The sequence below is a fragment of the Natronorubrum halalkaliphilum genome (assembly GCF_009834785.1).
GTDB lineage: Archaea > Halobacteriota > Halobacteria > Halobacteriales > Natrialbaceae > Natronorubrum > Natronorubrum halalkaliphilum.
Genome location: NZ_WUYX01000015.1, coordinates 113,925 through 171,595, shown reverse-complemented (window position 1 = coordinate 171,595; position 57,671 = coordinate 113,925). Strand labels below are relative to the sequence as shown.

Here is a 57,671-nt window from a genome sequence, read left to right as displayed (position 1 = left end):
CGAGCCGTCGAGTCGACGGCTACTGAGACGGTCCTTCACGTCGTCGACAACGGAGACGACGCGGTGACTGCGTTGACCGAACGGGACGGCGACGACGCGGTCTCGCCGCCGGATATCGTCCTCCTGGATCTGGGCCTTCCCGGAAAAGACGGGCACGAGATTCTCGACGCCATTCGGTCGTCTCAAGATCTGCGGTCCCTGCCGGTGATCGTTCTCACGAGTTCCGACGCCAGCGACGATATCGCGGGCTGTTACGATGCTGAGGCCAACGCGTACGTGACGAAACCCACGGACGTCAACGAGTTCGCTGCAGTAGTCGAAGCGGTCGAAGCGTTCTGGTTCGACCACGTACAGCTGCCACCGAAGTCGCGGTAACGGTAGCATCGGGGTCGATTCACAGAATTGTGAAGCGGATGCTACGGAGTGTACCCCCTAGCAGTCGACGCACGCGTGTCCGTCCACCGAGGTTTCTGTTTCCGAACCGGCTTCGATAGCACGGGATTGCGTCGGGAAAATCGACTTTTCAATACCGTCAACCGTGCAGTTTTAACGCCCCGGACGAATAACGAATTATGACCGCACCGGAGGAACAGGTTGATCGAGCGATCGATATTCTCCTCGTCGAGCCGAATCCCGGCGACACCCGTCTCTTCACGGAGAACTTCAGGGACGCGAAGCTCATGAACACCATCCACGCCGTCTCCGACGGCGAATCCGCCCTCGACTTCGTCCACCAGCGCGGCGAATACGCCGAGAAGCCACAGCCGGATATCATCCTGCTCGAGCCACAGCTCCCGGGGAAAAGCGGCATGGACGTCCTGTCGGAACTGAACGGCGAACCGGCGCTGCGCGAGATTCCCGTTATCGTCCTCACCAGTTCAGCGGTCGGCGAGGAGATCGTCCGCTCGCACGATCTCGAGGCGGACTCCTACATTCAAAAGCCGATCTCGCCGGACCAGTTCGTCGAATTCATCCAGTCCGTCGAGGAGTTCTGGTTCGCCATCGTTCGAAAGCCGACCTCGAGTGCGACGGACGGCTGATCGGTGACCTGGTAAATGCTCTCATTCGGCAGTTAACCGACGATTCAACACCGTTTTCAGCATCCGTCCCGAGCTGTTGCTAATGACGCCCTCCACGTCCGGACCGAGCCGTCCGCCCTCCAGCAAGACGGTGCTGTACTGTTTCAGTTGCGGCCACGAGAGTCCGATCGACGGCGACTGGAACGTTCGACGAGCCGAGAACTGCGACAGCTATCGCTGTCCCGACTGCGAGACGACGATCACCGACCGTCCGCGCTCGTTCCCCGGACACGCCGACAACAGTTCCTACTGTGCGGGCGACTGATCGATCGAACGCGGATTTCGATTCTGGAATTTCAGCGCTCGCTTCTCAGGTTTCGAGGCCGTCCGGGCTCCCATCTGCGACGGACTTGCATCGCCTTCTTCCGATCGCGCGTACGAACCGTCCGTTAGGCCTCGATCAGTAGCGTATTCAACGCGTCCGGTACGACGAGGACCTCGCTGCCGGCCTCGAGGGCGTCCTCGACGTCGGCCGCCGCGTGCATGAGACAGCCGTCGACGATTTCGGGAGCCTCGCTGTTCGTCACGTACAGGTCGTGATTCCGGAGGACGCGAGCGACGACGAACGCCCGCTGCGCGCCGGGCTCGTACCCCTCGCGCATCTCTTCGTAGAGCGACCGAGCGTCGCCGGCCTCGGACAACCGCCGATAGAACCGCTTTTCGCCGGTGCCGTCGCCGGCCCCTTCGGGGAGTTCGGCGGGCACGACGAGTCGCCCGCCATCCCGGAGCGGGTTTCGATCCCCGAGTGCGACGTAGGTCGCCCCGCGAGTCGCCTGGTAAAGGTTCGCGTCCTTCGGCGCGCCGACGCCACAGACGACGGCGTCGTACGTGCGATCTATCGGAACCGAAAGGGCGTTTCGAGCGACCGCGGCGAGTTCGCGGACGATCCGGCGTCCGTCCCCTGCACGAACGCCGAGCACGCCCGCGGGCCCGTGGGTCAGGTTGAGCGAGAAGTCGACGCCGGCGAGGTCGCCGGCCTCGTCGATCGTTTCGCGGAACGGGTTGCCCTCGACGCGGCCGAGGCGGACGCCGTCGCGGGCGAGCATCTTGGGACCGTGCGTATAGCGGATGATCGACTCGCTGCCCGCGCCGATAACGACCGTCTTCGCCCCGCCGCTAAAGCCCGCGTATTGGTGTGGTTCGACGACGCCGGTCGAGAGCACCGTATCGGCCTCCGCGACCGGGGCGCCGATTTCGACGGGCACGTCGCCGGCGACCGACCCCATCTCCACGACCGATTCGGGATCGTGATTGACCGCCAGATCGGCGTGTTCGCCCAGCATCGCCTCGATCTCGTCGTCGGTCATCGGCCGGTGGAGGCCGAGCCCGATGACGACCGTCACCCGATCGCGTTCGAGGCCACACGCTGCGAGGCGTTCGAGCAACGCGTCGAGCAGCACGTCATCCGGCACCGTTCGGGTGACGTCCGTGACGACGATGGCGACGTCGTCGTCGGGATCGACGCGGGACTCGAGCGGCGGCCCGAGGGGGTCTTCGAGCGCGCGTTCGGCCGCCGTTCGAACGTCGACGGGGTCGCCGCCCGGCGGTTCGGCGACCGTCACCTCGCAGTCGGGAAACGAGACGTCGATCGTTCCGGTTCCCAGCGGAATGTCCATGGGTGGCGTTCGGCCCCAACCTGCAAAAACGGCGGTGGCTCGTCGGGAGGCAGATCAGGCGACCCTCGACTCGCGGACGGCGGTCTCGAGCAGACTCACGACGGCCGGCGCGAGGAAGACCCACGCGACGAGAACGGCGTAGAGCGCGACGAGGACCGGCGCGAACGTGACGAGCGTCTCGACGACCTGCACGACGACGGCGATAGCGCCGCCGACGGCGAGGAGTACGACCGCCTCGAGTCGAGAGCGAAGGTCGGGGAGTCGATCGATCCGTCCCGCGACCAGCACGCCACCGATCGCCCCGCCGAGGCCGAGCAGCGCGTCCGGCGCGGCCCCGGTGACGTAGACGGCGGGAACCGCGAGGACGAGTGCGATCGCGAAGCCCACCGTCGGCGCGCCGCGGGTGAGTCGATCCATGAGGACGACGAAGGCGATACCCAGCCCCGCGCCGACGAGCACGTCGCCCAGGTAGTGGACGCCGAGGACGACCCTCGAGAGGGAGACGAGGGCGACGACCGTTCCGGCGCCGAGAAGCGCCCGCCAGTCCCGTCCCCGGTCGTACGCCGAGACGAGGCCGCCGTAGACCACGGCCGCGGCGAACGCGTGGCCGCTCGGGAAGCCGTAGCCGTCGACCTCGATCGAGGCGATCCAGACGTCTTCCGGCGGCCGTGGCAGACCCAGCAGGGTCTCGACGGAGAGCAAAACCGCGAGGCCGGCGACCGCGTAGCTGATCACCAGCGCGCTCCGTCGGCGATCGTGCCACCAGAACAGCACGGCGAGCAGCATCATCAGCGTCGTCACACTGCCGAGTTCGGTGACGGCGACGACGATATCGGCGTACTCCGCGGGGACCGCCTCGCGCAGCGGCGCGCTTTCGTCCTCGAGTCGCATCACGCGTACTGACGGTCCGGTGAAAATAAAGACTGGCGTCCCGTTGGCTGGCTGATCGGCACAGCCCCCACCGCGACCGGCGGCGATCGATCTCCGGTTCGATCGTGCACTCGACAAAACGGCGGGTCGCTACGCGGTCGCCCACTCGAGCATCCGCTCGTAGACGGGGTCTGTCGCCAACGCCGTCGGATCGCCGACCAGCACGAGCGCGCGTTTCGGCCGGGTCAGCGCGACGTTGATCCGACGGTAGTCCTCGAAGATGGGGCCCTCGAGGGTTCCAGTCGCGGTAAAGGAGACGATGATGACTTCCTGGCTCGAGCCCTGGAAGCGGTCGACGGTGTCGACGGCGACGTCTTCGGGGACGTGGGACGAAATTTCGGAGACCTGAGCCCGGAACGGCGCGATGATCCCGATGTCGCTGCGATCGAGGCCGGCAGCCTCGTAGGTCTCGATCAGGTCGGCGATTCGGGCGGCCTCCTCGCTGTCGGTGTACTGACTGTCCTCACCCTCGACTTCGACGAACGAGACCGGATCCCGGAGGTCGTCTGGCAGCGACTCGCGAGAGACGCCGTCGAGGTCGTCCAGGTTTCGGGCCGCGACGGCGGGTTCTGCGGGTCGAAGTTCGCCGTCGTAGAACTCGGTCGAGGCGAAGGCCTGGATGCGCTGGTTCATCCGGTACTGGCGGTCGAGCATGACGCCGGCTTCGGGGTGGCAGTCGATGAGCCGTTCGAACAGCGACTCCGTAAGGTCGTTCTCCGCTCGCACGACGGGCGGCAGTTGCTCGTGGTCGCCGACGAGGACGAACCGCTCGGCGAGGTTGATCGCCGCGCAGGCCCCGGGTTCCGTCAACTGGGCGGCCTCGTCGACCAGCGCGACGTCGAAGGCCTGCTCTTTCATCACCCGGGAGCCACAGGTCGCCGTCGTCGCCGCGACCACCTGCGCGTTCTGGAGTTCGGCGACGCGATCCTCGGGCTCGCCCGAGCGCTCGAGTCGGTACGGCTCCATATCGTCGCGGACGCCGCTCTCGGAGCCGACGCGAACGACTCGATCGGGATCGATCACGTCCTCGAGTTGCTCGAGTAAGGCCTCGAGGGCGTTATCGACGGCTCGATTGGTGAACGCCGAGAGCAGGACGCGCTCGCCGCGTTCGACCATCGCGCGGATGGCTCGGGCGATGGTGTAGGTCTTTCCGGTGCCCGGCGGGCCGTGGATCAGCGCGCAGTCTCGTGCGCCGACGGCTTTCGTGACGGCCTCGTTCTGGGCGTCGTTGTTGTCGATGAACGTCTCCGGAATAGCCTCGAACTCGGGCTCCGTACGGCCGAACAGGATGTCCTTCCGGCGCTCGTCGCCTTTCAAGAGCGCGTCGTGCATCGCGACGAGCAGTCGATCGGTCGTCAGTTCGGAAGGGTAGACGTCGAGGCGGGTGACTTCGACCGGCTCGTCGGCCGTGAGGACGACCTCGTCGTCGAGTCGTTCGATCATCGCGAGTTCGGAGTCCCCCCGTACCGGATGGCCGTCGCTCGCGAGCACCAGATCGCCCTCTCGGAGTTTCGAGTTTTCCCCCGACGTTCGCCGCGCTCGCAGTTCCCAGCGCCCGCCCTCCAGCGGCCGTTTCTCGACGAACTCGAGGTCGATCAGCGCCCGGTCGTCGTCGGCGCGTTCCCGCGCGTCCTGTTCCCAGAGCTTGGCGTACTCGCGGTGGACTTCACGGCGTTCTTCCTCGATCGCTCGGTAGAAGCGCTGGAAGTACTCGCGTTCCTCCTCGGGGAGGGGCTGGCCGATCTGGCCGGCCTTGGACTCCTGATCGAGCCGTCCCGAAACGACCATGCAGGTGTCCTGCTCGAAGCAGTACTCGCACTTCGCCGATCCCTCGTAGCCGGTCGGAACGTCGCCGGCGACCTCCATCGCCGCGAGTTCGTTGCGCTGGCGCACGACGAACTTCAGGAGGCCGTCGCCCATCGCGAAATCCTTCGCAGGGGTGAGGTCGCCGGTTTCCTCGTTGCGGTCGAGCACCGAGTTCTTGGTGTAGAGCAGGGTTCCGGTGTCGACCTCGCCGCCGTGTTCCTCGAGCAACAGCGCGTAGCAGGCGGCCTGGACCTTGTCCTTGAATCGCGGCTCCTTCTTGAGGTTCTTGCCCGTCTTGAGTTCGACCGGCGCACCGCGGCGGATCGCGTCGGCCCGCCCGCGGATGCCGAACGTCTCGCTGATGAGGAGTTGCTCGGAGCGCCAGCTATCTTCCTCGGTCAGCCGGCCCTGCTCGAGCCAGCCCTCGATCGCTTTCGCGTTCTCTCGGACGTCTTCGGCGACGGCCTCGGGCGTTTCGCCGAGCAAGCCGAGTTCGAGGCCGCGTTCGTCGACGCGGGCCTCGATGGACTCCGCTAACGGTCGGTCGCGCAGCAGGTCCCCGAACACCTCGTGGACGAGGGTCCCTTTGACGACGGGGTAGTTCAGCGGCACTCCGGAGAGCTTGTTCAGGTAGTACAGTCGGGGACATTCAACCCAGTTGCGGATCGACGTCACGTTGACCAGAAAACTCGGCTCCACGACGACGTAGGAGTCGCCCGTCGTTGCGTACCTGGTTTCGCCCTGGTACTCCTCTTCTTTCGCGTCAGTAACGAGCAGTTCCATCCCCGGCTCGAGGTAGTCGGCCGATTCCGCCCACTTGTTCCACAGGGTTACCGTCGTGGTCTCGTGGCCGTCCGCGACGTTCGGCTCTCCGCCGGCGTCTCGAGCGAGCCTTTCGGCTCGCATCGACTCGTTGCCGTTGCCGCTGTCGCCGTCGCCGTCGTCGGCGAGTCGGACCGGTACCTCGGCGAGATCGCTCTCCCCGTAACTCGTCGACACCGACTTCACGTCGACCTCCCCCGCGACGGTTCCGCGTACGTGCACGCTTGTTCGTCAGGACCGAGCAGTCAAAAACGCTATCGGTCATCGGTCATCGGTCCTCCGCAAGTTGCCCTCAAGCGGCCCGATCCGATCGGCACGACATGAGAACCGTCTCAACGAGTCAGTGTAACAATCCATTACCCGTGATTTTCCTCGCCGTACGGTGGAACGGTCGGGGGCGTTTTTGCCCGACTGCGGCGAACCGCCAGTCGTCATGAGTGACTCGAACAGGGACGACCGCGATCCGCAAACGGCGGGCGGAACGGAGGTAGGAACCGGCCGCGAGGACCGCGTACGGAAGCCGTCCGACGACGTCGACTCCGGAACCGGCGTCGGTGATCGGCCCGGCGATCGGGATCCTCGAGACGAGTCGACCGCCATCGCGGACGAGGAACGGCGTCGAAAGACGTCGGTGCTCAGTATCATCGTCGCCGCACTCGGCGTCTGGGTCGCCGCCTCCCTTCTGCTCTTCGACGTCGCCGAAGCGTCGCTCTGGAACAACCTTCTGGTCGGTGCCGCCGTGTTCCTCGCCGCCGGCTACAACTTCTACCGGCTGTCGAACGATATCCCGCTCAGTACCGGGGTCGCGTCGCTGGTCGCCGTGCTCGGGATCTGGCTGATCATCGCGCCGGCGCTCCTGCAGATGACCGAAGGACTGTTCTGGACCACGCTCGTCTCCGGACTACTGATCGCCGGGCTTGCGGGGTACAACGCCTACGAAGCCCGCGAAGCACGGAGCGTCGCGACGGAGTCGACGCGGGCCTGATACGGTTTACCGCGCCGAACGCCGGTCAGTCTCGAGGCCCGCGTCGGCATCCGCGTCGATATCGGCCTCGAGTCGACGGAGCCGGTATTCGGCGGCGTGGTGTCGCGTTGCGACGACAGCGAACGCGATCATGACGGCGGCGAACGCGATCGAAACGGCGGGGGAGACGCCGTTAACGTAACTATTTCCTAACTGCCCGACTGCCAGCGTGACCGGGCCGAGTGCGAGGAGTGAACTTTTCGCCGGGGTGGCGCGAAACAGTTCGATGAGAGAGAGTGATTGACGGACGGACATGGTCAAACGTCGGTTACTCTCCCTGTGAGTGGCCCCACCGTATCCCTTTTGGTTCCGGAGGAGTGTCGGACGCGATCCCACACCCTCGCAACCGAACGTCGCGGGCAGTCGTCCGGCCGTCTCGTTCGCTTCGACCGATACGTTCATTCTGTCTGCGTCACAACGTTCGGCTATGCGGATTCGCGAGTGGCAGGACGTACTCGAGGACGTCACCGACCGGGACGTCGATCCCGAAAACTGGCGGGCGGTCGCCGGTGACCGCGCCGGCGGCGTCGGCGAAGACATGTATCTCGCCCACCCCCGCGCCGGCGTCTTTTTCCTGAAGACCTACGCGAAGAACCCCTACGAGGTTCGCGGTGTCGGGACGCAAGTGGCGCGCAAACTCGACGACGAGATCGGCTCGTTCCTCCCCGAAGAGAACAGCGGCGGTCGGTTCGCCGTTCAGTCGCCGCCCGAAGACGAGGAGCAGGCCCAGACCGTCTCCAAGCGCCTCGAGACGGTCCTCGAGACGCACGCGGACGCTCCGACCCGACCGCAGGACCTCTTCGACGACGTCATGGATGCCCTCGAGAGTCCCGCGTTCGGACCGATGGAGTACGACCAGTACGACCGACCGGACGAACTCGAGGACCTCGCCGACCGCTTCGAGGAGGCCGACGAGTTACTTCATTCGGAGCTCGAGGACCTGATCGAGACGGACGAAGTCGATCGCGGCTTCATGTAGGCCGATTCGAAAGTAGCCCCTCGAGTCCGTTGAGTGGACTTCTCGAGCCGCGAGCGGAGCGGGAGCCGATCGCCGCGATTCCGGTCGGCTCCGCGAGCGACGTCCAGAGTCGCGCTGGTCGTTCGACGGACCGTCGGGGCGGACGACCGATTGACCGCGTCTTTCGACCCACCGATGGCGGATAGTGACGAGGGGCCGAGAACGGAGTCGGTTGGATTCGAACGCGGCTCAGATCAGGTCCCCTTTCCCTCGTCCCGACGGGTTCGCGTCGATCGTCGGAATCTCGCCTGTTTCGGCGAGGCTCTTGAACCGATCGAGCGCCGTTCCGGCGAGCGCGCTCGGGACGACGCCGAGTCGTTCCAGCGCCGCGTTGCCCAGCGATCCGCCGGGCGGGTCGGACTGAATCCGGAGCGTGACCTGCGTTCCTCGATCGCCGGGTGCCGGCTGAAACCGGACCGTCGCCTCGTGTGGGACCGTTGCCCCGTCGACCGACGCCCACCGCAGGAGTTCGCCGGGTCGCTCCTCGACGAGTTCGGTCTCCCACTCGATCTCCTGACCGAGTGGCCCGTCAATGTGCCAGCTAAGGCGTCCTTCGTTACCAGTCGTTTCGGATACGTCCGCAAACTCCCCGACGATCTGATTGAACTGCTCCGGTTCCCGGCAGAACGCCGCGAGTTCGTCCGCCGGTTTCCCGACCGTGATCGTCCGCTCGATCGACGGGGCGTCCGTCGATTCCGCGTCCGGTCGCTCGTCGCCCGCCGCAGTGTTCACGCCGAGCAGTCGATAGAGTCGGCTGCGACCGCGGACACCGCGCGACAGCAGCGCCCCGCCGGCGGCGGCCGTCGCGACGCCGCCGAGCGAGCGACGCCGCAGCCCGCGAAACAGGAGCACGATGCCCAGCACGACGGACGCGGCCCGTTCCCGCGGGCCGATGTTGGTCCCCGAGCCCGCCCGATCCGAAACGGTCACGGCCTCCGGCGATTCGTCGATCGACTGTTGCGATCGAGACGTCATCGCTTCCTCCTCGAACCGGCCGCCGCCGAACTATCGCGAACCGGGCGGTCCGCGTTTGTTTCGACGCGAATCCGACGCCCGGAGCGAGGCGCACGTTCTCGAGCGGTCGCGACGACCGACACTTCGAACTCGGGGTGGTTCCTCCAACGACGACGGTTTGGTGGCATGTCGTAACTGCTCCACTACGTACTCGCACGCACCTGTCAATTGGATGTTGGGGCTGAGAGTGCAGCGCCCACCGGTCGCGGCCCGCTGGGAGTCGAGGGTGGTGTTATCGACTGCTCTCTTCCGCTCGGCGCGACCGAACCTGCGTCTGCGTCCGGTGGGCCTTTGGGACCGGGCTTCGACAGTAGACCCATGAGCGAACGCGCCGAATCCGTCGTCCGCGACTACTACGACGCGCTTCGAAACGGCGAGGCGCTCGAACCGTACTTTCTCGAGGACGAGACGACGGTGAAGTTCGGCATCAGCGAGGGGCTGTTCGGCTTCGAGCAGGTGTCGGAGGCGCTTCGGGAACAGAGCTGTACGACCGACGAATGGACGATCGAAAGTACGAATCTCGTCGTCGACGAGCACGACGAGTACGCCACCGTCGCCGACGAGGTCACGATGGCCTGGACGGACACCGAGTCAGGCGAGCGACGCCGCTTCGAGACGCGCTGGAGCGGGACGCTCGTTCGCCGCGAATCGGGCTCCGTCGACGACTCGAGCGGCGAACCTACCGAGTCCCGGAATACCGACGGCGAACGGCCAGCGTGGGCGTTCCACGCGATGCACGTCAGCACTCCGGACGAGCTATGAGACGTGGTCCCGGCCGGGACGCCTCGCAGACGACCGCATTGACGTCTCCATCGGCTCGGGTCGCGATCGGATTCGTCTCGCTCGTCGGCCTTTCGGGCGGAATGATCGCCGTCCAGGGCGATGCGCCGCCAGTGGTCATCGCGGGTACCGTTCTGGGCGGCCTTATCGCGGGTGCCGCGCTGCTCTGGTACGTTTACTGGATTGTGTAGCGGTAGGGATAGCCGAGTCAAGAACGGGCGCCTCGAAAGCGGAGAAGCGCCGGTTTGTACTCACAGCACGGCCGAAACGTGTCCTACTGTCGCCCCGTCTCAGCGATCGATCCGCTGAATCCACAGCCCCGGATCGTCGAGTTCGTCGTGGGTCGGCAGGCTCTCCGGGCCCTCCCAGACGAGACTCGCCGTCTCGAGGTCGCGTGCGTTCACGACGGCCTCGAAGAAGTTCTTCCCGCGCTCGTACTGGCGCTCCTTGAGCCCGAGGCCGAGGAGTCGCCGGAACAGCTTCTGAAGCGGTCCGCGACCCTGCCGGCGGGCGTCGAGTTTCCGACGCAAATCCGCGTACTCGTCGTCGAAGGCGTGATCCATCAGGAGTTCCGCGTACCCCTCGACGACGGTCATCGCCGCGTCGAGGTCGCGGAACGCGTTCCGGTCGAACGAGCCGTCCGACAGCGCCGCGATGCCGTCCTCCATGCGGGTCTCGAGGTGGTCCGACAACCAGGGTGCGGCCCCGAACTCCGCGGCGTGGGTCACCTCGTGGAACGCGATCCAGCGGCGGAACCGATCGGGGTCGACCTCGAGTTTCTCGGCGGCGTTCAGGATGTTCGGGCGGACGAAGTACAGCGCGTGGTTGTCCTCGGGCGACTCGGCGAGCAGCAGGGGGTCGTACTGTCCGAGGACGTTCCGTCCGAGGAACGCGAGCAAGACGGTCATCGTTCCCGTATTGACCGTTCGAGCGACGCCGGGGAAGGCACCGGTTTGGGCGTGGTCCTCGAGGGTGCCCATGACGCGCTCGAAGGTCGCGATGTTGGCGTCAATCCAGTGGTGACGGTTCTGGATCTCGACGGTGTCGGGAACGTCGAACTCGGCCCCCGACACCGTTCGAATGGCCTCCCGTGCGTCGCGAACGTCGCGTGCGTAGGCCTCGCGCTCGCCGGGCTCGAGGTCGAGCGAGCCCGGATCGGTCGCCGCCTTCGCAGCGTCGGCGGCCGACCGCCAGTCGATCATGTCGTCGCCGGAGGCCCCAGCGACGGCCTGGGCGCTACGATAGAGATTCACGACTACGAGTAGGGGAAGCAAGCGCAAAAGCGTTCGGTCGGTCGAATACTGGCCCCGATCGGTCGGTCGCCGACTCGGACGAATCGGGGTGGCGAGTTCGCGTTCGTAGTTCGTCGAATCGACTCCGGTCGGCGGTAGCGTTCAGTTGACGATAACGTCGGGCTGTTCTTCGGTCTCGAGTTCGTCTTCGTCGTCGCCGCGGAACTTCTTGGCGGCGACGGCGATGCCGACGAGCGCGACGAGCGCGATGACGGCACCGATGGCTTTTCCGCCGGAGCCGTCTTCGTCGGCCGCAGCGGCCTCGTCGTCGGTCTCGAGATCAAGGTCGGTTTCGGTGCCGTGCTCCGGCGTCTCCTCCGAGTCGTCGCTCGGTCCGATCGGCAGTGCGCTGCCGATCGATCCCAGACCGAACTGGGTGTCGCCGTCCAGATGCAACTCGATAAGGGTGAACTTTGTCTCTCCCATACGCTGTGGCTCAACGACCGACCACTTAGCCGTTGGGTTGGGATACTGTAACGGAGAGAGCGAATGCTCGCGGGACGGAGTCAGGACCGGTACGATTAAGTGTCCGTCACCTGCGGTCTTTCGTATGAGTGGACGACCGCTGGATGTCCTCGAAGCCTCGCTCGGCGAACGCGTAACGGTGCGACTCAAGAGCGGCGACGAGTACGTCGGCGACCTCGCTGGCTACGACCAGCACATGAACCTCGTACTCGAGGACGCAACGATTCCGGTCGAAGGCGGAGTTGAAGCGGAGACGCCGGTCGAAGACACAACCATTATACGCGGCGATAACGTCGTTTCGATCACTCCATGACTGGCGCAGGAACCCCAAGCCAAGGAAAGAAGAACAAGACGACCCACACCAAGTGTCGTCGCTGCGGAGAGAAGTCTTACCACACCAAAAAGAAGGTTTGCTCCTCGTGTGGCTTCGGCAAATCGGCCAAGCGCCGCGGCTACGAGTGGCAGTCGAAAACCGGCGACAACTAACTGCAGTCGTTCTGCCGTTTTCGCTTCTTCCTCACCGTTTTCGAGCGACGGCCATCGCCAGCAAACCGCTGCGTCTCGTCTCCGATTTGATCGCAGTTGGGTTGCCCGTCCTCGAACGCCGCGTTTCCCGGCCACCCGAGCCGCCGATGGACAGCCATTAGTCCCGCGCCGCGAACACTCGCGTATGGAGACGACGGACGCCTTTACCGGGCTCGAGTGTGTCGACTGCGGCGCGGCGTACGATGCCGAAACCGAGTCCCATCAGTGCCCCGACTGCGGGGGCACGCTCGACCCGACCTACGACTACGACGCGATCGATCTCGACCGCGAGACCCTCGAGTCCCGACCCTTCGACTCGATGTGGCGCTACGAGGAACTGCTTCCGTTTACGCGCGAGTCGGCGGTGACGATGCACGAGGGGGCGACGGCGCTTGTCGATTGTCCCAACCTGGCCGAGGAGATGGGCGTCGAACGCGTTCTGATCAAAGACGAAGGTCGGAATCCGACGGGGACGTTCAAGGATCGCGGCCAGACGGTCGCCGTAACGGCGGCCACACAACACGGCGCGACCGACGTCGCGCTCGCCTCGGCGGGCAACGCCGGTCAGGCCGCCGCCGCGTACGCGGGACGGGCGGGACTTGACTCGCACGTCTACCTCCCCTCGCGGTCGGGCTTTACGAACAAGGCGATGGTCAACGTCCACGGCGGCGACATGAACGTCGTCGGCGGACGCATCGACGACGCCGGCGGGGCCTACGAAGAAGGGCTCGACGAACACGACGACTGGTATCCCCTCCAGACGTTCGTCACGCCGTATCGCCACGAGGGCAAGAAGACGATGCTCTACGAAATCGTCGAACAGCTCGAGTGGGAGGTTCCCGACGCGATCTGTTACCCCACCGGGGGCGGCGTCGGGCTGATCGGGATGTACAAGGCCGCAACGGAGTTTCGCGATCTCGGGCTGATCGACGAGGTCCCCTCGCTGTATGCAGCCCAGGCGTCGGGCTGTGCGCCCATCGTCGACGCCTACGAGGACGGCCGCGACGAACACGAGCCGGTCGAAACCCCGGACACCATCTGCGGCGGCCTCGAGATTCCGGATCCCGGGGCGAGCCCGTGGATCCTCGAGGCGCTCCGCGAGACCGACGGCGGCGCGGTCGCGATGGACGACCCCGACATTCTCGACGCCGCGACGCAGGTCGCCCAGCACGAGGGCCTCGAGATGGTTCCGAGTTCGGCGGCGGCGGCCAGCGGAGCGTGGGAGCTCGCAGAACGCGGCGAGTTCGACGGCGACGAGACGGTCGTGATCCTGAACACCGGAGCCGGGAACAAGGAAGCGGACGTGCTGCGCAGTCACCTGATGAGTCAGGGGATCTGACGACAGTTCAGGCCGGTTCGGTTATCTGGTCCGCTGATTGGGCGGTATCCAGGTATCCGCTCACTGCTTATTCGGACTTTCGACGGCAACAAACGGTGGCTCTCGAAAAACGCACGAGGCGACTCAGTCGTCGTCGGCCTTCTCGGGGTTCGTTTCGTCGATGCTCTCCGCTTTCGCCTCGTCGACGACGTCGATCGAAACGCCGGCGTCCATGCCACGATTCCGGTTTGCATCACCGAACCCAGCGCTCAAGACGCGGGTCAGCGCGTCTTCGACGTCCTCCTCGAGTTCCGTGATCCGTTCGGATTTGACCTCGATGACGAACCCGGTGGTGATGTTCGGCGAGGTCGGTAAGAACAGCACTTCGCGACCGTCCTCGGTCACTTTGCCCGTCTTGAACGCCGTCATTCGCAGCCCGTTCCAGGTTTCGAGTTTCACGGGTTTCTGGAGGGAGTCCTGTTCGCCGAACGCGGTCTCAGCGGCCATCTTCGAAGCGTTGTAGACGACACGCATCACGGGGACGCGGTTCGCGACGTTGTCGACGACCCGTTCGAAGAGGCCGCCGACGGTCGTCCGCATGAGATAGCCGACGGAAAAGGTGAGGATGGTGAAGACGGTCAGCGCGACGACGACGCGAAGAAACTGTGCGAGTTGCTCGCGAGTCTGGGTGGCCTGCTCGCCGTCGCCCGGCACGAGGGGCTCGAGGGCCTCGGGGTCGAGGATGAGCCCGGGCGTGAGACCGGCGACGAGGCCGTAGAGCCAGTAAATAACGTAGAGGGTGACGAGAATCGGGCCGAGGACGATCAGCCCGCTCGCGAAATCTCGCTTCCACGAAGCCATGTACAGCAACTCACACTAGGGGCTAATGAGCCCTTCCCTTTAGCGGCCGAGGATCGCTCGGAGGGCGAACCACACGTTTTCCTTCCGTTCGGTAACGCGACGGTAGAAGTACGACTTCCAGCGGTCGCCGTAGGGAACGTACTGATAGACGGAGTGGTCATCGGCGAGTTCGTACTGGGCGTCTTCGCGGACGCCCATGAGCATCTGAATCTCGAAGTCGGTACCGTGCTCCTCGTGGAGGTCGATCGCGTGCTCGATCATCGCCGGGTCGTGGCTCCCGATCCCGATCCCGCCGTCATAGTGCTCGAAGGCGTACTCGAGGAGGTCCCTGTACTCCCGGTTGATTCGCGTCGAGTCCTGGTAGGCGACGTCGGCCGGTTCGTCGTAGGCTCCTTTGACGAATCGGACCTTTCCGGGTACGTCCGCGAGCCGTTCGACGTCCGCGCGGGTTCGCTCGAGGTTGGCCTGGACACAGACGCCGACGCCGGCGTCGGATCCCTGATCGGACGCCGAGCGCTCGCCGCCGCCGTACTCGCGAGCGAGGTCCTCGAAGGCGTCGAGCGTGGCGTCCGTCGTCGTGTGGTCTTCCATATCGATCCAGACGAAAACGCCGTGGTCGGCCGCCGCCTCGACGACGGCCTCGAGTTCCTCGCGAAACACGTCCTCGCCCAGATCGAGGCCCAGCTGCGAGGGTTTGATCGAGAGACAGGCGTCGAGATTCGAGTTCGCGATGTCGCCGGCCAGCGCCCGGTACTCCCCAGCGTCCGAGCGAACGGGCGGTCGGTCGTCGTAGTGCTCACCCAGCAGATTGACGATCGCCTTGACGTTGCGGCCGTTGAGTCGCCGCACGTGATCGAGCGCCTGTGCCGGGGACTCCCCGGCGACGAACCGGTTCGCGATCGGCGGAATCATGTTCCCTAGTTGGACTGCCAGTCCTAAGGGAGTTTGTGTGTGACAGCGCGTGGCACATTGGCCCAATTCGCTCGCTATAGGGACCGCTTCCGCACACTCGAGCCGAACGCCACGGGATATGGCCTCGAGAGGGTCACGCAGTTCGTCGTAGACTACAGTGTCGGTCGGGCCGACGAGCGGTACTGTCTGCCCGCTCAGTCGACTGCTGCGGGACTGACGATCAACGACGCGCTGTGGAATCCCGGCGAGCGGTCGGGCCGATCGGCACGCGACTACGAGTCTCGATCGATCCCGTCCCGTTCTCCGCAGGTGTGTAGTCAGTAATTGTATACACTCTTCATGGATATTGTGGACAAGTTATTAATATCTGTTTCACCTGGGGACACGTATGACGGCAGGACCGCCGATCGACGACATTCACTTCGATGACGCACCGAACGTCGACTCCGTACCCGGGCCCAACACCCGCGCCCTGCTCGAGAAACAGACGGAGATCGACAGCAGCGCGGTCGCCTACCCCAACGACATCCCGATCGCGTTCGAGGAGGGGAAGGGAGCGACGGTCCGCGACGCGGACGGCAACACCTACATCGACATGTTCGCCGGCATCGGCGTGCTCAACGTCGGCCACTCGAACCCCTACGTTCTGGAGGCGGTTCACGAACAGGCCGACAAGTTCGTCCACACGGTCGACTTCCCGACCGAAGCGCGACTCGAGTTGATCGAGAAACTCGACGAAATCGCGCCGGCGGGCATGCAGGGCAACAACCGGGTCGTGTTCGGCGGCCCGACGGGTAGCGACGCCATCGAAGCGTCGATCAAGCTCGCCAAGTACAACACGGGCGGCGACGGTCTCATCGCGTTCCGCGGCGCCTACCACGGGGCGACGACCGGCGCGATGAGCGTCACCTCGAACAAGAAGTTCAAGGGTCACTACACGCCGCTCCTTTCCGACGTCGTCCACGCGCCGTACCCGCACCCGTTCCGACAGGACAAAGCGCCACAGGAGGCCGTCGATCACGCCTTAGAGGAGGTCCAGGCCATCGTCGAGGATCCCTACGGCGGTCTCGCGAATCCGGCCGGAATCATCGTCGAACCGATCCAGGGCGAGGGCGGCATCGTCACCCCGCCGGAGGGCTTCCTGCAGGGGCTGCGTGACATCGCCACCGACAACGACGTCACGCTCGTCTTCGACGAGATCCAGAGTGGCCTCGGCCGCACCGGCGAGTGGTGGGCCAGCGACTGGGAGGGCGTCACGCCGGACGTGATGACCTCCGCGAAAGCCCTCGGCGGCGTCGGCTTCCCGCTCTCCGCGACGATGTACAAGGAGGAACTCGATACGTGGGGGTCGGGCGACCACGCCGGCACCTACCGCGGCCACGTCGTCGGGATGCGCGCCGGCACCCGCGCCATCGAGTACATCCAGGAACACGACCTGCTCGCCCACGCAAAAGAACTCGGCGAGTACATTCAGGGACGGCTCCGGGAAGCGGGCGAGGAGACCGACCGTCTCGCCGACATCCGCGGTAAGGGCCTGATCATCGGCGCCGAGTTCGTCGACGCCGACGGGAAGCCCGACAGCGATACCGTCGACGCGATCCAACAGTACTGCTTCGAACACGGCGTCCTCGTCTGGACGGCCGGCCGCCACGGCAACATCCTGCGATTCCTCCCGCCGCTCGTGCTCACCCACGAGCTCGCGGAGACGGCGCTGGACGTCGTCGCCGAGGCCATCGAGCACGTGACCGCACAGACGGCCTGAACATCGGTCCGGCCTCGCGTCTCGATCGCTTCCCGATACACGAACGGAACCGTTCGGAACCCGCCGTACTCGAGTCACCATGTCCGATACAGATCCCATCGAAACCGATGACGCACCGAGCAACGACAACCCCTACTCGCAGGGCGTCCGGGCCGGCGATACGCTGTACGTCTCCGGCTACGGCCCCGTCGATCCGGAGACAGGCGAGGAAGCCGACGGCGACGTCCAGGACCAGACGGTTCGGGTCCTCGAGAACATCGCCGCTGTCGTCGACGAAGCCGGCGGCGACGGCCTCGACGACGTGGTCAAGGTCACGGTCTACCTGACCGACCTCGAGGACTATGAGCGCGTCAACGAGGCCTACGGCGAGCAGTTCGGCGCGGAGCCACCGGCGCGCGTCTGTGTCGAGGTCTCGCGGCTGCCGGAAGACGTTCGCGTCGAGATGGACGCGACGGCGTATCTCGGTTGAACGTTCCCGGCGGACGGCCCTCGTCGCCGTCGTTTGTGTGCTGATCGGTGTCACCCGCGAGCCTCGCGAGGCTCCCACATCGCTGCTTCAATCGAACTCGCGTAGACGGTATACGATTTTCGACCACGGTTAAGTACTTCCCGCGCTTACAACCGGCAAGAATGGCCTATGACGTTCGGAACAGATTGAGCGAGGTGCGGCGAATCTTCCACCGCCTCCCGGAACCCGGCTGGCGCGAGTTCCGGACGACGGCGCAAGTCGTAGCGGAACTCGAGGAAATCGGCGTCGACGAGATCGCCGTCGGCCGCGAGGCCCTTTCGACCGACGAGCGCATGGCCGTGCCATCGGAATCGGAACTCGAGCCCTGGTTCGAACGGGCACGCGACGCGGATGTTCGGGAGGACATCCTCGAGCGGACCGCCGGCGGGCACACCGGCGTGGTTGCGGTGCTCGAACAGGGCGATGGGCCGACGGTCGGCCTGCGCGTCGATCTCGATGCGATTTCGATGGAGGAGTCGTCCGCCGACGACCACCGACCCGCCGCGGAGGGCTTTCGATCCGAACACGAGGGGTACATGCACGCCTGCGGGCACGACGCCCACATCGCAATCGCACTGGGCACACTCGAGGCCGTGAAGGACAGCGACTTTTCGGGGACATTCAAGGTGTTTTTCCAGCCCGCCGAGGAGATTTCGGGCGGCGGGAAGGCGATGGCCAAAGGAGGGTACGTCGACGACGTTGACTACCTGTTCGCGCTGCACATCGGGCTCGATCACCCGTCCGGCGAGATCGTCGCCGGGATCGAGAAGCCGCTGGCGATGGCGCACCTAACGGCCACGTTCGAGGGGGCGAGCGCTCACGCGGGCAAAGCACCGAACGAAGGGGGCAACGCCATGCAGGCGTCGGCGACCGCGATCCAGAACGCGTACGCGATCCCGCGACACAGCGACGGGATGACCCGGGTCAATATCGGCCATATCGAGGGCGGAACCGCCAGCAACGTCATCGCCGAGGAGATCACCATCGAAGCTGAAGTCCGCGGCGAGACGACGGGGCTCATGGAGTACATGCGAACGGAACTCGAGCGCGTGCTCTACGCCGCCGCGGAGATGCACGACTGCGACGTCACGCCCCGAATCATCAGCGAGTCGCCGCGGGCGGATAGCGACCCCGAACTTCGAAACCTCGTCGCCGCGGTCGCACGCGAGACCGTCGGCGTCGACCGGATCGTCGAGACGACGCCGTTCGGCGTCAGCGAGGACGTCACCTACCTGATGGAGCGGGTACAGCAAGGCGGCGGCCTCGCCTCGTACATGCTCGTCGGCTCCGACCACCCGACGAACCACCACACGCCGACGTTCGATATCGACGAGAGCAGTCTCGAGATCGGCGTCTCGGTCATCACAGACGCCATTCTCGAGTGTTCTAGACGGCGACCGTAACGGGGTCGGTGTGGTCGCGTTCAGTTCTCGAGTCCGCAACACCCCCGGTTGTGCTGTGTGTCTCGATTCGTTTCAGCGGGGAGACACAGCCGAGTCGGGCGGACGTCGAAGGGGTTGCCGATCGACAAGATGTACGATAATTGCCGTGTTCGATAGATCAGAAGGATTAATTCGCGGGCCCACCGTGTGTTGTGTATGAGTCAGGACGACGTGCCGGAGTCGCTTCGAACGGCGGCGGACTCGGATCGCCCGCGCGGAATTCTTACGCCCTCCGACCGCGACTTCCTGCTCGGACGGAAGACGGACTACACCGACCACTCGAAAAAGCAAAAGCGAAACCGGATCCGGCGGCGGGTGCGGAACGCGGTCCTCGACTTCAGCATTCTTTTCGAGTACCTCGAGGAACGGGACCGGGAGACGGTGTTCGATCCGGACGACGAGGATCGAGACGCCTACACGCAAGGGATCACGGATATGCTCGCGTTCTTGCATCTCGGTACGATGGGGTATCACACGCCGTTCAAAGAGATGCTCTCCGAGGGCGTCGGCAAGGCCGAACAGCGACTCGCCGGTTCGAACTACCGGATGGTCAACGTCGAGTTCAACGTCGATCCGGTCGGTCAGATCGACGTCGACGAAGTCATCGAGAAACTCGAGAACGAGGAGTTCGCCCAGTTGACCGACGAGGAACTCCGAGCGTTCGTTCGACTCCTGACGATGTCGGATAGCTTCTCACCCGAGGGGACCCGCGAGGAGATCAAAGACCGCGTCGACGAATTCTCCGAGCGCGTTACCGAGAGCGCCGAGGCTCGCGACCGGAAACTCGAGGAACTGACGAACTGACTCCGTTTCAGAAATCGTTTTCGCCGGCCGACCAACTGCTGCCTCGAAATCACTTTCACGATAAATTTGCCGGCTTCGTGTCGGTCACGAACGTTATCTAGGCCACAGTGCGTGCGACTGCTCGCTCTGTCCTTCCCGATCGGGTGACTACAGTATATGACCCGGCACGCTCACCGCCAGATTCGGTCAGCGTGGAACACACTGTGTGAGAATCTCCGTATGTTATTATTATCGGGATATAGGTTATGCTATTATAATTATAGAGGGTCCTCAGAGTCATTTAGGCACTTTCGTATAGTGTTTAGCCTCTCGAGAACCGGTCCAACCAATAAACGTAATCTGTGTATATCGGGTACAAAAAGGAAATATTTATGCGGGATACTGACAATTGGTTCGGTATGCTATCGCGAAGCATGGTAGATGCAACACGGGGGAGACGTGTGCAAACAGTAACTGAATGTCGGGGCGCGAAGGGTGGTAGCGCATGAGCGGCAACGAGAAGGGAGCGGTTGGTCGGTTCTTCGACGAGATCGATCCGGTCATTTTCGCCTTCGGTGCGTTGCTGTCGGTGGGAGTGATCGTCGCGTTCTTTGTCGACCAGGACTTCGTCGCCAGCGGCATCGATACCGTTCACGGCGAGATGCTCAGCTACATGAGCTGGGCGCTGCTGGTGATCGTGTTCCTGATCGTCGTCTTCCTCCTGTTCCTGATCGTCGGGCCGTGGGGGAAGATCAAACTCGGCGACGAGGATCCGGAGTACAGCTTCCTGTCATTTTTCGCGATGCTGTACTCCGCAGGGTTCGCTGCGGGTGTCGTGTTCTGGGGACCGACCGAGGGGCTGTTCTATTACGCGGATCCGAACCCGCTGTTCGGTGCCGAAGCTGAATCGGGTGCCGCGATTCCGCTCGCGATTCAGCAAACGCTGTTCCACTGGGCGCTGCCCCAGCTCGCGGTGTTTACCATCATGGGAATCGCGATCGGCTACTTCGCGTACAACTACGACAAGGTCCCGCTGCGGGTGTCTTCGGCGCTCACGCCGCTGCTCGGAAAGGATAACCTCGACGGAACGGCCGCAAAGGTAATCGACATCCTCGCCGTGTTCGCGACGATCGGCGGCGTCGCAACGTCGCTGGGATTCATCGGGAGTCAGTTCGTCAGCGGACTCAACTACCAGTGGGGAATCGATCTGGGTAACACCGGCATTCTCATCGTGGTAACGGGGATGACGATTCTCTTTACCATCTCGATGGTGCTCGGGATCGACAAGGGGATTCGTCGGCTTTCGAACTTCAACATGGGCCTGTTCGTCGCGCTCATGGTTATCACGTTCATAGCGGGTCCGACGATGTTGCTCCTGTTGCTCGGTTCCCAGGCGATGGGTGGCATGATCGGCGACTTCGTCTCGATGAGCCTCTACACCGGTGCCGGCGAGGGTGGCACCGGCTGGGTCGAGGCCTGGACCGTCTTCTACTGGGCGTGGGCGCTCTCGTGGTCGCCGTTCGCGGGCCTGTTCATCGCCCGTATCTCCAAGGGGCGAACCGTCCGCGAGGTCGCGTTTACCGGCATCATCGCGACGTCGGCGGCGACCATTCCGTGGTTCACGTTCGTCGGCGGTACCGCAGTGTGGGCCCAGCACGAGGGCGTTGCCGACTTCAGCGCGGTGATGGCGGGCGAAGCCGGTGCGGAAGTCTCCGGCTTCATCCTGTTCGATGCGCTGTCGCTCTCGATCGCCGGGGTTTCGATCCCGATCGGGTCGGTACTGATACTCGGGTTCCTGGTTCTCGTCACGACGTTCTTCATCACGTCGGCCGACTCCTCGACGCTCGCCGTCTCGATGATGACCACCGGCGGAAAGGAACGGCCGTCGAACATTAACCGAATCTTCTGGGGCGTCGTCCTCGGCATGACCGCCGCGATCCTCATGATCCTCGGCGGCGATCAGGGTACTGGCGCACTCCAGCAGGCAGTCGTGATCACTGGCGCACCGTTCGCGATCGTCTGCTTCCTGGCCTTGCTCTGCCTGGTCAAGGACTTCAGCGGCACGCGAGGTCGCGTGTTGCTCCAGGAGAAGACGGTGCTGTTCGGTTCCACTCCGGAACAATCCAGTGACGATCCGTCGCCGACCGTCGAACCAGGCGACGACGACTGATTCGGGTGCTGTAACGATTTACCGCGCAATCGCGAAACGGTCGTGATTGCGCCGGAAACGACGTACAGCCGTCCGTACGAGTCAGATCCTCTTCTCGTCTTCATCCGTGTTCTCCGGCGGCGCTGTCGCTTTCGGCTATCCGCTGCCCCGCTCGTTCATGGTGCGTGTTCGCTCGTTATCGGTCCCGATTCTGCGACCATCGTGCCTACCTACAACAAGATTTAATGATGACGTACACATAATCTGTGTATGGATAGGGATACCGCGCGACCGGACGTGGGCACATTCCCCGGGCCCAACGCCCAGCAGTGGGTCGAGTACCACGGGGCGAACGCGGCACCGAGCGAGTACTCACACGAGTTCGTCTGGGACATCACCCGCGAGGCCGACGGGCCGTTCGTTACCGACGTCGACGGAAACGTGTTGCTGGACTTTACGTGCCACATCGGTGCGGCACCGCTCGGCTACAACAACGAGAAAGTAACCGGAAAGCTTCGGGAGTTCGACCTCGTCGAACCGATGAAAATCGCCGGCCAAGACATGTACTTTGGCGCCGGCCCCTCCCCCGAGGAATCGGACGTCCCGGGCTCGAGTCACCTCATGGAAAAACTGACCGACGTCTCGAGTCAGTACGGGATGGACACCGTCTTCCTCTCGAACTCCGGCGCGGAGGCCATGGAGAACGCGATGAAGATCAGCCACGACTACCGAGCGCCGTCGAAGTACGGCGTGGCGTTTTCGGGCAGTTTCCACGGCCGCACGTTCGGCACCCTCTCGATCACGAAATCGAAGGAGGTCTACACGCGACACTACCCCGAAATCAGCGGCATCGAGACGGTGCCGTTCTGCGCCGACCGGGGCTGTGACGCGAGCACCTGCGACTGCGGTTTCTTCACCGGCGCCGGTTCGCAGCTTCGGAACTCGCTGTCGCCCGAGGGCGGCCACATCAACCCCGACGAGGTCGCATTCGTGACCCTCGAGCCGATCCAGGGCGTCGGCGGCTACCGGTTCCCCAGCGAAGCGTTCATGCAGGAGATTGCGGACGTCACCGACGAGTACGATATTCCGCTGGTCGTCGACGAGATTCAGGCCGGCGTGGGCCGCACCGGTGAGATCTGGGCGTCCGATCACTACCCGATCGAACCCGACGTCATCGCCAGCGCGAAGGCCTTGCGCGTCGGCGCGACGATTTCGCGATCCGAAATTTTCCCCGGCGAGAAGAACCGACTCGGTTCGACCTTCGGCGGCGGCGACCTGCTCGGCTCGATGATGGGCACGTTCACGCTCGAGGCCATTCAGGAGTACGACCTGCTCGAAAACGCAACCCAGCGCGGCGAGCAAGCGAAGGAACTGCTCCGGGACGACGCGCCCGATCACGTCGAGGACGTCCGCGGCAAGGGGCTGATGCTCGCGGTCACCTTCGATACGCCCGAACGGCGGACGGCCGTGGTGCAGGAATCACTGAAGCGCGGCCTGTTGACGCTCGGCTGTGGCAAGAAGACGATCCGTCTCCTCCCGCCGCTTGACTCGAGCGAGCGCGAGATCGAACTGGGAATCGGGATCTTCCTCGAGGCGATCGAAGCGGCCGGTGCGAGCGTGAAAGCCGCCTAATCGGGATTCGTTTTTCTCCTCGGGTTTCGGTTTTAATGTCTCTCCAGCGCCAAGTTGCCCACGTACGGTGGCGCGCGCTGGGCCGCGGTGAACGAAAGCGAGGCGCGACCATCGGGAGTGCCTCGAAAAGCGAACGGTGACCAGCGGGAACCGTGAGCCGAGTGAACCGGGGTCCGAACCTGCGCGAGGGATGAGTGAGCGCCTGAACGAAGCGAACGAATCGGGTGGGGAGGACGTGGATACCCTAGTTGCCGCGATTTAAGAGGTCTTGCTCGTTTGAGGGGTATTGGTTATTGAGAACCGATCTGCCGTCTGTAATACCTGAAGGATCTGCTACTCACGCTGGCACCTCGGGATTCCTCGCCCTCACCAGTCGATTCACTCATTCCGTTCGCGATGACCTCACGCATTCGAACCGCGCCTCACTTGCGTTCGTCGCGGTCCAGCGCGCCAGCAGTGTGCTCGAGTCGTTACTCGAGCGAGCGTACGACCACCGAAACCCCCTCGAGCCCCTCAAGCGCATCGAGCACGCCCTCGAGATGCTCTCGCCCGCTGCCCTCGAGCCCGACAGTAACGGGAACCCGATTCGGCTCGTCGCGATTCGTTCGGCGCGCCCGCTCGAGGACGTCGAGTTCGGCGCCTTCGGATTCGACGGTGTCGGCCACCTCGCCCACCGTTGTCGGCCACCCGGCGACGGCCAGCCTCGCCTCGGCGTAGCGCTCGAGTTCGTGCAGGCCGGTCCGGGTCAGTTCCGCGTGCTCGGTGAGGTTGACGTTCCCGCCGGAGATCACGACGCCGACGCGCTCGCCCTCGAGATCCAGGTCGACGTCGTCTGCTAGCGCAGCGGCCAGCGGCGCGGCCCCCGCACTTTCCGCCACCGTTTTCGCCCGCTCGGCGAGCAACGTCACGGCCGTCGCGATCTCCGTATCCGTGACGCTCACGGCGTCGTCGACGACCTCGCGGGCGTTCGCGAAGGTCGTTTCGAGCATCCTGGTATCGGCGATGCCCTCCGCGACGGTGTCGACGGTCTCGAGTTCGCGGATCTCACCGGCCTCGAGGGACGGTTTCGCGTGGGCGGCACCCTCCGGCTGTACCCCAACGACTCGAATATCCGGATCGTGGGCCTTCAGCACCGTTCCGATACCCGAGATGAGCCCCCCGCCGCCGATGGCGACGAGGACGGTATCGAGTTCAGGGTACTGCTCGAGCATCTCGAGCCCGATCGTCCCCTGGCCGGCGATAATCGCCGGATTGTCGAAGGGATGGACGAACGTCTCGCCGCTCTCCTCGGCCCGCTCGAGGGCGTACTCGTAGGAGCGTTCGTAGATGTCGCCCTCGACGACGACGTCGGCGCCGTACCCTCGAGTCGCCTCGATTTTCGCGGCGGGCGTCACCTCGGGGACGACGATGGTCGTGTCGATATCGAGCAGTTGCCCGGCCAGTGCGACGCCCTGAGCGTGGTTGCCCGCGCTCGAGGAGATGACGCCCGCCTCGCGCTCCGCGTCGGACAGCTGTGCCATCTTGTTGTACGCCCCGCGGATCTTGAACGAGCCCGTCCGCTGGACGGTCTCGAGTTTGAGACCGACGGAGTCGGCGCCGCTCAGTTCGGCGAACGTACTCGAGGTGTCGAGGGGCGTGCGATGAACGACCTCGTCGATCCGCTCCCGGGCGTTCTCGACGTCCGCGAGCGTGACGAGGCCCTCGTCGTCGGTTCGATCCCGGCTCATCCATCGACCTCCGCGTGCGCCCCGTCCTCGGCTTCCGCGCGGGGAACCGGATGCCGGTGCTCGAGTTCCCTGATCGACTCGACGAGGACGTCGACCCCGTGCTCGAGGCTGTCCTCGTCCACGTCGAACGTCGGCGTGTGGTGGCTGGTGGGGTGGTCGGTGCCGACGATCAGGTAGGTCGCCAGTCCGCCGTCCTGTTGGACGCGATCCATCAGGAAGGTCGCGTCCTCGCTCGCGCCGAAGTCGGCGGCCGGCAGCACCCGCTCGATTCCCGGCACGTCGGTCGCGACCTCGCTGACGAGCGCCTGCAGTTCGGGGTCGCTGTCCGCCCGCGGCGACTCGCTGACGACGTCGACGTCGGCGCGACAGCCGTGCATCGTCGCCGCCGATCGAACGGTTCGTTTCAATCGGTTCTTCATGTACTCCATCAGTTCGGTCGTCTCCCCCCGCGCTTCGGCCTCCATGTGGGCGCGTTCGGCGATGACGTTGCTCGCGGAGCCGGCCTCCGCGTACCCGATATTGACCCGGGTCATCCCGTCGCTGTGTCGCGGGATTCCGTACGCGTTCTCGATCGCCGTCCCCATGGCGTGCATGGCGTTATCGCCCTCGTTCGGGGCCTTTCCGGCGTGTGCCGAAGTCCCCTCGATCGTCGCGTCGACGTGGCACATCGCGAGGGGCTTTTCGATCCCGGCCACCACTTCGCCCGTCGGATGGTCGAGGCCGACGTGGACCGCGAGCAGGTAGTCCAGATCGGCCGCGAAATCGCTTTTCGCCATCGGACAGCCGCCGCCGCTGGTCTCCTCGGCGGGCTGGAAAAAGACGACGAGTCGGCCGGAGAAATCGCTCTCCTTGATGGCCTCGAGGACGGCCAAGCCCCAGGTCATGTGGACGTCGTGGCCGCAGGCGTGCATCGTGCCGTCGATCTGGGATCGAAAGCCCTCGGCGACCGGATCGTGGGTCTCGTCGGCCGACTCTTCGATGAACAGCCCGTCGATGTCGACCCGGAGCCCGATCGCCGGCCCCTCGCCCCGCTCGAGGACCGCGACCGCGCCGGTGTTGCCGCCGGTCATCCGCTCGAGCAGTCCGTCGTCCGCGCCGCGGTCGCGGGCGCGCCGGACCCACGGCTCGAGGTCGCCATCGGGGACGGCCATTCGATCGGCGGGATCGTAGGCGTCCGGGCCGACGGCGAGTTCGTCGACGCCGATGGCACGAATTTCCTCGACGATGCGGGCGGTGGTGTAGAACTCGCGCCACGCGGGCTCGGGGTGGCGGTGCAGACTCCGTCGGAGGCTGACGAGGCGGTCCCGTATCGGCTCGTTCATGCGAGTCACTGACGCGTTCCACCGACTTAATTATACACAATGAGTGTTAACGTCGGATACACAAAAAGGATAAGAGAGACGATGACAATCATAGGCTAACGCGTCCTCGTGACGCATACCACCACACCATGAGTACGAACCCAGACGTCGTCGTTTTGCGGGAGGGGACGGAAGGATTATCGATGGAATCGTACGCCGAGACGCTTCGCGAACGGCTGCCGAACCACACCGTCGCGCTCGCGCGAACGCCGGCAGAAGAACGCGAACTCGTTCCACAAGCCCGGATCGTGACGGGGATCACGATCGAGGAAGACCTCCTCGAGCGCGCGGATCGACTCGAACTGTTCGCGTGTACGTTCGCCGGGACCGACCACGTTCCGATGGACGCGCTGGCGGACCACGGCGTCGCCGTCACCAACGCCGGCGGTATTCACGCCCCCGGCATCGCCGAGCAGTCGATCGCCAACATGCTCGTCTTCGCACGGAATCTCCACGAGGGCTGGCGGCGCAAATCGAACGGCGAGTGGCGTCACTTCCAGTCACACGAGTTCACCGACAGCACCGTTACGGTCGTCGGCCTCGGCTCGATCGGTCAGGAGATCGTAACGCGCCTCGAGGGCTTCGATGTCGAGACGATCGGGATCCGTTACACGCCGTCGAAGGGCGGCCCGACCGACGAGGTGCTGAGCTTCGACGAGGACGATATCCACGAGGCCTTCTCCCGGAGTGAGTACGTCGTGCTCGCGTGCCCGTTGAACGATCTAACGCGAAACCTCGTCGACGAAGACGCGCTGGCCACGCTCCCGCCGAACGCGGTGCTCGTTAACGCGGCCCGCGGCGGGATCGTCGACACCGACGCGCTGGTCTCGGCGCTCCAGTTCAACGGCATTCGGGGTGCGGCACTCGACGTTACCGACCCCGAGCCGTTGCCGAACGATCACGAGCTCTGGGATCTCGAGAACTGCCTCATCACGCCCCACACGGGCGGCCACACGCCGAAACACTGGGATCGGCTCGCCGATATCGTCGCGAACAACGTCGCGGCGCTCGAGGCCGGCGAGGGTGAGGATCTCGAAAACGCCGTCTATCAGCCCGAGTCGAGCTAAGCGATGGCCACCGAACACTCAGGATCCACGACGGACCACAGCGACCAGACGTCGACCCCGGAGGAGACCGATCTGGGGCCGCCGGACGACCCGCGCGAAGGAGATCCCGCGGCGGACGCGCGGGCAGACTACGACTACGTCGGCGGCGACGTCGCCCGGTCGGACCTCGTCGCGGCGCTCCGGGAGCGGATCGACGGTGAGGTTCGCTTCGACGAGTACTCCTGCCGGCTGTATGCGACCGACGCCAGCGCCTACGAGATGACGCCAATCGGCGTCGTCCTCCCGCGGTCGACGGCGGACGTCGCGAGCGTCGTCGAGTACTGCGCCGAACACGAAATTCCGGTGCTCCCCCGCGGCGGGGGCACCAGCCTCGCCGGCCAGGCGGTCAACGAGGCCGTCGTCCTCGACTTCACGACGCATATGGGCGACCTGGTTTCCGTCGATCCCGACGAACGGCGGGCGACCGTCCAGGCGGGCACCGTGCTCGCCGACCTGAACGACGAACTTGCGCCCCATGATCTGAAGTTCGCTCCCGATCCGGCGGCCGGCAACCGAAGTACCGTCGGCGGCGCGATCGGGAACAATTCGACGGGTGCCCACTCCCTGCAGTACGGGAAAACCGACGCCTACGTCGAGGCTTGCGAGGTCGTCCTCGCCGACGGCTCCGTCGAACGGTTCGGCGAGATGACGGTCGAAGAGCTTCGCGAGACGGCGGATCCGGACGGCGACCTGCTCGAGCGTATCTACGAGGCGCTCCGCCGCGTGATCGACGAGGAAGCGGCGGCGATCGGCGAGGTCTTCCCGCAACTGAAGCGCAACGTCTCGGGCTACAATCTGGATCGACTGGTCGCGGAAGCCTACGGTGATCCGGACGCCTTCGACGAGAACACCGACGACAGGGTCACGATCGACGACGACTCCGATCCCGACCCCGACGCGACGGTCAGCCTCGCCCGTGTCTTCGCCGGCAGCGAGGGAACGCTGGGCGTCGTGACGGAAGCGACCGTCTCGCTCGAGTCGGTCCCCGAAACGACGGCCGTGGCGTTGCTGACCTATCACGACCTGCTCGAGGCGATGGCCGACGTCGACACCATCGTCCGGAACCACGATCCGGCGGCGGTCGAAGCCATCGACGACGTGCTGATCGAACTCGCGGAAAACACGGAGGAGTTCGCGCCCGTGGCCGAACGGCTCCCCGCGGGCACCGAGACGGCGCTACTCGTCGAGTTCTACGCCGAGGACGACGACCACGGCCGCGAGCAGGTCGCGGACCTGTTGGCCGATCGGTTGCCCGACGAGGACGTACCGGACCCGACGGCCGACGCTGGGGATGCAGACGAGGAGGGGAACGTGACCGCAGCGGCGGGCGACGCCGCTGACGCTGTCGGCGACACCGATTACGATCCTGATCCCGTCCGTGCCTTCGACGCCCTCGAGGCCCACGACCCCGAGGGGATCGCCGAACTCTGGAAACTCCGGAAGAGCGCGGCACCGATCCTCCTGTCTCGGACGTCGGACGCCAAACACATCTCCTTCATCGAGGACACGGCCGTCCCGACCGAGAACCTCGCGGACTACGTCGCGGACTTTCAGGCAGTTCTCGAGGAGTACGACACGTTCGCCAGCTTCTACGCCCACGCGGGACCGGGCTGTATGCACATGCGGCCGCTGGTCGACACCAAGAGCGCGGCGGGACTCGAGGCGTTCGAATCGCTCGCGGACGACGTCACCGATCTCGTCGTCGAGTACGGCGGTTCGGTGTCGGGCGAGCACGGCGACGGCCGCGCCCGAACCCAGTGGAACCACAAGCTCTACGGCGACGAAGTTTGGGAGCTGTTCCGGGACCTCAAGACGGTCTTCGACCCGGACTGGCTCCTGAATCCGGGCAACGTCTGTGGCGACCACGACATGATCGAGCACCTCCGGTTCGATCCCGACTACGAGTTCGAGGCGGGCTTCGACCCGGACCTAAACTGGGACAACGAGAACGGCTTTCAGGGCATGGTCGAACTCTGTCACGGCTGTGGCGGCTGTCGGGGCGATCAGGAGACCACCGGCGGCGTCATGTGTCCGACCTTTCGGGCGGCCGAAGAGGAGAGCCTGAGCACCCGCGGCCGGGCGAACATGTTGCGAAGCACGATGAACGGCGAACTTGACACCGAGGCCACCGACGAGGAGTTCCTGGCGGAGATCATGGACCTCTGTATCGGCTGCAAGGGGTGTGCGCGGGACTGTCCCAGCGAGGTCGACATGGCGAAGCTCAAGGCCGAAGTCGAGCACGCCAACCATCGGGAGAACGGCTCGAGTCTCCGGGACAAACTGTTCGCGAACGTCGATCGACTCAACGCGGTCGGCTCCGCGCTCGCGCCGATCTCGAACTGGGCCGCGTCGCTGCCCGGCTCCGGGTTCATCGCCGAGAAAACGATCGGCATCGCTCGCGAGCGCGACCTGCCGACGTTCGCCGGGGAGAGTTTCGAGGACTGGTTCGCAAAGCGAGGGCCTCGAGTCCCGCTCGAGGAGGCCGACCGGAAGGTCTTGCTGTTCCCCGACACGTACACGAATTACAACCACCCGCGGGCGGGGAAGGCGGCCGTGCAGGTTCTCGAGACCGCAGGTGTCCACGTACAGATTCCCGAAAACGTGACCTCGACCGGCCGACCGGCCCACTCGAAGGGCTTTCTCGACCGCTCGCGAGAGCGCGCCCGAACGAACGTCGACGCGCTGGCGCCCGAACTCGGGGACGGCTGGGAGGTCGTGCTCGTCGAGCCCTCCGACGCCGTGATGTTTCAGTCGGATTATCTGGACCTGCTCTCGGGTCCCGACGTCGAACTCGTCGCGGCGAACACCTACGGCGTCATGGAGTACCTCGATCAGTTCGGTCTGGCCGACGGACTGCCCACCGGAAGCGGCGGACTCGAGGAACGACTCACCTACCACGGTCACTGCCACCAGAAGGCCACCAAGAAGGACGGCCACGCGGCGACGGTGCTCGAGGCGGTCGGTTACGAGGTCGACGCGCTCGATTCGGGCTGCTGTGGGATGGCCGGGTCGTTCGGCTACGAGGCAGAACACTACTCGCTGAGCCGGAAGATCGGGGACGTGCTGGTCGATCAGGTCGAGGGGAGCGACGGCGAGACCGTGGTTGCACCCGGTGCGTCCTGTCGGTCACAGCTGTCGGAATACGACGGCTGTGGTGAGCCGCCGCATCCGATCGAGAAGGTTTCCGCGGCGCTGACGGCGGAGTAGCGTCCAGATTTCTCCATCTTGTCTCGAGTCTCGTCCGACAGATCTCTCGTCCGACGGATCGTTCCCATCGCCTGCTCTGCTCGCGCTGGCAGCGAGGGTTTTCACACCCTCCCGAGCCGATTCGCTCGATCGCTTCGCTCTTTCGCTCATCCCTCGCGCCTTTGAGCGACGCCTCACTCGCTTCGGCGTTGCTCGGCGCGCGCCATCGCATGTAGAGCTGGTCCGAGAAAACGGACGTTCGCCGCTAACCTACGGCCAGAGTCCGCGCGTCGCCTTCGCCTCCGCGATCCGCGAGAGCGCGACCACGTAGGCCGCATCGCGCCAGGTCAAGTCCTTCGCCTCGACCTCGTCGCGGACGTCCGCCCAGGCCTCGAGCATGTGTTCCTCGAGTTCCTCGTTGACGCGTTCGAGGCTCCATTGTCGACGATTGATGTCCTGGAGCCACTCGAAGTAGCTGACCGTCACGCCGCCGGCGTTGGCGAGGATGTCCGGAATGACGTGGACGCCGCGTTCGTCGAGGATCGTATCCGCGGCGAACGTCGTCGGGCCGTTCGCCCCCTCGACGACGATGTCGGCCGCGATGGCGTCCGCGTTGTCCGCGGTAATCACGTTCCCGACGGCGGCCGGGATCAGCACGTCGACGTCGAGTTCGAGCACGTCCTCGTTGGAGATCGTCTCGGGAGCGCCGTGCTCGAGGACGGCCTCGGGCTCTTCCTCGTGGGTCGGAACGGCGTGGGTGTCGAGCCCGTCGGGATCGTAGAGCGCGCCGTTGACGTCCGAGACGGCGACGATCGTCGCGCCCCAGTCCTCGAGCAGGCGGGCCGCGTTGGCGCCGACGCTGCCGAATCCCTGGACGGCGACGGTCGTCTCCGACAGGTCGCGGTCGTAGTAGTCGACGGCTTCCCGCGCGGCGATGGCGGTCGATCGACCGGGAGCCTCCTCGCGGCCGTAGGAGCCGCCGACGACGGGCGGTTTGCCGGTGACGACGCCGGGGATGGTCTCGCCCTGTTGCATCGAGTAGGCGTCCATGAACCAGGCCATCGTCTGGGCGTCGGTGCCCATGTCGGGCGCCGGAACGTCCTTCGTCGGCCCGACGACGTCGCGCAGTTCCTCGGCGAACCGACGGGTGAGTCGTTCGGTCTCGTCGTCGGTCAGCGACTTCGGATCGACGGCGATGCCGCCTTTCCCGCCGCCGAAGGGGAGATCCATCACGGCACACTTCCAGGTCATCCACATCGAGAGGCCGGTACACTCCTCGGCGGTCACCTCGGGGTGGAATCGAAGGCCGCCCTTGTACGGTCCGCGGACGTCGTCGTGCTGGGCTCGGTAGCCCGTAAAGACCTCGACCGAGCCGTCTTCGCGTTCGAGCGGGACCGAGACCTGCTCGACGCGAGTCGGGTGTTTGAGTCGCGTGACGACGCCGGGGTCGACGTCGACGTGGGTCGCCGCGCGCTCGAGTTGGCGGCGGGCGGTGACGAGCGCCGAGTCGAGTTCGTCCTCCGGTTCAGTCTCCTGTGTCGGTGGTGTCGTAGTCATGGATAAGGTGGCTGTGAACTGTGGTTACGCCGTGAACAACCGTCGCGGAAAGTCGGCAAGCGTTTCGGCACCGTCGCTCGTGACGTGGAACGTCTCGCTGATCTCCATCCCGATCTCGTCGGTCCAGATTCCGGGGATCATGTGGAAGGTCATGTCCTCCTCGAGAACCGTCTCGTCGCCCGGCCGGATGCTCGCGGTGTGCTCGCCCCAGTCCGGCGGATAGCCGAGCCCCATCGAGTAGCCGATCCGATCTTCCTTCTCGAGACCGTACTGCGCGATGGTATCGCGCCACGCCTTTTCGACGGACTCGCAGGTGACCCCCGGCTCTGCGGCGTCGAGGGCCGCTTCCAGTCCTTCGACGACGATGTCGGCGGTCTCCTCGAGTTCCGCGGGGGGATCCCCGACGAACGTCGTCCGCGCCAGCGGCGAGTGATAGCGGTGGCGACAGCCCGAGAGTTCGATGATGACCGGGTCGCCGTCCTCGAACGGCCGGTCTGTCCAGGTCAGGTGCGGCGTGCCGGTGTGGTCGCCGGAGGGCATCAGCGGAACGATCGACGGGTAATCGCCGCCGAACTCGTCCGTGCCGGTGATCAGCGCGTCGTAGATCTCGGCGGCGACCTCGTACTCCGGGACGCCCGCCTCGATCGCGTCGAGACCCGCCTGCATCGCGTTCTCCGAGATGCGGGCGGCCTCGCGCATGTACTCGAGTTCCCGCTCGGACTTCTTGATCCGGACCCAGCCGACCAGCAGCGTCGTATCTTCGAACTCGGCGTCGGGGAGGTTCTCCTGCAAGCGCGTGTAGGACTTCGCGGTGAAGTAAGAGGCGTCCATCTCGAGGCCGATGCGGCCGTCCGCGACCTCGAGGTCCTCGAGGATGCCCGCGACGTAGTCCATCGGATGGAGGTCGTACGGCGAGTGGACGTGGTCGTCGCTGTAGGACAGGATGTTGGGTTCGGAGAGGTAACTCGTCGCTCGCGCCCCGTTGGCGTCCATCTCCCGGCCGACCCAGACCGGCTCCTCGTGATCGGGCGTGACGATGACGGCCTGATGAACGTAAAACGACCAGCCGTCGTACCCCGTGAGGTAGTTCATATTGGCCGGATCGGCGACCACGATCGCGTCGAGGTCTTCCTCGCGTAACCGCTCTTTCGTCCGATCGACCCGCCGCTCGTACTCGGTCTCGTCGAAGATATCTCGTGCCATGATAACAGGGTCTCTACGAAGGGAATCGATCAGGAGTGCTAAAAGTTTTTCGTGTACAGTAGTTACAGATACTGTGTACATACCGGTCCCGAATCCAGATCGGCGAGAGCGATCGACTCGAGGCAGGGCTGTGCCGACAGAGGTCTCGGCAGGATTGTGGCGAACTGATCGCCCCACGCAACCCAACTCGAGCGCCTATCGTTCGAACCACACACTCACACACTCCACTCCACTGCTCTAACCACCCCACGGCTCGATCCGAACCACCGCCGGTTAAGAGACCGCGGTTCGTTCCGGCGAACATGGCAATACTCGAGACAATCGTGATCGCCTTCTGGGCAATGTTGCCCGCCTATGTTCCCAACAACGCCGCGGTACTGGCCGGCGGTGGACGGCCGATCGACGGCGGCCGAACGTGGGACGACAAGCGCGTTCTGGGCGACGGCAAGACCTGGCGCGGAACCGCCGCCGGGATCGTGGCCGGCCTCGCTCTCGCCGGATTCCTCACCCTGTTCGCGGACGACGTCAGCGCCGCAATCGGCGTCGACGTCCCCGAGTTCGAGCCGCTCGCGGCGCTCGGTCTCGCCGCCGGAGCCATGCTCGGCGACATCCTGGCTTCGTTTCTGAAACGTCGCTCCGGTCGCGAACGCGGCGCGATGTTCCCTGGACTCGACCAGCTCGACTTCGTCGTCGTCTCGCTCCCGCTGACCGCTCTCCTGGCCAGCGAGTGGTTCTTCGACGTGTTCACGTGGGAGGTCATCGCCGTCGTCGTGATCCTCACGCCGATTCTCCACGTCACGACGAACATGATCGCGTACAAACTCGGCCTGAAGAACGAGCCCTGGTAGGGCCGTCCGAGACGCGGTTTGGACTCGAGGTCCGCAGTTTTTGTCCACAACCGTCTTACACCGCACGAACTCGAGCCGGTCGCGTTGCTATCTGAGACCGCACGAACTCGGTCCGTATCACGGGCCGCCCATCCCATCACTAACGGAGATGGTCTGGCCAATAGCATTATACGCGCCGTCGAAAAGAAACGGACGTGTCAGAGTCGCTGATCCGCCTCCGCGATGATGCGAAGCAGCTCCGGCGGGCGTTCGCGGAACCCCGAGTTCGGTTCGTCGTCGGGCTGTTCCTCCTCGCAGGACTCGTTATCCTGAGCGTGCGGTTGCTGTATCCGGCCGTGTTTCCGTCCCTCGTTTCGGATCTCCTCATCTCGGTTCTGGGTGCCGTATTCGGCGTCTACATCTCCGTCGAGTTGCTCTTGCCCTACGTTCGCCACGTCGAACGAGCACGGATCGATGCCGCGGACGAAATCGTCGACAGCTACGATAACCCGTCCTCGTTTCTCGATCTCACGGCGCTGCCAGGATCACGAGACCGAGCCGACGTTCCCGAACGGATTCCGGTAACCGCCGAGCAGTTACCCTCGAGCCTGCGGTCGTACGACAGCTTCGAGCACGAACTCCTCGACCGACAGTACGACGTCCCCGACGAACTCGCCGCACTGTACGAATCTGACGCCGACGAACTACGGGCGCTGTTCCGGCGAGAGAACCGCACGAACGGACGGAAGGTCAGACTCGAGTCCGCCTCGGCAGACACGTTCGAGCTATCGACCACGACGTACTATCGAAGCTTTCTGACGAACTTCTGTCCGGACTACGAGCTGAGCGGCGGCGCGACGATTCGCGAACTGTCGAAACCGCTCCTGTTTGACGGTGAGACGCCGAAACCGCTTTCGGAGACACCGTTCTCCGATCACTTCGGCGGCGGGGGGCTCGTGATCACGACCGACGGCCGCGCGGTACTCCCGGTTCGCAGCCGGAGCGTGGCCGTCGAAGGGAAGGCATTACATCTCTCGTTTTCCGGCTCGTTCGACGTCGCCGACGTGACAACCGGCGGGATCGACGCCGCACTTCGCTCGATCCTGACCGACGAACTCGACCTCGAGTCGTCCTCGGTGCAATCGGTATCGTATCTCGGCACCACGCGCCGGATCGAACGCCTCGGCAAACCCGACACCGTCTCGCTCGCGTTCGTCGATGCGGACGCAGCGCTCGATATCACGACTGAGCAGTTCGTTAACTCCTATTCCGTGACCGTCTGTGACGAACCCGTTTCGGACGTCGAGGACCTGTTCGAGCCCGAAGTCGCACGACAGGTTATTGAATGTCTGCTCGCGGCGATCGACCGGCGCCCGTACCGACCGTCGCTCGGACTGCTTTCGTTTCTGTGGCTGTACTGGGAACTCGTCGATCGACTGGATCAACATCCGGTGGCTGAACCGGAATCGATCGAGGCGAAGACGTAAACCGAACTCAAAACGAAACCGTAATCGAAACGAAACCACCCCACAACGCCCGCTATTCCGACGGCGTCGCCGCTTCGGCGTCGTCTAATCGGTCTTCGGCTTTGTCTCTGTCCTCCGGATACCCCACGTCGATTCTCCAGCCGTCCATGCGGATCGCGTCGATCGTTCGGCCGGACTGGATGAGCAGATCGATCGCATCGGGAAGTTCGAACTCACCGCGGTCGCTCGGTTGAACGAGATGACAGGCGTGGAAAATAGCCGGCGTGAACGTGTAGAAGCCCGTCATGACGAGATTCGACGGCGGTTCGTCGGGCTTCTCGACGACCTCGACGATCTCGCCGTACTCATTCGTATCGAGGACGCCGTAGCGCGAGGCCTCCTCATATGGTACCTCCTCCACGAGGAACGCGGCGTCCGCGCGGTCCTCTCGCTGGCGATTGATCACGTCGCCGAGATTCCCTCTGAAGACGTTGTCCCCGAGCATCAACACGAAATCATCGTCGATGTGCGGTTCCGCCTGGAGGATGGCGTGTGCGAGTCCGAGCTGTTCGCGCTGGTGGGCGTACGTTATCGGAACTCCCTCGTATTCGTCGCCGTACCGTTCGATGATCTTCTCTTTCATGTAGCCGACGACCACGACGAGTTCGGTCACACCGATCTCGAGGAGGTTGTCGAACACGTCCTCGATGAGCGGTTTCCCGTCGACCTCGACGAGCACCTTCGGCTTGTCTTCGGTGAGCGGCCGGAGGCGCGTGCCTTTTCCGGCTGCTAAGACGACTGCTTGCATGTTTGGAGTGGTTTCGACCGGGCGACATATACTTTGTGAGCGAGAGCTGTCTTCTCCGAGTGTCGTCGCTCACGCTTTCTGCAGCCCATCCCGGTTCGGACGATCCGTATACTGGTGTGCCGGCGGGACCGCGACCGTGGTCCGGCTCCACCAAAGCCGACCTACGACGGTCGGTCTCAGTCAGCCGAGTCAAGCGCTCGATTTGGATTATCGCCGTGTCGTATTCTCTTCGTCCGATAGCTCCTCGTAGATCCGTTTCCGAACCGAGACGTCGTCTTCCGCGAGTGTTCGAAGCAGTTTCCGGAGCTCGGCAGGCGGCGTAGACTCGAGCACCTCCCGAAGCGGTCGATCAGCGCCGATCACGTCGACGTCGCCGCTCGCCAGCACGGCTGCGACGATGTGCTTACACGGTGTTGCATCGTCGGGGCAGCTACACTGTCCCTCGACGTAGCTGTCGTTCGAGAGCGTTACCTGTACGTCGTACGGTCGGCTTCCCCGAACCGTCGCCCGAAGCTCGTCATCGACGCGTTCTACGTCCGTCACAGCTCCGCGCTCGTAGTAGCGCTCACCGCGTTGGTATCGACCGGGTTCGGTCAGTGATCGGAGGATATCCGTCTCGACCGCCGACTCGGACTGGCGGGCTTTGACGCGTGGAAACGCTTCGACTACGGGGTCAGTACCCGGTATCGTCGGATCGCTGCCTCGCCGGTGGACGTACCCCTGTTCCGGCCACCCCAGCGGGAACCAGTAGCCAGGGTCGCCTATCGCATCACAGCAGTCGGTGACCACATCGAGACGATCGGTCGGACGTATACCCTTGAGCGTCGCGGTACGTGGTGGCGTACCGATATCGAGTCGAACGTCCGTTTCCTCGGCGGTTCGTTGGGTGTACTCCGCACGGATTTCCTCAAGCGCGGCGATCCCGTCGGCGGCGAAGCCGTGACCCGTTCGCTCGAGTTCGAGTACCAGTTCGGCATTGGTGTGTTTCTCCCGGAATTTGAGTACCGGGCGGTTACTCCCGACCAACTCAGACGGATCGAACTCCGGACGGTCCGTTCCGAAGACGATCGGCGTGATCTGGTCCGTCGGTGTGTCGGGAAGCCGATCACCCTCCGGCGAATCTCCGTTCGCTGGTTCGCCGAGTGGCGTCTCGAACAGCCGTCTACAGACCGGACACACCGTCGTTTCGAGCGCCTCACTACGGAACGTCGTATACTCGGAGGCACGACACCAGTCACAGGCCCGGCGCGTCTCGTCTTCGGTCCGGTCCCACTCGAGGTTGCGACGCGGCGTCACTGCTTTGAGCTCGCTGATGACCGCGGATCGCCGCTTCTGGTGGTTCTCGAGCGTTTGGCGGCACAACGCACAGCAATCGGTGTCGCTCTCTCGGATCGCCGCCGGGAAGACGAGCCGCTGGTCGTGGGTATTCCCTCGAAGGGACAGAGCGGCTTCGGGTGACTGGCTGTTTTTCTCCCGTGCTTGCGCGTTCTCAGGTACGTTCGGCGACTCGTAGGCGACGATATCGGCGGCAGAGACTGTTTCGTCTGGAGCGCCGTCTTCGGGCACAATCTGTCGACCGTATCGACAGCCGTCGGGACCGACGATGTGCCACTTGCCGGAACCGGAGCCAGAGCGAGCGAATGTCGGCACGGTTGCCGAGAAAACGAGTTAGGCACAGTTATTGCTTTTCGATCCTTCGCGAGCGGATTCGACTTTCCGGCCCAACAGATCTGACGGATTGATGTTCGAGGGGTGTCGCCTTCCGACTAGCGGCACACCGATCAATTTCGGAGCAATGGAACGTCAAACGGCAGATTGCTCGAGACCGTCGTTCGGAACCCCCGCGAGATAGCCAGCAGGACGAGGAAGTAAACGGCTGCGCCGAGTCCGACGAGGAGCACCACGAACACCTCGTTGTAAGTAGCGATCGGGTGGGGTTCGCCGACTGCTCGAGCGGCATAGACGACGAGGCCCATAAGCAAAGCTGCGCCACACTGTCTGGCAATCTCGCCGACCGGGACCTGGAACGCGACGTGTTGCCGGGTGTAGTAGAATCCGAAGACGAGGCCGATAGCGGCCGAACTTGCCGTCGCGATCGCTGCGCCGAACCAGCCGATGCTGTAGACAAGCGCGACGTTGAACACGAGGTTCGAACCGATGAAGATCGCGTTGGCTCGAAACGCGAGGTCCGGCCGATCGATCGCGTTGAGGGTGTTGAGCAGTTGTTTGTTGTAGGTGTACGCGAGGATCCCCACGAGCAGAATCGTCAGTACCTGTGCGCCGATCTCGAAGCCATCGCCGTAGATCAACATCAGTCGATCGCCGAGAATTGCCGCACCGACGATTCCCGGTATCAAGAAGAGTCCTGCGTAGGTGAGCGCATCGTTGGTCAGCGTTCGAACCATGTTCGTGTCTCCGGATGTAGACCGTTTGCTCAGTTCCGGAAAGAGCGTCGTCTGAATAGCACTCCCAAACACGTCGAGGAACTTCGCGAGAGTGTACGCGACCGCGTAGACCCCGGTAAGTCCGGCCGGGACGAACACCCCAAGTACGATGATATCCATATCGCTGAACGTCTTTTTGCGCATGTTGCCGAGCCACGAGAACTTCGCAAAGTCGAACAGACTGACCACGTGTCGCCACCGTGGAATCACAACTGTCGGTTTCACGAGCCAGAGGCCGATCACGGCGATAATCGCGGTTCCGATCGCGTGTCCCAGAAGCATGCCAGTGAGTTCCCAGCCAATAACCACCAGCCCGATCATGGCAACGCTTCGAGCCCCTTCTTTGACCGTGCTGAGCGGTGCATAGACGTGCACTCGATGACTGCCCTTGAGCGCGGAGTTGATCAGTTCGCTAACGATCGAGACGATCAACAGCAACACGACGAACTCGGCGACGGGCTGTCCGATATAAGCGTTTACCTGCTCACGAAAGATTAGGACGCCAATTGCGATGAGAGTCGTGAGAACAGTCTTCACAACCGTTCCGGCTGCAAGATACGCGTCGGGCTCCTCGTTCTCGCTCATCCGCTTGACGATCGCCTGTCCGAACCCGACGCTCTTGACGATCCCGAGCCAGGAGACAAGCGCGAGCGTTAGCGCGTAGAATCCGTAGATCTCTTCGCCAAGCGTGCGGGTGAAATAGATGGTCGCGACGAAACCGAGCGCTGAGGCGGCGAGTTTCGAGACGAGATAGATGACCGAGGTTTGACCGAGGCGCATGACGATTCGTCCTGTACAGATATCTCCGAGGGCACCTTAAGAGGTTCCCGCTTTTGAGGATTGACTACTCCTCGAGTAGATCAGCGAGATCCGGATGGTCGTGCAACTCGTCGGGAATTTCTTCCCCGCGCCTGACTCGATCCCGAACGGCCTGCCACTCCGCGTGCCGTCGGAACACCTGTACCGGGATTTGATCGATCCCGAGCACTTTCGCGATCGCGAGCCGATGCTGACCGCACATGTTCCACAGTATCTCTCCGTTCCGTCCGATGTCGACGGCGATCTCGTTCGCCAGCGGATGCATCGCGTCGTTGAGTCCGTCCCAGGCAACGTCGGGCTTTTCCTCGAGCAACTGCCGCTGTGACTTGTACCCATCCTCGCGAATGTGTTGATAGAGTCGATCGGTCGCTTCAGCGTGTTCTCTGAACTCGAGACCGTCGTATCTCTCGGCGAGGGCAGTTTGTTCCCACTCGAGGTCTTCGACGAAACGTTGTTCGATTGCTTTTGCGAAGGTGCGTTGCATGTAGGGATTCCCCTCTGTATCCCACTGCCCATCGACAACCCATCCACGTCGTTTCGAGAATATTTCACCGGTTGTATATTCGATCGACGCTGGATCGACGTAGATGCGTTTGTATGGATCTGCGTCGGTGTATTTGTGGGGATATATTTTGCTGAACAGACGAACTATTTCGCATACAGCCTCTCTATTTAGTCGGTAAATCGCTGTTGCTATCGGATTTGGTAGAGATCGAATAAGCTGATGGAATTGTGACTTCCAGCTCAAATACCTAATTCCGTATAAGAATAGTCGGTCTGGTCCTGCGCTGTAGAATTTTGTCAAGGTACGCAATATTTGATCGAAACTGTCTTTCATTATAGGATACGTGAGTCAGTGAACGCCAAACCGATAATCTGTAAGGGAGATTGTCGTCATTATTTAAGATCTCGTAAATCCGGGTGTCTCGAATCAGGAATAGTCACATTTTCTTCGTTAGCAAGCTGGGCTCGAATTGCTTGCCATTCTGAATGCCGAGCGAAGACAAGAATCGGAATGTGCTCGATATTGAGGGCCTTAGCAATTGAGAGTCGATGTTTACCGAGCATGTTCCACAGTAGTTCTCCGTCTCGTCCAATATCAACCGTGATTTCGTCCGTCTGTGGTGCAATCGTCGCGTTGACACTATTCCAAGCTACTGTTGGTGATTCATTTGCAAGATTAAATTGAGGTTCAAAACCATCGCGTTCAATTTGGTTGTACAGACGTTCAATTCTCTCACATTTATGTTTGAACTGTCTGTCATCCTCATACATATCTACTAATGGAGTTTCGTCCCAGGGTTTTCCTTTTTTATAGTGCTGATGAATACTTCTGGGGATGGGTTGATCGATAAAGCGGCCACAGTTACGATCCCAGTCCCCGTCAATCACCCATCCTCTTCGCCGTTGATCGTGTAGCCCAGAGACTCGTTTTATCCTCGATGGATCAACATATAGAATTCGATAAGGGTTAGTGTCTGTGTATTTATCAGGAAACAATCCATGAAGTACCCGAACAGTTAATCGAACCCACACCACAGTTAACTTAAATACATATTTGGCAATTTGAGGTCGAAGTTGGTTAACTCGATTGTGATATTTCAACGTATAACTTATGTATCGAATTGTGAGCAACACCATCCGATCAGGACCTTCTCTACGGATCGTACGCACGGCCCGTACAAGTAGCGACATGTAGTGGTAAGTGATTGAATGTCAATCGTCAATCTATTTATATTCGCTGTTTGCGGACGCGGTCCCACGTTTTGTATTCTAAGACCGAACAAAATCCGCATCATTATACGTCCAGTACGACCATCATGTAACACTGTAATGTGGTCTCCAACGGAGTTCTCATTTCGGAAAGTCAAACGGAAGGCCGACCACGTCGGATTTCGGGATACGGGAGTATATGCTGCCGAATTGCTTTCTCGAAAGACCGTTCTCTGGCCGATCATTGATCGACTCTGCGACGAGGGGACGTTCGATGTCGCCTCCCCACACGAGTTTCACACAATTGCTAATCAGTTGGTCAGTGTGACGGATGACACCGAGCCATACGGTCCATTTGCAGCGCCGTTCGTGGCCGATATCGGATCAGGATACGTGTTCTCTGAAACAGGACTCGTTGCCACCGATAACGGTAAAATCGTAAACGAGAGTTTGTTTCCACCGGACCGTGGAAGACGATTCGTAGTGGCGAAGTTGATCTGGCAATTATTTTTTGAGTCGACCCACCTGACCACAGCACTGGCTCGGAAAAACATCAGCAACTTAGATACACAGTCTACATCGATCGAAGTTGCGGCACCACTGATTCCACGCTATAGCGATAACTACTACCACTGGATGATCGAAACAGTGCCCCAGATACGGTATCTGCGCGCGTTCGAAGCCGAAACGGGAACCGACGTGACGTATCTCGTCCCGGGTGATGCCCCCTCGTGGCTCGATGAGACACTAGAACTGCTCAATATTCCCGACGAAAAGGTCGAGCGGACTTCGAACAGCGTGTATCGAATCAACCGTCTCGTTTTGCCTTCGTTTCCACTTCAGACTCGCCAGGACTACGAGTGGATCGTTGAAAGGGTTCTCGAGAACGCTAACCTAGATCGAACTCGAATTGATTCAGGAAGCAACGTCTACATTTCTCGGTCCGAAGCGATCGAACGTCGTGTCGTTAACGAAGCGGAAGTGATGGAGACGCTGTCAAAATATGGATTCGAGCGGTATCATCTCGAGGACCTAAGTGTGACTGAGAACGTCACGCTGTTTCACGAGGCAGATATAGTCGTCGGCGCACACGGTGCTGGACTGACGGATTTGATCTACTGTACCGATGCGACGGTCATCGAACTCTTTGGATCGATGGTTAAGGATCCATATGAGCAACTCGCAGAGACTGTCGGTGTCGGTTACGAGCGACTCGAGTGTCAGCCAAAATCAACTGATCTCTACGTCGACACGGAGAACCTTGAACGAACGGTACAACGCCATTTGAACGTGTAATACCACCGGTCTGACTTTCCATTAATCCGAAGAGTAGCAGCGTGAACGGTAGTCACGTAGATTCTAACTTTGCCCGTAGTTCTCGTCGAATTTGCTTGACCGAGTTATCAATCGAGCCTGTGTTTTCGATTCTAATTACTGAAACACCGCGCTGAGAGGCGGAGTCTGTGATTTGCATGCAATTCTCGCGAAGATCCTCAAGAACACTTACTGTATCGTCGCTATCGACCCATGATTTAGAAAGAATGTCTTTGTCCCGGTTTCGTTGGCGAGCATCACAAGTAGTAGCAGGAGCATCAACGTGAACAAGAATCGATGGAAGTGGAACAGTATCGAGATACGATTCTAAGCAGAATATCTCGAGATCTGTCCGAAAAAGGATCGACAGTGCTCGCTGGAGAAATCCTTCATCCAATATAACTGTTTCTGCTGGTGATCGTGTCCTGACAGCGTATTCGTATTCAGCTGCTGTCCCAAGCAACATATCGACTAAGTGGATAGGTTCGTGAGTGGTCTCTCTACTCGCACGAGCCAGTAATTTTACGTAAGCAGGTCTCTGCCAAAGGAAGCGAAGTACATTCGTTATTTTGTCGGTGAGTTGCACATCCACTGGCCGTGGCTGGGAATCGCCTTTGTTGAAATTCAGGAACGGAAAATGGAAATCATTGGTGACAGAGAGTTCCGTATACAGAGTCGTTTTGCCAGAACCAGGAGGCCCGAGAAATTCAACGTGGGACATCGATTTTGTTACTGGTATACCCTAGTGCTCGCTACCGGTCTTCGACGAGTTCGTTCTCGGGCCAATTCCTTCGGCTGGTGATTTGGTGGGTATTGACCCGCGGCCTGTTACGTCATCGGTTTCCTGTTGAAAAGGACAGTTCCGAAATTGATGAAACGACCTGCTCCAGTGTTGTTTGGCTTTCCAGAGGAAGAGTGTCGAACGATTGAGTGCCGCATTGAGATTGGTGGGATTGTGCCTTTCCGGCATCTGCCTTCAGTCGTTCATAGATACATAAATATGTTATTCAGATATCCACACACGCAGATATCGAGTACCACCGTACTCACCCTGTTTCCGCGGCTAGATGATGATTGGCTATACATTTACACGGACCATCTTCGTAATCGCGATCAACTCATTTTTTATTCAGCCGTACGAACAACGCTAGCAATCGAATGTCTCGCCCCCGATCCGTCTCTATCGTCGTTCCTGTTTACAACGATTCGAGCGGCGTTCAGTCGACGCTCGAGTCCGTACTCGAGCACACTGACCCTTCTGCCGAACTCGAGATCATCGTCGTCGACAACGGTTCGACGGACGAAACACCGCAGGTTGTCGAACGATACGCTCGAAGCCACGATCACGTCGTTCTCGAGACGGAGGCAGACATGCAGGGATCGTACGCCGCCCGAAATACGGGTATCGAGCGTGCGACCGGTGAAATCCTCGTCTTTCTCGACGCAGATCAATGGGTCACGCCGGGATGGCTCGAGAGCGCACTCGACCGACTGACCGAACTCGAGGCCGACTATCTCGCCCCGAATATCCGTCTCAAGGCACCCGACGACCCGTCGCCGGTTGCTCGGTACAACCTCATCTCGGGGTTTCCGATCGAAGGGTTCCTCGAGCAACACCACTACGCCCCAACATCGTGTCTGTTCGTTACTCGGACACTTCTCGACGATGTCGGCTCGTTCGACGAGCGCCTCGTCTCCGGCGGGGACCTCGAATTCGGGAACCGCGTCCACGACGCAGGGTACGACCTCGAGTACGCGCCGGAAGCCACAGTGATTCACCCGACCCGAGACTCGTTTCGATCGTTAATTGGCCGAAATGTCCGGATCGGTCGCGGCCACTGCCAACTCCAGCGATACTATCCGAACCGATACGGTCGCGTGGGGATTCCACCTCGGCCGAGCGGGATCCGACGCGAGCAGTACGACGCATCGATGAACGCGGTGGTCTACAACGCAATTGCAACCGTCATGACCGCCGCTCGCGGCTTCGGATACTATCGCGAGTGTCTGGGGATCGGCCGCGATCGATTTGCATCCACGCTCGATTCAGTCTTCGATCGCAGTGTCGGCCCCTAACTCCGCTTATTTCAGTAACTCCCGCGAGTCGCTGTCGATCGCCCAGGTCCCATCGCTGTCTTCGCGCCACAGTCGGACTCGAGCGATCACCAGCGACAGATGCGCGTCGAAGACCGCATACGGTGCCTGGAACGGGCCGAGGAGATCGCGATGGCCGAGAAGGACGAAGCCGATAAACGCAACCACGCCTGCGATCCCGATCAGTGGTACCGTCGTCAGTAGGCCAAGGAAAACGAGCGCGGCTCCGCCGATCGACAACCACGGCGAAATCGCCAGGAACCACCAGTTAACCGGGAGTACCAGACGGCCGTACCACCCGTGTCGCCCGAGGAGATCGCGGTTGCGATCGAGGAGTTGCAACAGCCCCATCGCACGGCGGTCCTTTCGCGCGCGTCGGCCGCGGATGTTCGAGACACTGGCCTCCGTAAACTGCATCGCGGGATCCATGATCACGCGCTTTCCCGCCTTGCGAACGGCGACGGCGATTTCCGTGTCGTCTGCCAGTGAGTCGCCTGCGATCGGTTCGAAGTACTCCTTGCGGAAGGCGAAACACGGACCGTGGACGATAAACGTCGAATCGAGATGCGATTCGAGCGCTTGGTTTTGCGCCTGAAGATCGCGGTAGGACTCTTCGACCTCGCTGTCACCCAGCACGTCGATCTGGCGTCCGGTGACGCCGCCGACTGCTGGATCGGCGAGATTCGAAACGGCGTGGGAAATCGCGTCCTCGTGAAGTCGCGAATCGCAGTCGGTGCGAAAAATCACGTCGTGATTCGCCGCTTCAATCCCGCGGTTGACCGCTCGAGCGACGCCGCCACGATCGTCCTCTTCGATCAGGGTCACCGCGGGACGGTTCCCTTCGGCGAAGAACTCGCGGACGAGCGTGGCCGTCTCGTCGTCGCTCGAGTCGACGATGACGAATTCAATCGACTCGGCCGGATACGCGAGGGAGCACAGTTGCTCGAGTGCGTCTTCGATGATCGCCGCTTCGTTGTACGTTGGGAGGACGATACTCACTGGTTCGACGACATCGGTCTTCGCGGCGGGAGATCCAGTCGGAGAGACGAGTCGATAGGCCACGAGATAGAGCGCGTACGGGATTCCCGCGACGGCGAGAAGCAGGAACCCGAACCAGAGCAACAGCATTAGTGGCATCGTACGAACCGTCGTGTATAAATATTGACGGAGTTGCGGAGAGGGTTCCCAATCCGATACTGTGTGATGAACGGGTCAAAGACGGCGTCTATTCTCGAACGGTCAGTTCGCGGCCGTGTCGCATACTCCAATACATTGAGTGTCTTATAGGTTTGTCACTTCACCGGTCAGTCTCCGAGTACAGAAATACAGCGTTCAGTGGCTGTTAGGGGTGCGGATATCAACACACGGCGAATAGATGACAAGGCTTATTCTTGACTTGTGTCTGGTGCAAGCTAATGAGTACGGACACCGAACACGTCGAGGAAGGAACCGAAACGTCCTCCTCGTTCCTCGAGACGTGGGAAGACTGGTACCACATCCCCGTTATCGGGGCTGTGGTGCTGTTCATGTTCTGGGTGCGAACCCAGGCATACGACAGATTTGTCACCGACGACGGGACGCCCGCGCTGGGCGGCGTCGACTCGTGGTATCACTGGCGAACGATCGAATGGACATCGGAGAACTATCCGAATACGATGCCGTACGAGGTCTGGACCGGATTCCCGACCGGAAACTACGTCGGGCAGTTCGGGACGTTATTCGACCAGATTATCGTCACCATCGCGATGATCGTCGGCCTCGGTGATCCGTCGACGAGCACGCTCTACACCGTCGCATTGCTCACCGTTCCCGCGATGGCAGCCCTCATCGCGATCCCCGTCTTTTACATCGGTCGACGCCTCGGCGGCACGGTCGGTGGCCTCGTCTCCGTTTTGATCATCGCACTGATCCCCGGGACGTTCCTCTTCCGAACGACTGTCGGGCAACTACAACACCACGTTGCGGAAGTCCTGTTCATGGCGATCGCGGTTCTCGCGATGATGGTCGCGCTTCGAGTCGCCGAACTCGAGCAACCGATTTACGAACTCGCCGTCGACAAGGACTGGGCGACGCTTCGAAAGCCAGCAATCTACAGCGCCCTCGCTGGACTCGCGCTGACGCTGTATATCTGGGTCTGGCCGCCTGCTATCGTGCTGATCGGAATCTTTGGCGTCTTCTTCGCCGTTCAGCTCTGTCTGGACCACGTCCGCGGCGTTTCCCCGGATCACGTGGCCTTCGTCGGTATCGTCAGTCTGAGCACGACCGCGCTCACCACGGCCCTGTTGATCGAAGAATCGGGAACGAGCGTCACAAGTTTCAGTTATCTGCAGCCGGTAACGGCACTCCTCGTCGCCGTCGGCTGTCTGTTCATGGCCTGGTTCGCTCGAGAATGGAACAACCGCGACATCGACCGTCGATACTATCCAGCGGCAATAGCCGGCTTGATCGTCGCGGCGTTCGGAGTCATGTGGCTCGTTCTCCCCGACCTCTACAGTACGCTGGTCGGCAACCTCACGGGCCGACTCCTTCCACTCGACCCAGGGACGGGGACGCTCACCATTTCGGAGGCCCAGCCGCCGGATGACTTCACGAACCACGTCTTCGACGAGTTCGGAGCGGCGTTCTACACGATGCTCGCCGGACTCGCATTCCTCGTGGCCCGACCGTTCCTCGGACGCGAGTACCGCGCCGAGTACACGCTGGTCATCGTCTGGTCGCTGTTCCTGATCAGCATGGCCGCGACGCAGGTTCGATTCGCTTACTACCTCGCGCTGGCGGTCGCCGTCGTCAACGCCGTCTTCGTCGCGGATATCGTCCGGATCTTTAATCTCGATCTCAGAGGCGGCGTCGACTCGATTCGTCAGATCGAGACTTACCAGATCATCGTCCTGTTGATGGTCGTCTTGCTCCTGTTCGCACCGCTGCTCCCGCCGATCGCTGCCGACGAAGATACCGCGTGGGAGCGGGGCGAACGCGTCGGTCCGCATCACGAAGCGATGAATTGGGAGGAATCGAACCACTGGCTCGCCGACAACACGCCGGAACCGGGTAACTGGGGCGATGCAGAGCGTGCCGACGAACTCGAGTACTTCGGCACCCACGAGTACCCGGAAGACGGTGACTACGACTACCCTGAAGGCGCCTACGGCGTGATGTCGTGGTGGGACTACGGCCACCTGATAACGACCCAGGCCGAGCGGATCCCGCACTCGAACCCGTTCCAGCAGAACGCACGGTCGTCCTCGGCGTTCCTGACCGCCGAGTCCGAAGTGGAAGGGGAACTAATCCTCGATACGATCGCCGCCGGCGAGTCGCCACTCGACGACGACAACAACCTGCACTCGGAGGCCGAACTCGAGTCGATGGCCGAGGACGCCACGCACGAGGAGATGCGGTACGTGATGATCGATCACTCGATGGCCAGCGGAAAGTTCCCAGCGATCACGGAGTGGTCCGGACCGGACTACACCCACTACATGACGCCGTCGGACTACGAGCCGGGGCAGTCACTGCACGTGGATGATCTTCAGGAGACCTACGATACCGCCCCGTACCACGACACGATGCTGTCTCAGCTATACTTCGACGACGCGGGTGGCATGGAACACTACCGGGCCGTTCACGAGAACGAGGGTGCCGGAACGGCGCTCTTCGCCAGCTACGCGCAGGTGTTCAACGAGGAGGAACTGCCGGAACAGCAGGCCCAACAGATCGCCTCCCTGGGCTATGAGGACGGTGAAGTGCTTCAGATCGACGACAACGGCGACCTCGCTCCGCCGGGCGAGGGCCAACCCGCAGTCACGGTCAACCAGCAGACGAGTCAGAACGAGGCGATGCAGCTCCAACAGAGTCCGATCTACGAGGTCTTCGACATGCAAACCGCTGCCGCCGTGAAGACCTACGAGCGCGTCGAGGGGGCGACCCTTACCGGCACCGTCGACGACGAGGACGAACTGCTCGATGAAAACGCCACGGTCCGCGTCGACGTCGGACTCGAGACGAACGCTGACCGCGCGTTCAACTACACGCAGGAAGTCGAACTCGGAGAGGACGGCTCCTTCGAGGTGACCGTCCCGTACGCGACGAACGACGAACTCGGCGTTGACGACGGCTACACGAACAGCAGCGTCGAGGCGATTGGTGAGTACACGCTGTCCGTCGGTGAACCCGGCGAGGACGGCTACGAAGGACAGACCGCCGTCCCCGAGACCGCAGTGATCCAGGGCGAGACGATCGACGACATCGAGTTCGAGCAGACCGAACTCGAGGATCCCGCGGAAACCGAGGAAGACGAAGAGCCCGAAGTCCCAGATGAGGGTGACGACGTGATCGACGGCGATGACGGCGACAACGAGAGCGAGGAAGGCGTCGAGACCGAGGAGAACTAAGTTCGACGCCTGCCGCTCGGAGACGATCCAGAACGGTTTCTGCTCCGTAGTACGATTTGCACGAGGTACTTCACAGCAGCGGAGGCGAGTAAGATGCTGGTCGATATCGTCTTCAAGAAGCTCGCTCGAGGCCGAACTCGATTATTTGACTATTTGACTATTTGACTATTTGACTATTTGACTATCTAACTCGCTAAACAACCCGTTGGAAATCACGTACTCGACGCCCTACTATAACGGACTCACTCAGATCGAGATATCATCGGAATTACTATCCCCTCTCACTATTTGCGGGCTCGTCTTCGTCTCCGGTCGGATCAGGGCCAAGCGACCGAAACGCGATCGTCGGGAACCGGGGCTCGAGCGAGCTCGGTCGTCGCCCGCTCCCGTTTGCGGGGAGCGGGACGCGATCGATGACGCCCCGGTCTGCGAGTTCGTAGAGGAAGCGCTTGACCGTCCCCGCGGTCAGCGACGATCGAGCGGCGATCGCCGTCGCAACTTCGCGGATGGGTTTTTCGTCCGACTCGACCGCGACGAGGTCCAGCAGGACCCGCTGGCGCGTCTCCGAGAGCGCGAGTACCCGATCGAGATGGACGCCGTTCTCGGGAATGTCGGCCTGTGCCGTTTCGATGTGGTGTGGTTCGATGCGGTCGCTCCCGTCTTCGGTCGCGAGGACGCCGGCACCGAACAGGACCGCGAGCGCGTCGTGGGCGTCGCCGTCGGCCCACATCGCAATTTCGCGGATCGATTCGTGGTCGAGTGCGCCCGCCGCGAGACCCGTCGAGGCGCGATCCGTGATCACGTCGACGAGTTCGTGGTGGCGGTAGGCCGGCACGGCGACGGTGGGGTAGTCGTCGGTCCAGCCGTCGGGGAGCGAGTGACCGACTGCGACGGCCGTAACGCTTTCGTCGACCGGCTCGAGCAAGTCTCGAGTTCGATCGTACGTGAGGGATTCGGGCTCGTCGTGGTGGTCGATCGCGATCACTGCGCGGTGGGCCGGCCGACCCAGCCGCTTGCGGAATCGCCCTCGCAGTTCGTCGGTCCCGACGCCGCTCTCGGGGACGGGTTTTGTCGCGATCACCGACAGGACGGCTCGGTAGAAGGCGAACGCGCTCTCGACGCGTCGGCCGTCAACGTAGACGAACCAGGTCACCGGGCCCGTGCTACCGGCGCGCGTCGTCGTCCCGATCGTTCGAGTCGACTTGCCGAGTTGCTCGTTTAGCGCGTCGAACAACGCGGTTACGGTCGCCGAGGTGCCCGATCCGGAGGGACCGACGACGGCGACCGGCGGCGGCAATTCGCCGTCGAACGCGGGCTCGAGCGCGTCGAGCAGTTGCTCCAGAACGGGACCGCGGCCCACCGGCTCCGTCCGGTGGACCACTGGGCTGAGGTGATCGCGGTCGACGACGACCGCCCGACCCTGTCGCGCCGATCGCCGTCGCGCGATACGTTCCTCCAGATCCATTACCCCGCCTCCTGTCGCTTGCGCCGGTCGGCGTCGCGGTCCGCGCCGACGAGTGCCGCCTCGAGGACCTCGAGGGTGTGTTTGATCTCGTAGCCGGTGCCGTGTCCCATCTGCATCGAGCAGGTCGGACACTCCGTGAGACCGGTCTCTGCGTCGGCGTCCTCCATGTGCTCGAACATCTCCTCGCCGATTTTCATCGACGTCTCGTAGTTTTCGGCTTTCCAGCCGTACGTGCCGGAGATTCCCGAACAGGAATCGCCGACGTCGTGTGCGTCGATGCCGTCGATTGCGTCCACCACTTCGATCGTCTGTCCATCGAGTCCCTGGTTACGTGAATGACACGGTGCGTGATAGGCGAAGTCCTCCCCTTTGACGGACGTCCCCTCGAGTTCGCCCTCGAGGTCCTCGTGGACCCGGAGATATTCGATGGCGTCCCAGGTATTCTCGGCGACGTTTTTGGTATTCTCGAAGTCGAACAGTTCGGGGTATTCCTGGCGAAGCGACATCGAACAGGAGCTACACGAGGCGACGATATCGGCGCCGTCTTCTATCGCCGCGCCGAGTTCGCGGACGTTCGTCTCGGCGGCCCGTCGGGCGTCGTCGAGCATGCCGTTGGCGAACATCGGCGTCCCCGAACAGGACTGTTCTGGGACCATGATCTCGTAACCGAAGTGCTCGTAGACGCGGACCAGGGCCTTCGCCACTTCGGGCGTGTTGTAGTTCGAATAGCAGCCGTGGAAGTAGGCGATGCGCTTGTCGGGGTTTTCGACCTTCGCGTCGCCGCGTTTCGCTCGCGCCTCCCGCGCTCGCTTTTTCGAGGTGGCGTTGCCACCTCGCTTCGTCCACCATGCCCGGAAGGTTTCGGTTGCGAACTCGGGAAGGTCGCGCTCGCTCGTGATTCCGAGCGTTTTCTCACCCAGCCACTTGGTCACGGACAGCCCCATCACGAAGTTCGCAGTTCGGGGGAATGCGGCTCCGAGCGGGGCGAGCCGCCGGTAGTTCGCGAGGATCCGGTTTCGGATATACTCGCGCGAGAATTTGTCCATGTTCTCCTCGACGTACTCCCCGCGTGCAGTGTTGTGCATCTGCGAGAGGGGGACCTCGGAGGGGCAGGCGCTGTCACAGCGCATGCAGTTCGAACACTTCATCACTGAGTCGTCGATATCGTGGTCGCCCTGCCGTTTGAGCCGCCACTGTTCGGGTCCCTGGAACTTCGGTCCGGGGAACTCGTCGTCGACCTCGGCGACCGGGCAGTTGGTGTCGCAGGTCGAGCACTTGTAACAGTTGTCCGCTCCCGGACGGAGGTCCATCGATTCGGCTTCGGGGAAGACCTGAACGGGTTCGAACTCGTCGTCTTCCGCGCCCGGTACGTGATCGTCGGTCGGTTGCTCTGCGTCGCTCATGAAAGTATCACCTGCGCCAGTCTGTCGGTGTCGCCGTCACCGTCGCTGTTGCTGCCGATGTTGCTGTCGGTGTCAGTATCGCTCGAATCGCTCGAACCGCTCGAACCGCCCGTGTCGTTCCGCCGGTTAGTCCCGGTCACGATCCGGGTTCTCGCGTCCGGCAGTCGTCCTCGACGTCGCTCGAGACGTCTATCGCTCATTCGTCCACCTCCTCGGCCGCCCGGGTCCCGGCGACGTAACCCGTCGCAAGCGAGACGCCGGCCCCGGATTTCTCGGCCGCGAAGTCGTAGCCGCCGAGCACCGCGCCAGCCGCTCGCAGGTTCGCAAACTCCGGTTCGCCGTCCGCATCGAGCGGGCGGAGCTCGCGGTCGGGTGCGAGCCCGAACCGGGCGTAGGGCTGTTCGCCGAAGACGTCGTCGACGAACCAGTCGTAGCGATCCGACGCGTGGGGGACGTGGCAATCGAAGATTGGTTCGAACACCCGTTCGCGTTCGGAGCGGACGCCCTTGCCGACCAGTCCGCCCGTCGCGAGGACGTACTGGTCTGCGCGGTGGGGGATTTCGGCGCCGTGGCGATCCACGACAACGTGGTCGATACGAGCAGTCTCGCCCGACTCACTCTCGGTCTCGTATCCGATCACCGGGACACCCGACGCCGTTCGGACGCCCGCGTCCTCGAGGGCCTTGTACAACAGATCTTCGAGCCGCATTCCGGGCAGACTCGGCGGCCCCATCGGGACCTCGAAGACGTCTGCCCCCAGGGCATCCGCGAGGTCGGCTCGCACCTCGTCCGCGTAGTCGTCGCCCAGAATCGCGGGGAAGCCGACACGGCACTCGCCCTCGAGGCGGGCCTCGACGGTCGTCGCAAGCGCCTCGCGTGCGGAGGTCTCGCCTGCGCCCGTCGTGACTGATTCATCGCGATCGAGCAGGTGGGCGTAGCGCGTGACCTTCGCGTCGTCACGGACGATGCCGGGGAAGGAGACGGTGACGCCGCGGGCGTCGAAGGGGGCGCCGGCCGCCTCGAGATGGGCCGCAGCCAGCGGGGCCTCGAAGTCGGGCAGGGTCTCGAAGCCGACGAGCAGGGTGTCTCGAGGGTCACTCGCGAGCCCGGACGCCGTCGAGACGGGGTACCGGGCGGTCGGTTTGACGGTACCGCCGTGGGTGGGGACGAGCGCGTTCGCGTCCGTGTGTTCGCCCGCATACGCCGCTCCGGCAACGTCGTCGAAAAACGACAGCGCGTCGCGGACCGCGTCGGTTCCGACGCGTTCGTAGGGATGGCCCTCGGGAAGGTCCGCGAGCGCGTCGAAGGGATCGACGAGCGGCCCCTCCCCGTCCGGGGTGTAGCCCAGAACGTCGATCAAGCCGCTCGCGTGACGCAGCGTGCTCTGTTTGTAGGTGACGAGTCGGACTCGAGCGCCTCCCTCTGCAGCAGCCAGCGCCGACGTGACGCCGGCTAGACCGCCGCCGATCACGAGGACGTCGTCCTCGATGGCCATTCACGGATCACCCCGTCCGTCAGCACGACGCTCTGGGGCGGGGCGGCCGCCGTCGAACGCCGCGTAGTCGAGCGACTCCGATTCGGCCGCGTTCGCCGGGTCCCGATCCCGATTCATCGTCGTCGCGTGCAGCGCGTAGTTGAGCATCGCCTGCGAGAGCTGTTCGCCCCAGAGGGCGTGGCGCTCGCCCTTCCAGCGCTCCTGGAACAGCTCGTCCAGCGCCGCTCGAACCGTCGGCTCGTCGTATTCGGGGTGGAGTTCGTTGGCCATATTCGCACAGCAAAAGCCGCCCTGGCAGTTCCCCATCGACGCGCGCGTTCGGATTCGAACCGCGTTCAGGTCCGATCCGGACTGGGAGATGGCATCCTGTACCTCGGCGCGCGTCACGCCTTCGCACTGGCAGATGACCGGGTTTGCGTCGTCCGTTCCGAGGACGTCGCTCGCACGACTTCCGAGTCGCTGTTTGCTCCGGCGAGCGACCGGCGATCGAAGTCCGAAGTCGTCCATGCCGGCCTCGAGCGTCTCGATATTCTCGCTGCCGGGCAGCGGTTCGTCGGCGGTCGCACAGGACGCGGAGACGCCCAGTTTCTCGCAGACGTGATCCGAGATTTCCTCGGCCATCGCCCGGTAGGTCGTGAACTTGCCGCCGACGATACTGGACATCCCCGAGACGCCGTCGCGGTCGTCGTGATCGAGGAGGAAGAAGTCCCGCGTGATGTCCGTCGGGTCCTGCGTACCGGTTCCCGGCGGCTCGTACAGTGGACGCACGCCCCAGAACGAGCGGATCGTCCGGGCTTCCTCGAGGATCGGGACGAGTTCCGAGAGGGTGTCGATCATCTGGTCGACCTCCCAGCGTTCCTCGGGGTAGTCGTCCGGATCCGCGACCTCCTCGTCGGTGGTGCCGAGAATCGCCGTCGTCTCGTGGGGGACGATGATGTCGGCGTCGCCTTTCGGCTTGCAGCGGTTGATGACGGTGTCGACCTGGCGGACGTTCATGATCGTCATGACGCCCTTCGAAGGCCGGACCTCGATATCGAGGTTCGCCATCTCGCCGATCTGGCCGGCCCACGCGCCCGTTGCGTTGACGACGTATTCGGCGGTAATCTCCTCCGTCGTCCCCGCCGCCTCGTGAGTGCGTTTTCCCGGCCCGGATTCGTGACGGACCTCCACGCCGTAGATGTCGTCGCCGTCGCGCAGGAGGTCGATCACTTCGGCGTGGGTCTCGACGCGCGCGCCGTGTTGCTCGGCGTCGAGCGCGTTCGCGACGCAGAGTCGGAACGGGTCGACCGCGCCGTCGGGGACTTCGATCGCCCGTTTCACGTCGTTCGCGAGATAGGGTTCGACCGCCCGGGCCTCCCGTCCTGAGAGGACGCGCGCGGGAATGTCACACTCCCGGCAGCCCTCGAGTTTTTCCCGGAAGTACTTATCCGAGTCCTCGGGTCGCTGGACGAACAGGCCGCCGGTGAGTTCGACGCAGTGGCCCGCGATCTCCCGGAGGATCTCGTTTTCTTCGATGCACTCGGTCGCGCTCGCCTGATCCGAGACGGCGTAGCGACCGCCGCTGTGCAAGAGCCCGTGCATCCGCCCGGTCGTCCCGTCGGTCAGGTTTTCCCGCTCGACGAGCGTCACCTCGAGCCCGCGCATGGCTAAATCTCTAGCAATACCACAGCCCGTCGACCCGCCCCCGAGAACGAGGACCTCGGTGTCATCTGCCATCCCTCTAGTGGTACCTCTACCCGCCCATCCTTTATTTTATCGGCGCTTATTGAACGGCCATAACAATAGGAACGGATTGTGCTACCTGCTGTTACCTCTCGTTCATTATTCGTTCACCGGAATCGGCGAGAACTGTCTCACGGAACGAAAGAAGCGAATAACGGCGACAATACGACCCATAACATAATTTAATTTACAAAAGTGAGATTATGGGTTCGGCAACATTTATAATGATAGTAGGGATTGTTTACCAGTATCACGCGACCGTCGGTAAACACGTCGTGTGGACGAGCCAAGGGGTGACTACCAGTGACAGCAAATACGTACGTCGGTGCAGTAGACCAGGGGACGACCGGGACGCGGTTCATCGTGTTCGATCACGGCGGCCAGGTCGTCGCGAACGCATACGAAAAGCACGAACAGATCTACCCGGAACCGGGCTGGGTCGAACACGACCCGATGGAAATCTGGGAGAACACGAAACGCGTTATTACACAGGCGCTCGGCCAGGCGGGCATCAGCCCCGACCAGCTCGAGGCGCTGGGCGTGACCAACCAGCGCGAGACCACGCTGCTGTGGGACGCCGACTCCGGCAAACCGGTCCACAACGCCATCGTCTGGCAGGACCGCAGAACCACGGACCGCGTCGAGGAACTCGAGGACGACGGCCAGGTCGGAACCATCCGCGAGAAAACCGGCCTCGAGGCCGACGCCTACTTCTCGGCGACGAAAGCCGAGTGGCTGCTCGACAACGCCGATCCGATCAAACTCGAGCGCTCGCGGCCCGAGGACATCCGCGACCGCGCTGAAAAGGGCGAAGTCCTCTTCGGCACCATCGACACGTGGCTGGTCTACAACCTCACGGGCAACCACATCACCGAGGTCACGAACGCCTCGCGGACGATGTTGTACAACATCCACGACCTCGAATGGGACGACGACCTCCTCGCGGAGTTCGACGTTCCCGAAGCGATGCTGCCGGAGGTCCGACCGTCGAGCGACGACGCCACGTACGGGACGACCGACGAGGAGGGCTTCCTCGAGGCCGAGATTCCCGTCGCGGGCGCGCTCGGCGACCAGCAGGCGGCCCTGTTCGGCCAGACCTGTTTCGACGCCGGCGACGCGAAGAACACCTACGGTACGGGCTCGTTCTTCCTGATGAACACCGGCAACGAGGCCGTCGAAAGCGACCACGGCCTGCTGACGACCATCGGCTTTCAGCGCTCGGGCGAGGACGTCCAGTACGCGCTGGAGGGATCGATCTTCATCACCGGGGCCGCGATCGAGTGGCTCGAAGATATCTCGCTGATCGAAAACCCGGCCCAGACGGCCGAACTCGCCCGCAGCGTCGACTCGACGGACGGCGTCTACGTCGTCCCGGCGTTTACGGGGCTGGGCGCACCCCACTGGGACCAGCGCGCACGCGGGACCATCGTCGGAATGACGCGGGGCACCCGCAAGGAACACATCGTCCGGGCGACCCTCGAGTCGATCGGCTACCAGACCCGGGACGTCGCGGAGGCGATGGAGGCCGATTCGGGCATCGAAATGACCTCGCTGAAAGTCGACGGCGGCGCGGTCAAGAACAACTACCTCTGCCAGCTTCAGTCGGACATCATCGGGTCGGAGATCGTCCGTCCGGTCGTCGACGAGACGACGGCACTGGGATCGGCGTACGCGGCCGGCCTCGCAGTGGGGTACTGGGACGACGTCGACAGTCTGCGCGATAACTGGCAGGTCGACCGCGAGTTCGAACCGGAGATGGACCGAGACGACGCCGACGAGCTGTACGACCGGTGGAACGACGCCGTCGACCGGTCGCTGGGTTGGGCGACAGACGG

Annotated in this window: 48 protein-coding genes (2 of these 48 cut by a window edge); 24 read left to right on the top strand and 24 right to left on the bottom strand. The window is 62.9% G+C overall.

The genetic code is table 11. The features are described 5' to 3' along the window. The 3 genes from GS429_RS04105 to GS429_RS04095 form a co-directional block, all read left to right on the top strand. Window positions 1-375, top strand: partial view of a response regulator gene (locus tag GS429_RS04105; RefSeq protein WP_160062976.1) — the 3' portion only. 84 nt of this gene lie to the left of the window's left edge; 375 of the gene's 459 nt are visible here — the last part of the coding sequence; its start codon lies off the left edge, out of view; it ends in the stop codon at window positions 373-375. Between the two features lie 197 nt (window positions 376-572). After that, window positions 573-1,040, top strand: a complete 468-nt coding sequence (locus GS429_RS04100) for a response regulator (RefSeq protein WP_160062974.1) — start codon at window positions 573-575, stop codon at window positions 1,038-1,040. A gap of 82 nt (window positions 1,041-1,122) precedes the next feature. Further along, entirely contained in the window at window positions 1,123-1,344 is a 222-nt protein-coding gene (locus GS429_RS04095) for a DUF8106 domain-containing protein (RefSeq protein ID WP_160062972.1), read from the top strand. A gap of 124 nt (window positions 1,345-1,468) precedes the next feature. Here the strand turns inward: GS429_RS04095 and GS429_RS04090 are convergent, their stop codons facing one another. The 3 genes from GS429_RS04090 to GS429_RS04080 form a co-directional block, all read right to left on the bottom strand. Beyond that, window positions 1,469-2,695: a lactate racemase domain-containing protein gene (locus GS429_RS04090; RefSeq protein ID WP_160062970.1), complete on the bottom strand. Its 1,227-nt coding sequence runs from the start codon at window positions 2,693-2,695 to the stop codon at window positions 1,469-1,471. A 54-nt stretch (window positions 2,696-2,749) separates the two neighbouring features. Further along, window positions 2,750-3,586, bottom strand: coding sequence for a phosphatase PAP2 family protein (locus GS429_RS04085; RefSeq protein WP_160062968.1), 837 nt, complete (start codon window positions 3,584-3,586; stop codon window positions 2,750-2,752). A 129-nt stretch (window positions 3,587-3,715) separates the two neighbouring features. Next, window positions 3,716-6,475: an AAA domain-containing protein gene (locus tag GS429_RS04080; RefSeq protein WP_328821234.1), complete on the bottom strand. Its 2,760-nt coding sequence runs from the start codon at window positions 6,473-6,475 to the stop codon at window positions 3,716-3,718. A 211-nt stretch (window positions 6,476-6,686) separates the two neighbouring features. Between GS429_RS04080 and GS429_RS04075 the strand changes: the two genes are divergently transcribed. Then, window positions 6,687-7,238 carry a DMT family transporter gene (locus GS429_RS04075; RefSeq protein WP_160062966.1) on the top strand — a complete coding sequence of 184 codons (552 nt, stop codon included), beginning with the start codon at window positions 6,687-6,689 and terminating at the stop codon, window positions 7,236-7,238. 6 nt (window positions 7,239-7,244) lie between these two features. Here the strand turns inward: GS429_RS04075 and GS429_RS04070 are convergent, their stop codons facing one another. After that, entirely contained in the window at window positions 7,245-7,532 is a 288-nt protein-coding gene (locus GS429_RS04070) for a hypothetical protein (protein WP_160062964.1), read from the bottom strand. A gap of 172 nt (window positions 7,533-7,704) precedes the next feature. Here GS429_RS04070 and GS429_RS04065 point away from each other — a divergent pair, with 172 nt between their 5' ends. After that, on the top strand, window positions 7,705-8,256 hold the full coding sequence (locus GS429_RS04065; protein ID WP_160062962.1) for a hypothetical protein: 552 nt from the start codon (window positions 7,705-7,707) through the stop codon (window positions 8,254-8,256). Between the two features lie 228 nt (window positions 8,257-8,484). Here GS429_RS04065 and GS429_RS04060 read toward each other — a convergent pair whose 3' ends face one another. Beyond that, window positions 8,485-9,270: an SRPBCC family protein gene (locus tag GS429_RS04060; protein WP_160062960.1), complete on the bottom strand. Its 786-nt coding sequence runs from the start codon at window positions 9,268-9,270 to the stop codon at window positions 8,485-8,487. A 357-nt stretch (window positions 9,271-9,627) separates the two neighbouring features. Between GS429_RS04060 and GS429_RS04055 the strand changes: the two genes are divergently transcribed. Both GS429_RS04055 and GS429_RS04050 read left to right on the top strand, forming a co-directional pair. Further along, the gene (locus GS429_RS04055; protein ID WP_160062958.1) at window positions 9,628-10,071 is read left to right on the top strand and encodes a nuclear transport factor 2 family protein; all 444 of its coding nucleotides are present in this window, start codon (window positions 9,628-9,630) and stop codon (window positions 10,069-10,071) included. After that, window positions 10,068-10,280 (top strand): hypothetical protein, encoded by a 213-nt coding sequence (locus tag GS429_RS04050; protein WP_160062956.1) that lies wholly within the window; start codon window positions 10,068-10,070, stop codon window positions 10,278-10,280. The genes GS429_RS04055 and GS429_RS04050 overlap by 4 nt, the downstream gene beginning before the upstream one ends. Before the next feature lie 99 nt (window positions 10,281-10,379). Here the strand turns inward: GS429_RS04050 and GS429_RS04045 are convergent, their stop codons facing one another. Further along, window positions 10,380-11,342 (bottom strand): zinc-dependent metalloprotease, encoded by a 963-nt coding sequence (locus GS429_RS04045; RefSeq protein WP_328821233.1) that lies wholly within the window; start codon window positions 11,340-11,342, stop codon window positions 10,380-10,382. Between the two features lie 141 nt (window positions 11,343-11,483). After that, window positions 11,484-11,807 (bottom strand): hypothetical protein, encoded by a 324-nt coding sequence (locus GS429_RS04040; protein ID WP_160062954.1) that lies wholly within the window; start codon window positions 11,805-11,807, stop codon window positions 11,484-11,486. 124 nt (window positions 11,808-11,931) lie between these two features. Here GS429_RS04040 and GS429_RS04035 point away from each other — a divergent pair, with 124 nt between their 5' ends. From GS429_RS04035 to GS429_RS04025, 3 genes are all read left to right on the top strand, one after another. Further along, the gene (locus tag GS429_RS04035) at window positions 11,932-12,159 is read left to right on the top strand and encodes an LSM domain-containing protein (protein ID WP_160062952.1); all 228 of its coding nucleotides are present in this window, start codon (window positions 11,932-11,934) and stop codon (window positions 12,157-12,159) included. Continuing rightward, window positions 12,156-12,332, top strand: coding sequence for a 50S ribosomal protein L37e (locus GS429_RS04030; RefSeq protein ID WP_076609090.1), 177 nt, complete (start codon window positions 12,156-12,158; stop codon window positions 12,330-12,332). The genes GS429_RS04035 and GS429_RS04030 overlap by 4 nt, the downstream gene beginning before the upstream one ends. Window positions 12,333-12,516: 184 nt before the next feature. Further along, window positions 12,517-13,710, top strand: coding sequence for a threonine synthase (locus GS429_RS04025; protein ID WP_160062950.1), 1,194 nt, complete (start codon window positions 12,517-12,519; stop codon window positions 13,708-13,710). Window positions 13,711-13,833: 123 nt separating this feature from the next. On the opposite strand, the gene GS429_RS04020 is transcribed toward GS429_RS04025, so the two are convergent. Then, window positions 13,834-14,550, bottom strand: coding sequence for a DUF502 domain-containing protein (locus tag GS429_RS04020; RefSeq protein ID WP_160062948.1), 717 nt, complete (start codon window positions 14,548-14,550; stop codon window positions 13,834-13,836). Between the two features lie 39 nt (window positions 14,551-14,589). Further along, the gene (locus GS429_RS04015; RefSeq protein WP_160062946.1) at window positions 14,590-15,462 is read right to left on the bottom strand and encodes a proline dehydrogenase family protein; all 873 of its coding nucleotides are present in this window, start codon (window positions 15,460-15,462) and stop codon (window positions 14,590-14,592) included. A 388-nt stretch (window positions 15,463-15,850) separates the two neighbouring features. On the opposite strand from GS429_RS04015, the gene GS429_RS04010 reads away from it, so the two are divergent. The 6 genes from GS429_RS04010 to GS429_RS03985 all read left to right on the top strand — a co-directional run bounded on the left by GS429_RS04010 (window position 15,851) and on the right by GS429_RS03985 (window position 23,738). Next, on the top strand, window positions 15,851-17,224 hold the full coding sequence (locus GS429_RS04010) for an aspartate aminotransferase family protein (protein WP_160062944.1): 1,374 nt from the start codon (window positions 15,851-15,853) through the stop codon (window positions 17,222-17,224). Window positions 17,225-17,303: 79 nt separating this feature from the next. Then, on the top strand, window positions 17,304-17,693 hold the full coding sequence (locus GS429_RS04005) for a Rid family detoxifying hydrolase (RefSeq protein ID WP_160062942.1): 390 nt from the start codon (window positions 17,304-17,306) through the stop codon (window positions 17,691-17,693). A gap of 161 nt (window positions 17,694-17,854) precedes the next feature. Then, window positions 17,855-19,135, top strand: coding sequence for an amidohydrolase (locus GS429_RS04000; RefSeq protein WP_160062940.1), 1,281 nt, complete (start codon window positions 17,855-17,857; stop codon window positions 19,133-19,135). Between the two features lie 195 nt (window positions 19,136-19,330). After that, a complete protein-coding gene (locus tag GS429_RS03995) occupies window positions 19,331-19,978 on the top strand; it encodes a DUF8102 family protein (protein ID WP_160062938.1) in 648 nt (215 codons plus the stop codon). Window positions 19,979-20,462: 484 nt separating this feature from the next. Beyond that, window positions 20,463-22,127 (top strand): BCCT family transporter, encoded by a 1,665-nt coding sequence (locus GS429_RS03990; protein ID WP_160062936.1) that lies wholly within the window; start codon window positions 20,463-20,465, stop codon window positions 22,125-22,127. Between the two features lie 249 nt (window positions 22,128-22,376). After that, complete coding sequence (locus tag GS429_RS03985) at window positions 22,377-23,738, top strand: aminotransferase class III-fold pyridoxal phosphate-dependent enzyme (RefSeq protein WP_160062934.1); 1,362 nt, start codon at window positions 22,377-22,379, stop codon at window positions 23,736-23,738. Window positions 23,739-24,208: 470 nt separating this feature from the next. Here the strand turns inward: GS429_RS03985 and ilvA are convergent, their stop codons facing one another. Then, window positions 24,209-25,465 (bottom strand): threonine ammonia-lyase, encoded by a 1,257-nt coding sequence (gene ilvA / locus GS429_RS03980; RefSeq protein ID WP_160062932.1) that lies wholly within the window; start codon window positions 25,463-25,465, stop codon window positions 24,209-24,211. Further along, entirely contained in the window at window positions 25,462-26,787 is a 1,326-nt protein-coding gene (locus GS429_RS03975) for an amidohydrolase (RefSeq protein ID WP_160062930.1), read from the bottom strand. Before GS429_RS03975 ends, ilvA begins: the two co-directional genes overlap by 4 nt. A 128-nt stretch (window positions 26,788-26,915) precedes the next feature. On the opposite strand from GS429_RS03975, the gene GS429_RS03970 reads away from it, so the two are divergent. Beyond that, complete coding sequence (locus GS429_RS03970) at window positions 26,916-27,893, top strand: NAD(P)-dependent oxidoreductase (protein ID WP_160062928.1); 978 nt, start codon at window positions 26,916-26,918, stop codon at window positions 27,891-27,893. Window positions 27,894-27,896: 3 nt separating this feature from the next. Then, window positions 27,897-31,139: an FAD-binding and (Fe-S)-binding domain-containing protein gene (locus GS429_RS03965; protein ID WP_160062926.1), complete on the top strand. Its 3,243-nt coding sequence runs from the start codon at window positions 27,897-27,899 to the stop codon at window positions 31,137-31,139. Between the two features lie 249 nt (window positions 31,140-31,388). Here GS429_RS03965 and gdhB read toward each other — a convergent pair whose 3' ends face one another. Together gdhB and GS429_RS03955 are read right to left on the bottom strand one after the other, a co-directional pair. Then, window positions 31,389-32,675: a glutamate dehydrogenase GdhB gene (gene gdhB / locus GS429_RS03960; RefSeq protein WP_160062924.1), complete on the bottom strand. Its 1,287-nt coding sequence runs from the start codon at window positions 32,673-32,675 to the stop codon at window positions 31,389-31,391. A gap of 24 nt (window positions 32,676-32,699) precedes the next feature. After that, the gene (locus GS429_RS03955) at window positions 32,700-33,878 is read right to left on the bottom strand and encodes a M24 family metallopeptidase (RefSeq protein ID WP_160062922.1); all 1,179 of its coding nucleotides are present in this window, start codon (window positions 33,876-33,878) and stop codon (window positions 32,700-32,702) included. Window positions 33,879-34,180: 302 nt separating this feature from the next. On the opposite strand from GS429_RS03955, the gene GS429_RS03950 reads away from it, so the two are divergent. Continuing rightward, window positions 34,181-34,726, top strand: coding sequence for a CDP-2,3-bis-(O-geranylgeranyl)-sn-glycerol synthase (locus GS429_RS03950; RefSeq protein WP_160062920.1), 546 nt, complete (start codon window positions 34,181-34,183; stop codon window positions 34,724-34,726). Between the two features lie 194 nt (window positions 34,727-34,920). Further along, window positions 34,921-36,192, top strand: coding sequence for a hypothetical protein (locus tag GS429_RS03945; protein WP_160062918.1), 1,272 nt, complete (start codon window positions 34,921-34,923; stop codon window positions 36,190-36,192). A 52-nt stretch (window positions 36,193-36,244) separates the two neighbouring features. Here the strand turns inward: GS429_RS03945 and aglF are convergent, their stop codons facing one another. From aglF to GS429_RS03920, 5 genes are all read right to left on the bottom strand, one after another. Then, complete coding sequence (aglF, locus tag GS429_RS03940) at window positions 36,245-36,979, bottom strand: UTP--glucose-1-phosphate uridylyltransferase AglF (protein WP_160062916.1); 735 nt, start codon at window positions 36,977-36,979, stop codon at window positions 36,245-36,247. Window positions 36,980-37,186: 207 nt separating this feature from the next. Beyond that, window positions 37,187-38,629 (bottom strand): SWIM zinc finger family protein, encoded by a 1,443-nt coding sequence (locus GS429_RS22460; RefSeq protein WP_328821232.1) that lies wholly within the window; start codon window positions 38,627-38,629, stop codon window positions 37,187-37,189. Between the two features lie 131 nt (window positions 38,630-38,760). Next, on the bottom strand, window positions 38,761-40,203 hold the full coding sequence (locus tag GS429_RS03930) for an oligosaccharide flippase family protein (RefSeq protein WP_160062914.1): 1,443 nt from the start codon (window positions 40,201-40,203) through the stop codon (window positions 38,761-38,763). Window positions 40,204-40,267: 64 nt separating this feature from the next. Further along, window positions 40,268-40,726, bottom strand: coding sequence for a ParB N-terminal domain-containing protein (locus GS429_RS03925; RefSeq protein ID WP_160062912.1), 459 nt, complete (start codon window positions 40,724-40,726; stop codon window positions 40,268-40,270). A gap of 413 nt (window positions 40,727-41,139) precedes the next feature. Then, entirely contained in the window at window positions 41,140-41,634 is a 495-nt protein-coding gene (locus tag GS429_RS03920) for a hypothetical protein (RefSeq protein WP_160062910.1), read from the bottom strand. A gap of 645 nt (window positions 41,635-42,279) precedes the next feature. On the opposite strand from GS429_RS03920, the gene GS429_RS03915 reads away from it, so the two are divergent. Both GS429_RS03915 and GS429_RS03910 read left to right on the top strand, forming a co-directional pair. Continuing rightward, entirely contained in the window at window positions 42,280-43,251 is a 972-nt protein-coding gene (locus GS429_RS03915; RefSeq protein WP_160062908.1) for a glycosyltransferase family 61 protein, read from the top strand. Between the two features lie 1,176 nt (window positions 43,252-44,427). Beyond that, window positions 44,428-45,345 carry a glycosyltransferase family 2 protein gene (locus tag GS429_RS03910; RefSeq protein WP_160062906.1) on the top strand — a complete coding sequence of 306 codons (918 nt, stop codon included), beginning with the start codon at window positions 44,428-44,430 and terminating at the stop codon, window positions 45,343-45,345. Between the two features lie 6 nt (window positions 45,346-45,351). On the opposite strand, the gene GS429_RS03905 is transcribed toward GS429_RS03910, so the two are convergent. Further along, window positions 45,352-46,491, bottom strand: a complete 1,140-nt coding sequence (locus GS429_RS03905) for a glycosyltransferase (RefSeq protein WP_235920728.1) — start codon at window positions 46,489-46,491, stop codon at window positions 45,352-45,354. A 287-nt stretch (window positions 46,492-46,778) separates the two neighbouring features. Between GS429_RS03905 and GS429_RS03900 the strand changes: the two genes are divergently transcribed. Further along, window positions 46,779-49,751: an oligosaccharyl transferase, archaeosortase A system-associated gene (locus GS429_RS03900; RefSeq protein ID WP_160062902.1), complete on the top strand. Its 2,973-nt coding sequence runs from the start codon at window positions 46,779-46,781 to the stop codon at window positions 49,749-49,751. A gap of 271 nt (window positions 49,752-50,022) precedes the next feature. On the opposite strand, the gene GS429_RS03895 is transcribed toward GS429_RS03900, so the two are convergent. Genes GS429_RS03895 through glpA form a run of 5 tightly spaced genes read right to left on the bottom strand, consistent with a single transcriptional unit; the run spans window position 50,023 to window position 55,830 of the window. Then, complete coding sequence (locus GS429_RS03895; protein ID WP_160062900.1) at window positions 50,023-51,216, bottom strand: Cdc6/Cdc18 family protein; 1,194 nt, start codon at window positions 51,214-51,216, stop codon at window positions 50,023-50,025. Continuing rightward, entirely contained in the window at window positions 51,216-52,619 is a 1,404-nt protein-coding gene (locus tag GS429_RS03890; protein ID WP_160062898.1) for an anaerobic glycerol-3-phosphate dehydrogenase subunit C, read from the bottom strand. Before GS429_RS03890 ends, GS429_RS03895 begins: the two co-directional genes overlap by 1 nt. Then, the gene (locus GS429_RS03885; RefSeq protein WP_160062896.1) at window positions 52,616-52,819 is read right to left on the bottom strand and encodes a hypothetical protein; all 204 of its coding nucleotides are present in this window, start codon (window positions 52,817-52,819) and stop codon (window positions 52,616-52,618) included. Before GS429_RS03885 ends, GS429_RS03890 begins: the two co-directional genes overlap by 4 nt. Next, window positions 52,816-54,114: a glycerol-3-phosphate dehydrogenase subunit GlpB gene (gene glpB / locus GS429_RS03880; RefSeq protein ID WP_160062894.1), complete on the bottom strand. Its 1,299-nt coding sequence runs from the start codon at window positions 54,112-54,114 to the stop codon at window positions 52,816-52,818. The genes GS429_RS03885 and glpB overlap by 4 nt, the downstream gene beginning before the upstream one ends. Further along, entirely contained in the window at window positions 54,115-55,830 is a 1,716-nt protein-coding gene (gene glpA / locus GS429_RS03875) for an anaerobic glycerol-3-phosphate dehydrogenase subunit GlpA (protein WP_160062892.1), read from the bottom strand. Window positions 55,831-56,139: 309 nt separating this feature from the next. Between glpA and glpK the strand changes: the two genes are divergently transcribed. After that, on the top strand, window positions 56,140-57,671 hold the 5' portion of the coding sequence (gene glpK, locus GS429_RS03870; RefSeq protein WP_328821231.1) for a glycerol kinase GlpK. Its footprint extends 16 nt past the window's final position; 1,532 of the gene's 1,548 nt are visible here — the first part of the coding sequence; its start codon is at window positions 56,140-56,142; its stop codon lies off the right edge, out of view.

Coding starts and splice junctions, on each gene's coding strand:
- GS429_RS04005 (WP_160062942.1), top strand. CDS start 17,304: ATGTCCGATACAGATCCCATCGAAACCGATGACGCACCGAGCAACGAC.
- GS429_RS04035 (WP_160062952.1), top strand. CDS start 11,932: ATGAGTGGACGACCGCTGGATGTCCTCGAAGCCTCGCTCGGCGAACGC.
- GS429_RS03925 (WP_160062912.1), bottom strand. CDS start 40,726: ATGCAACGCACCTTCGCAAAAGCAATCGAACAACGTTTCGTCGAAGAC.
- ilvA (WP_160062932.1), bottom strand. CDS start 25,465: ATGAGCCGGGATCGAACCGACGACGAGGGCCTCGTCACGCTCGCGGAC.
- GS429_RS03895 (WP_160062900.1), bottom strand. CDS start 51,216: ATGGATCTGGAGGAACGTATCGCGCGACGGCGATCGGCGCGACAGGGT.
- GS429_RS03955 (WP_160062922.1), bottom strand. CDS start 33,878: ATGGCACGAGATATCTTCGACGAGACCGAGTACGAGCGGCGGGTCGAT.
- GS429_RS03965 (WP_160062926.1), top strand. CDS start 27,897: ATGGCCACCGAACACTCAGGATCCACGACGGACCACAGCGACCAGACG.
- GS429_RS04100 (WP_160062974.1), top strand. CDS start 573: ATGACCGCACCGGAGGAACAGGTTGATCGAGCGATCGATATTCTCCTC.
- GS429_RS03995 (WP_160062938.1), top strand. CDS start 19,331: ATGAGTCAGGACGACGTGCCGGAGTCGCTTCGAACGGCGGCGGACTCG.
- GS429_RS03890 (WP_160062898.1), bottom strand. CDS start 52,619: ATGAGCGACGCAGAGCAACCGACCGACGATCACGTACCGGGCGCGGAA.
- GS429_RS03930 (WP_160062914.1), bottom strand. CDS start 40,203: ATGCGCCTCGGTCAAACCTCGGTCATCTATCTCGTCTCGAAACTCGCC.
- GS429_RS04010 (WP_160062944.1), top strand. CDS start 15,851: ATGACGGCAGGACCGCCGATCGACGACATTCACTTCGATGACGCACCG.
- GS429_RS03990 (WP_160062936.1), top strand. CDS start 20,463: ATGAGCGGCAACGAGAAGGGAGCGGTTGGTCGGTTCTTCGACGAGATC.
- GS429_RS04075 (WP_160062966.1), top strand. CDS start 6,687: ATGAGTGACTCGAACAGGGACGACCGCGATCCGCAAACGGCGGGCGGA.
- GS429_RS04030 (WP_076609090.1), top strand. CDS start 12,156: ATGACTGGCGCAGGAACCCCAAGCCAAGGAAAGAAGAACAAGACGACC.
- GS429_RS03950 (WP_160062920.1), top strand. CDS start 34,181: ATGGCAATACTCGAGACAATCGTGATCGCCTTCTGGGCAATGTTGCCC.
- GS429_RS04055 (WP_160062958.1), top strand. CDS start 9,628: ATGAGCGAACGCGCCGAATCCGTCGTCCGCGACTACTACGACGCGCTT.
- GS429_RS03900 (WP_160062902.1), top strand. CDS start 46,779: ATGAGTACGGACACCGAACACGTCGAGGAAGGAACCGAAACGTCCTCC.
- GS429_RS04025 (WP_160062950.1), top strand. CDS start 12,517: ATGGAGACGACGGACGCCTTTACCGGGCTCGAGTGTGTCGACTGCGGC.
- GS429_RS04060 (WP_160062960.1), bottom strand. CDS start 9,270: ATGACGTCTCGATCGCAACAGTCGATCGACGAATCGCCGGAGGCCGTG.
- GS429_RS03885 (WP_160062896.1), bottom strand. CDS start 52,819: ATGAGCGATAGACGTCTCGAGCGACGTCGAGGACGACTGCCGGACGCG.
- GS429_RS03905 (WP_235920728.1), bottom strand. CDS start 46,491: ATGCTGTTGCTCTGGTTCGGGTTCCTGCTTCTCGCCGTCGCGGGAATC.
- aglF (WP_160062916.1), bottom strand. CDS start 36,979: ATGCAAGCAGTCGTCTTAGCAGCCGGAAAAGGCACGCGCCTCCGGCCG.
- GS429_RS04050 (WP_160062956.1), top strand. CDS start 10,068: ATGAGACGTGGTCCCGGCCGGGACGCCTCGCAGACGACCGCATTGACG.
- glpB (WP_160062894.1), bottom strand. CDS start 54,114: ATGGCCATCGAGGACGACGTCCTCGTGATCGGCGGCGGTCTAGCCGGC.
- GS429_RS04085 (WP_160062968.1), bottom strand. CDS start 3,586: ATGCGACTCGAGGACGAAAGCGCGCCGCTGCGCGAGGCGGTCCCCGCG.
- GS429_RS03985 (WP_160062934.1), top strand. CDS start 22,377: ATGGATAGGGATACCGCGCGACCGGACGTGGGCACATTCCCCGGGCCC.
- GS429_RS04000 (WP_160062940.1), top strand. CDS start 17,855: ATGGCCTATGACGTTCGGAACAGATTGAGCGAGGTGCGGCGAATCTTC.
- glpA (WP_160062892.1), bottom strand. CDS start 55,830: ATGGCAGATGACACCGAGGTCCTCGTTCTCGGGGGCGGGTCGACGGGC.
- GS429_RS04015 (WP_160062946.1), bottom strand. CDS start 15,462: ATGATTCCGCCGATCGCGAACCGGTTCGTCGCCGGGGAGTCCCCGGCA.
- GS429_RS04040 (WP_160062954.1), bottom strand. CDS start 11,807: ATGGGAGAGACAAAGTTCACCCTTATCGAGTTGCATCTGGACGGCGAC.
- GS429_RS04020 (WP_160062948.1), bottom strand. CDS start 14,550: ATGGCTTCGTGGAAGCGAGATTTCGCGAGCGGGCTGATCGTCCTCGGC.
- GS429_RS03910 (WP_160062906.1), top strand. CDS start 44,428: ATGTCTCGCCCCCGATCCGTCTCTATCGTCGTTCCTGTTTACAACGAT.
- GS429_RS03970 (WP_160062928.1), top strand. CDS start 26,916: ATGAGTACGAACCCAGACGTCGTCGTTTTGCGGGAGGGGACGGAAGGA.
- GS429_RS04070 (WP_160062964.1), bottom strand. CDS start 7,532: ATGTCCGTCCGTCAATCACTCTCTCTCATCGAACTGTTTCGCGCCACC.
- GS429_RS04090 (WP_160062970.1), bottom strand. CDS start 2,695: ATGGACATTCCGCTGGGAACCGGAACGATCGACGTCTCGTTTCCCGAC.
- GS429_RS03975 (WP_160062930.1), bottom strand. CDS start 26,787: ATGAACGAGCCGATACGGGACCGCCTCGTCAGCCTCCGACGGAGTCTG.
- GS429_RS04065 (WP_160062962.1), top strand. CDS start 7,705: ATGCGGATTCGCGAGTGGCAGGACGTACTCGAGGACGTCACCGACCGG.
- gdhB (WP_160062924.1), bottom strand. CDS start 32,675: ATGACTACGACACCACCGACACAGGAGACTGAACCGGAGGACGAACTC.
- GS429_RS04095 (WP_160062972.1), top strand. CDS start 1,123: ATGACGCCCTCCACGTCCGGACCGAGCCGTCCGCCCTCCAGCAAGACG.